The 57671-nt window shown below is 55.8% G+C and carries 52 protein-coding genes, 1 other RNA gene and 1 riboswitch; of the genes, 18 read left to right on the forward strand and 35 right to left on the reverse strand.

The window, feature by feature from the left end; genetic code table 11:
- Window positions 1-252: 252 nt before the first annotated feature.
- The 16 genes from KQX66_RS25645 to rpoE form a co-directional block, all read right to left on the reverse strand.
- Window positions 253-525, reverse strand: a complete 273-nt coding sequence (locus KQX66_RS25645; RefSeq protein WP_036688414.1) for a pro-sigmaK processing inhibitor BofA family protein — start codon at window positions 523-525, stop codon at window positions 253-255.
- The gene (locus tag KQX66_RS25650) at window positions 522-809 is read right to left on the reverse strand and encodes a DUF2508 family protein (protein WP_216795639.1); all 288 of its coding nucleotides are present in this window, start codon (window positions 807-809) and stop codon (window positions 522-524) included. The genes KQX66_RS25645 and KQX66_RS25650 overlap by 4 nt, the downstream gene beginning before the upstream one ends.
- A 215-nt stretch (window positions 810-1024) precedes the next feature.
- Window positions 1025-1621: a recombination mediator RecR gene (gene recR, locus KQX66_RS25655; RefSeq protein ID WP_010500328.1), complete on the reverse strand. Its 597-nt coding sequence runs from the start codon at window positions 1619-1621 to the stop codon at window positions 1025-1027.
- 68 nt (window positions 1622-1689) lie between these two features.
- Window positions 1690-2001 (reverse strand): YbaB/EbfC family nucleoid-associated protein, encoded by a 312-nt coding sequence (locus KQX66_RS25660; protein WP_025851926.1) that lies wholly within the window; start codon window positions 1999-2001, stop codon window positions 1690-1692.
- Between the two features lie 21 nt (window positions 2002-2022).
- Window positions 2023-3771: a DNA polymerase III subunit gamma/tau gene (dnaX, locus tag KQX66_RS25665; RefSeq protein WP_216795640.1), complete on the reverse strand. Its 1749-nt coding sequence runs from the start codon at window positions 3769-3771 to the stop codon at window positions 2023-2025.
- Window positions 3772-3842: 71 nt separating this feature from the next.
- A complete protein-coding gene (locus KQX66_RS25670) occupies window positions 3843-4904 on the reverse strand; it encodes an ATP-binding protein (RefSeq protein ID WP_216795641.1) in 1062 nt (353 codons plus the stop codon).
- Window positions 4905-5100: 196 nt separating this feature from the next.
- Window positions 5101-5364: signal recognition particle sRNA large type (gene ffs, locus KQX66_RS25675), an RNA gene on the reverse strand.
- Window positions 5365-5411: 47 nt separating this feature from the next.
- The gene (locus KQX66_RS25680) at window positions 5412-5798 is read right to left on the reverse strand and encodes a hypothetical protein (RefSeq protein ID WP_216795642.1); all 387 of its coding nucleotides are present in this window, start codon (window positions 5796-5798) and stop codon (window positions 5412-5414) included.
- A gap of 88 nt (window positions 5799-5886) precedes the next feature.
- The gene (rpmE, locus tag KQX66_RS25685; protein ID WP_010500323.1) at window positions 5887-6084 is read right to left on the reverse strand and encodes a 50S ribosomal protein L31; all 198 of its coding nucleotides are present in this window, start codon (window positions 6082-6084) and stop codon (window positions 5887-5889) included.
- A gap of 83 nt (window positions 6085-6167) precedes the next feature.
- A complete protein-coding gene (locus KQX66_RS25690) occupies window positions 6168-7445 on the reverse strand; it encodes a radical SAM family protein (protein ID WP_216795643.1) in 1278 nt (425 codons plus the stop codon).
- 12 nt (window positions 7446-7457) lie between these two features.
- A complete protein-coding gene (gene rho, locus KQX66_RS25695; protein ID WP_216795644.1) occupies window positions 7458-8765 on the reverse strand; it encodes a transcription termination factor Rho in 1308 nt (435 codons plus the stop codon).
- A gap of 88 nt (window positions 8766-8853) precedes the next feature.
- Window positions 8854-10107, reverse strand: coding sequence for a UDP-N-acetylglucosamine 1-carboxyvinyltransferase (murA, locus tag KQX66_RS25700; protein ID WP_216795645.1), 1254 nt, complete (start codon window positions 10105-10107; stop codon window positions 8854-8856).
- Between the two features lie 140 nt (window positions 10108-10247).
- Window positions 10248-11102 (reverse strand): class II fructose-1,6-bisphosphate aldolase, encoded by an 855-nt coding sequence (gene fba / locus KQX66_RS25705; RefSeq protein WP_216795646.1) that lies wholly within the window; start codon window positions 11100-11102, stop codon window positions 10248-10250.
- Between the two features lie 170 nt (window positions 11103-11272).
- A complete protein-coding gene (locus tag KQX66_RS25710; protein ID WP_010500317.1) occupies window positions 11273-11665 on the reverse strand; it encodes a response regulator in 393 nt (130 codons plus the stop codon).
- A gap of 236 nt (window positions 11666-11901) precedes the next feature.
- Window positions 11902-13503: a CTP synthase gene (gene pyrG, locus KQX66_RS25715; RefSeq protein ID WP_216795647.1), complete on the reverse strand. Its 1602-nt coding sequence runs from the start codon at window positions 13501-13503 to the stop codon at window positions 11902-11904.
- A gap of 268 nt (window positions 13504-13771) precedes the next feature.
- Complete coding sequence (rpoE, locus tag KQX66_RS25720) at window positions 13772-14359, reverse strand: DNA-directed RNA polymerase subunit delta (RefSeq protein WP_216795648.1); 588 nt, start codon at window positions 14357-14359, stop codon at window positions 13772-13774.
- A gap of 405 nt (window positions 14360-14764) precedes the next feature.
- Here rpoE and KQX66_RS25725 point away from each other — a divergent pair, with 405 nt between their 5' ends.
- Entirely contained in the window at window positions 14765-15931 is a 1167-nt protein-coding gene (locus KQX66_RS25725) for a S8 family peptidase (protein WP_216795649.1), read from the forward strand.
- 4 nt (window positions 15932-15935) lie between these two features.
- Here the strand turns inward: KQX66_RS25725 and KQX66_RS25730 are convergent, their stop codons facing one another.
- Window positions 15936-16382: a YwiB family protein gene (locus KQX66_RS25730; protein ID WP_216795650.1), complete on the reverse strand. Its 447-nt coding sequence runs from the start codon at window positions 16380-16382 to the stop codon at window positions 15936-15938.
- A 266-nt stretch (window positions 16383-16648) separates the two neighbouring features.
- Between KQX66_RS25730 and KQX66_RS25735 the strand changes: the two genes are divergently transcribed.
- Window positions 16649-17527: a metallophosphoesterase gene (locus KQX66_RS25735; protein WP_216795651.1), complete on the forward strand. Its 879-nt coding sequence runs from the start codon at window positions 16649-16651 to the stop codon at window positions 17525-17527.
- Here the strand turns inward: KQX66_RS25735 and KQX66_RS25740 are convergent.
- The 3 genes from KQX66_RS25740 to speE all read right to left on the reverse strand — a co-directional run bounded on the left by KQX66_RS25740 (window position 17508) and on the right by speE (window position 20013).
- Complete coding sequence (locus tag KQX66_RS25740; protein WP_216795652.1) at window positions 17508-18137, reverse strand: DUF2238 domain-containing protein; 630 nt, start codon at window positions 18135-18137, stop codon at window positions 17508-17510. The genes KQX66_RS25735 and KQX66_RS25740 overlap by 20 nt on opposite strands.
- Before the next feature lie 158 nt (window positions 18138-18295).
- Window positions 18296-19165, reverse strand: a complete 870-nt coding sequence (speB, locus tag KQX66_RS25745) for an agmatinase (protein WP_216795653.1) — start codon at window positions 19163-19165, stop codon at window positions 18296-18298.
- 20 nt (window positions 19166-19185) lie between these two features.
- Window positions 19186-20013, reverse strand: coding sequence for a polyamine aminopropyltransferase (gene speE, locus KQX66_RS25750; protein WP_010500307.1), 828 nt, complete (start codon window positions 20011-20013; stop codon window positions 19186-19188).
- Between the two features lie 293 nt (window positions 20014-20306).
- Here speE and KQX66_RS25755 point away from each other — a divergent pair, with 293 nt between their 5' ends.
- Window positions 20307-22364, forward strand: a complete 2058-nt coding sequence (locus tag KQX66_RS25755) for a transglycosylase domain-containing protein (RefSeq protein WP_216795736.1) — start codon at window positions 20307-20309, stop codon at window positions 22362-22364.
- Window positions 22365-22543: 179 nt separating this feature from the next.
- Here KQX66_RS25755 and KQX66_RS25760 read toward each other — a convergent pair whose 3' ends face one another.
- Window positions 22544-23071 carry a YwhD family protein gene (locus tag KQX66_RS25760; RefSeq protein ID WP_216795654.1) on the reverse strand — a complete coding sequence of 176 codons (528 nt, stop codon included), beginning with the start codon at window positions 23069-23071 and terminating at the stop codon, window positions 22544-22546.
- A gap of 228 nt (window positions 23072-23299) precedes the next feature.
- On the opposite strand from KQX66_RS25760, the gene KQX66_RS25765 reads away from it, so the two are divergent.
- From KQX66_RS25765 to KQX66_RS25775, 3 genes are all read left to right on the forward strand, one after another.
- The gene (locus KQX66_RS25765; protein ID WP_216795655.1) at window positions 23300-25510 is read left to right on the forward strand and encodes a M1 family metallopeptidase; all 2211 of its coding nucleotides are present in this window, start codon (window positions 23300-23302) and stop codon (window positions 25508-25510) included.
- Between the two features lie 10 nt (window positions 25511-25520).
- Window positions 25521-26333 carry a hypothetical protein gene (locus tag KQX66_RS25770; RefSeq protein WP_216795656.1) on the forward strand — a complete coding sequence of 271 codons (813 nt, stop codon included), beginning with the start codon at window positions 25521-25523 and terminating at the stop codon, window positions 26331-26333.
- A 192-nt stretch (window positions 26334-26525) separates the two neighbouring features.
- Window positions 26526-26662: riboswitch (cyclic di-AMP (ydaO/yuaA leader) on the forward strand.
- Window positions 26663-26665: 3 nt separating this feature from the next.
- Window positions 26666-27133 carry a C40 family peptidase gene (locus KQX66_RS25775; RefSeq protein ID WP_216795657.1) on the forward strand — a complete coding sequence of 156 codons (468 nt, stop codon included), beginning with the start codon at window positions 26666-26668 and terminating at the stop codon, window positions 27131-27133.
- A gap of 270 nt (window positions 27134-27403) precedes the next feature.
- Here the strand turns inward: KQX66_RS25775 and KQX66_RS25780 are convergent, their stop codons facing one another.
- Window positions 27404-28030: a DUF975 family protein gene (locus KQX66_RS25780; protein WP_216795658.1), complete on the reverse strand. Its 627-nt coding sequence runs from the start codon at window positions 28028-28030 to the stop codon at window positions 27404-27406.
- 263 nt (window positions 28031-28293) lie between these two features.
- On the opposite strand from KQX66_RS25780, the gene KQX66_RS25785 reads away from it, so the two are divergent.
- From KQX66_RS25785 to KQX66_RS25800, 4 genes are all read left to right on the forward strand, one after another.
- Window positions 28294-28908 (forward strand): TetR/AcrR family transcriptional regulator, encoded by a 615-nt coding sequence (locus tag KQX66_RS25785; protein WP_216795659.1) that lies wholly within the window; start codon window positions 28294-28296, stop codon window positions 28906-28908.
- A 68-nt stretch (window positions 28909-28976) separates the two neighbouring features.
- Window positions 28977-29531, forward strand: coding sequence for a hypothetical protein (locus KQX66_RS25790; protein WP_216795660.1), 555 nt, complete (start codon window positions 28977-28979; stop codon window positions 29529-29531).
- Window positions 29532-29534: 3 nt separating this feature from the next.
- Window positions 29535-30176, forward strand: coding sequence for a GNAT family N-acetyltransferase (locus tag KQX66_RS25795; RefSeq protein WP_216795661.1), 642 nt, complete (start codon window positions 29535-29537; stop codon window positions 30174-30176).
- Between the two features lie 253 nt (window positions 30177-30429).
- Entirely contained in the window at window positions 30430-31257 is an 828-nt protein-coding gene (locus KQX66_RS25800; RefSeq protein WP_216795737.1) for an alpha/beta hydrolase, read from the forward strand.
- 129 nt (window positions 31258-31386) lie between these two features.
- On the opposite strand, the gene KQX66_RS25805 is transcribed toward KQX66_RS25800, so the two are convergent.
- The 3 genes from KQX66_RS25805 to KQX66_RS25815 all read right to left on the reverse strand — a co-directional run bounded on the left by KQX66_RS25805 (window position 31387) and on the right by KQX66_RS25815 (window position 34347).
- Window positions 31387-31833 carry an OsmC family protein gene (locus KQX66_RS25805; protein ID WP_216795662.1) on the reverse strand — a complete coding sequence of 149 codons (447 nt, stop codon included), beginning with the start codon at window positions 31831-31833 and terminating at the stop codon, window positions 31387-31389.
- 313 nt (window positions 31834-32146) lie between these two features.
- Window positions 32147-33730, reverse strand: a complete 1584-nt coding sequence (locus tag KQX66_RS25810) for a sigma-70 family RNA polymerase sigma factor (RefSeq protein WP_216795663.1) — start codon at window positions 33728-33730, stop codon at window positions 32147-32149.
- Window positions 33731-33918: 188 nt separating this feature from the next.
- Window positions 33919-34347: an SgcJ/EcaC family oxidoreductase gene (locus KQX66_RS25815; protein WP_216795664.1), complete on the reverse strand. Its 429-nt coding sequence runs from the start codon at window positions 34345-34347 to the stop codon at window positions 33919-33921.
- 156 nt (window positions 34348-34503) lie between these two features.
- On the opposite strand from KQX66_RS25815, the gene KQX66_RS25820 reads away from it, so the two are divergent.
- Entirely contained in the window at window positions 34504-34989 is a 486-nt protein-coding gene (locus tag KQX66_RS25820) for a MarR family transcriptional regulator (RefSeq protein ID WP_216795665.1), read from the forward strand.
- Window positions 34990-35137: 148 nt separating this feature from the next.
- Here the strand turns inward: KQX66_RS25820 and KQX66_RS25825 are convergent, their stop codons facing one another.
- The 4 genes from KQX66_RS25825 to KQX66_RS25840 all read right to left on the reverse strand — a co-directional run bounded on the left by KQX66_RS25825 (window position 35138) and on the right by KQX66_RS25840 (window position 39705).
- Window positions 35138-36643, reverse strand: coding sequence for an alpha/beta hydrolase family protein (locus tag KQX66_RS25825; RefSeq protein ID WP_216795666.1), 1506 nt, complete (start codon window positions 36641-36643; stop codon window positions 35138-35140).
- Window positions 36644-36998: 355 nt separating this feature from the next.
- Window positions 36999-37985: a BtrH N-terminal domain-containing protein gene (locus KQX66_RS25830; protein ID WP_216795667.1), complete on the reverse strand. Its 987-nt coding sequence runs from the start codon at window positions 37983-37985 to the stop codon at window positions 36999-37001.
- Window positions 37969-38541: a helix-turn-helix transcriptional regulator gene (locus KQX66_RS25835; protein WP_216795668.1), complete on the reverse strand. Its 573-nt coding sequence runs from the start codon at window positions 38539-38541 to the stop codon at window positions 37969-37971. The genes KQX66_RS25830 and KQX66_RS25835 overlap by 17 nt, the downstream gene beginning before the upstream one ends.
- 327 nt (window positions 38542-38868) lie before the next feature.
- The gene (locus KQX66_RS25840; protein ID WP_216795669.1) at window positions 38869-39705 is read right to left on the reverse strand and encodes a sulfurtransferase; all 837 of its coding nucleotides are present in this window, start codon (window positions 39703-39705) and stop codon (window positions 38869-38871) included.
- A gap of 105 nt (window positions 39706-39810) precedes the next feature.
- Here KQX66_RS25840 and KQX66_RS25845 point away from each other — a divergent pair, with 105 nt between their 5' ends.
- Genes KQX66_RS25845 through KQX66_RS25855 form a run of 3 tightly spaced genes read left to right on the forward strand, consistent with a single transcriptional unit; the run spans window position 39811 to window position 41378 of the window.
- Window positions 39811-40314, forward strand: coding sequence for a GNAT family N-acetyltransferase (locus KQX66_RS25845; protein WP_216795670.1), 504 nt, complete (start codon window positions 39811-39813; stop codon window positions 40312-40314).
- A 4-nt stretch (window positions 40315-40318) separates the two neighbouring features.
- Window positions 40319-40804 (forward strand): DinB family protein, encoded by a 486-nt coding sequence (locus tag KQX66_RS25850; protein ID WP_216795671.1) that lies wholly within the window; start codon window positions 40319-40321, stop codon window positions 40802-40804.
- A gap of 16 nt (window positions 40805-40820) precedes the next feature.
- On the forward strand, window positions 40821-41378 hold the full coding sequence (locus tag KQX66_RS25855; RefSeq protein WP_216795672.1) for a nucleotidyltransferase family protein: 558 nt from the start codon (window positions 40821-40823) through the stop codon (window positions 41376-41378).
- Between the two features lie 8 nt (window positions 41379-41386).
- Here KQX66_RS25855 and KQX66_RS25860 read toward each other — a convergent pair whose 3' ends face one another.
- Window positions 41387-41698, reverse strand: coding sequence for a 4a-hydroxytetrahydrobiopterin dehydratase (locus KQX66_RS25860; protein WP_216795673.1), 312 nt, complete (start codon window positions 41696-41698; stop codon window positions 41387-41389).
- 15 nt (window positions 41699-41713) lie between these two features.
- On the reverse strand, window positions 41714-42007 hold the full coding sequence (locus KQX66_RS25865; protein ID WP_216795674.1) for a hypothetical protein: 294 nt from the start codon (window positions 42005-42007) through the stop codon (window positions 41714-41716).
- Window positions 42008-42295: 288 nt separating this feature from the next.
- Here KQX66_RS25865 and KQX66_RS25870 point away from each other — a divergent pair, with 288 nt between their 5' ends.
- The 3 genes from KQX66_RS25870 to KQX66_RS25880 all read left to right on the forward strand — a co-directional run bounded on the left by KQX66_RS25870 (window position 42296) and on the right by KQX66_RS25880 (window position 50126).
- Window positions 42296-43897, forward strand: coding sequence for an SWIM zinc finger family protein (locus tag KQX66_RS25870; RefSeq protein ID WP_216795675.1), 1602 nt, complete (start codon window positions 42296-42298; stop codon window positions 43895-43897).
- Window positions 43885-46935 carry a DEAD/DEAH box helicase gene (locus KQX66_RS25875; protein WP_216795676.1) on the forward strand — a complete coding sequence of 1017 codons (3051 nt, stop codon included), beginning with the start codon at window positions 43885-43887 and terminating at the stop codon, window positions 46933-46935. The genes KQX66_RS25870 and KQX66_RS25875 overlap by 13 nt, the downstream gene beginning before the upstream one ends.
- Before the next feature lie 275 nt (window positions 46936-47210).
- Window positions 47211-50126 carry an ATP-binding protein gene (locus KQX66_RS25880; RefSeq protein ID WP_216795677.1) on the forward strand — a complete coding sequence of 972 codons (2916 nt, stop codon included), beginning with the start codon at window positions 47211-47213 and terminating at the stop codon, window positions 50124-50126.
- A 306-nt stretch (window positions 50127-50432) separates the two neighbouring features.
- Here KQX66_RS25880 and KQX66_RS25885 read toward each other — a convergent pair whose 3' ends face one another.
- The 3 genes from KQX66_RS25885 to KQX66_RS25895 form a co-directional block, all read right to left on the reverse strand.
- Entirely contained in the window at window positions 50433-52025 is a 1593-nt protein-coding gene (locus KQX66_RS25885; protein WP_216795678.1) for a UDP-glucose--hexose-1-phosphate uridylyltransferase, read from the reverse strand.
- A gap of 57 nt (window positions 52026-52082) precedes the next feature.
- Complete coding sequence (gene galE / locus KQX66_RS25890) at window positions 52083-53069, reverse strand: UDP-glucose 4-epimerase GalE (RefSeq protein WP_216795679.1); 987 nt, start codon at window positions 53067-53069, stop codon at window positions 52083-52085.
- Window positions 53070-53140: 71 nt separating this feature from the next.
- Window positions 53141-54316, reverse strand: a complete 1176-nt coding sequence (locus tag KQX66_RS25895; RefSeq protein ID WP_216795680.1) for a galactokinase — start codon at window positions 54314-54316, stop codon at window positions 53141-53143.
- A gap of 190 nt (window positions 54317-54506) precedes the next feature.
- Between KQX66_RS25895 and KQX66_RS25900 the strand changes: the two genes are divergently transcribed.
- The gene (locus KQX66_RS25900) at window positions 54507-55421 is read left to right on the forward strand and encodes an AraC family transcriptional regulator (protein WP_216795738.1); all 915 of its coding nucleotides are present in this window, start codon (window positions 54507-54509) and stop codon (window positions 55419-55421) included.
- Window positions 55422-55468: 47 nt separating this feature from the next.
- Here the strand turns inward: KQX66_RS25900 and KQX66_RS25905 are convergent, their stop codons facing one another.
- Complete coding sequence (locus tag KQX66_RS25905) at window positions 55469-57544, reverse strand: sensor histidine kinase (RefSeq protein ID WP_308647276.1); 2076 nt, start codon at window positions 57542-57544, stop codon at window positions 55469-55471.
- Window positions 57545-57671 lie beyond the last annotated feature (127 nt).

Raw genomic sequence — 57671 nt, forward strand, 5'->3', positions numbered from 1 at the left:
CCAGGATCAAACTCTCCATTAAAGAAAAGCTGATTAAAGCTCAAAAGTTACTACTGACGAGAATTTGCATTCTCTTTATGACACTCACTCGATGTTCAGTTTTCAAAGGGCAATTATATCGACATAAACCGCGCCGTTAGGCTACTCAGCTTTGTCGGTTGTTGTCACCTCGTTTAGCGGCGACTTTTATAATATATCACATTCGCCCAGTAGATTGCAAGCATTTTTTTTAGACTTTTTTTGGATCTGAGGTTAAACCCCTACGACCCACAATTTCAGCGCCGCCAAAGCGGCAAGTCCGGGCAAGCCCAGAACGCTTACGGTCCCAACCGTCACTGCGTTCAGAGGTAGCTCCAAATGCGTGTATGAACTGAACAGATTTAGAATATACAACAAAATCGAAGCAAATGCAATATGCAGGCAAATCATACCTAGCCATTGGAACGCATACCGATTGCGCAGCATGACCAATCCTAACAATAAACCGGACCCCACGAGCACGCTCCACAGCAAATACGATTTCACGAAGACACCTCCATCGACCGGGCGGCGCATGCTTCTCTAGCCGAGATATTCAGGTTTTTGGCTTGCTTCAGCAGCATCTCGAATCGCTTCTCCGCCGCTTCGAGAGCAAAGATGGCATAATCAATCTGTTCTTTTTCGACGACGTAATCAAAGCGTCTCTGCGCGACTTCCCATTCCATATGGGCTTTGCGAATTTCTTCTACCAGCAGCAAACGGTCCTGCTCAACGGCTTCGCGCTGCAGGCGGTCTTTCTTGCTTCCGAACTTCCATTTCCAAAGCTTCATTCCCGTTAACCTCCCGATTCAAGTATCCAGGTTTGTCCTGCTACTTAAATATTTATAGGGAGCTTAGTCGGGTTAGAACCAAAAAGAAGCCTTCTCAAAGCATCCACGCGGCGAACCGCGCAAATCATGCTTCGAGAGCTTACAGCAGCCCTGTGTGCGCAACGGCAAATGGGCAACTGCAAGCCGGCTTCTTCTGGTATCAAATCAATGTTTAATTATAGCTCTCTTCTGCCTTCCAGCGCCTTGGTCAAGGTAACCTCGTCGGCATACTCCAGATCTCCTCCGACAGGCAATCCGTGCGCAATCCGGGTTACCTTCAGGCCGAACGGACGAACGAGCCTGGATAAATACATCGCTGTCGCTTCGCCTTCGATATTCGGGTTCGTCGCCAGAATCAGCTCCTGCACCTGTTCGTCGCTCAGCCGCTTCAGAAGATCGGCAATCCGAATTTCGTCCGGACCGATGCCTTCCATCGGGGAAATCGCCCCGTGGAGAACATGATAGTAGCCGTTAAATTCTTTGGTCCGCTCCATAGCAACCAGGTCTTTGGGCTCCTGTACAACACAAATGACGGAAGCGTCCCGGCTTTTATCCTGACAAATACGGCAAGGATCGGTATCGGTGATATTGCAGCATACCGAGCAATAGTGCAGATTGCGTTTGACATTGACCAGAGCTTTGGCAAAGTCGATGACATCGTCTTCCTTCATGCGCAGCACATGAAAAGCAAGACGCCCCGCCGTTTTGGGTCCGATCCCCGGCAGACGGGAGAAGGAATCGATCAGTTTGGCTAGCGGTTCCGGATAAAACAAGCGATTGGCTCCTCACGCATTAAAGTTGAAAACCCCAGAGAAGGTTCTGGGGCTTGATCCGGCTTCGATTAGAACAATCCCGGGATATTCATACCGCCGGTTAATTTGGACATTTCTTTGCCGGCCATTTCTTCGGCTTTGGTCATCGCGTCGTTGATGGCGCTAAGCACCAGATCCTGCAGCATTTCCACGTCGTCCGGATCGACCGCTTCCGGCTTGATAACAACGGCCGTAACTTTCTTTTGTCCGTTTACCGTTACGCTGACGACGCCGCCACCGGAAGTTCCTTCTACGGTGCGGTTCGCGAGATCCTCCTGAGCTTTGAGCATTTGCTCCTGCATTTTTTTCACTTGCTTCATCATCTGATTCATGTTGTTCATGAAAGACACGCTCCTCGTCGCTTAATCTTCTTTAATTTTAACCAAATCTTCCCCAAACAATTGAATGGCCTCGCTGATCCATTCTTCCTTCGCGCCGCCGGATGCCCCTTCGTCCTCCGGAACGAGCTGGAGCTCCTCCTTCGGTCCGTCGCCCGGCTTCGCTTGGTCGGCGGCAGCCTTCCAATCCTTCAGCATCATGGTCACAAGACGATATGGTTGACCGTATACTTCAGCCAACGCCTGTTCGATCAGCTGCTTGTTGGCCGGCTTCTCGGTCGTCTCCCGATGCATCGCGCTCTTGAAAGCTACTAGCACGTTGCTGTCATGAACGGAGACGGGCTCCCCGTCCACGAGCCACGCATGAACGGTGATTTTCAGCTCTTTGACCCGACCAAGCACCTGGCTCCACTGCTGAACCACGTTGCGGAAAGCCGGATCATCCCTGCCCTGCAGGTAAGCGTCCAGCTTCTCGATCTTCTTGGTGACGGCAGGCGCAGGCGCCGGACGCGAGCTTGCACCGGATGCAGAACCTGAGGCTGCGGGAGCGACGCCCTGCTTCAGCAGTTGAGACAACTGCTCCTCCAACCGCTGAATGCGGTTCATCAGCTGCCCGACTACCCCGTCCTGGCGTTCCGGGGCCGGCGCCCCGCCTGCGTTCGATCCGCCTGCCGGAGCGGACGTTGCGCCCGCCTGACTGCAAAGCTTCATGAGCGCGACTTCCAGCAGCGTCTGCGGCTGAACGGAATATTTCATCTCCGTCTGATAATAGTTCAACGTATCGATCATAGCAATCAACGCATCGGCGGAAAACCGCTGCGCCACCTCGGCAAACCGTTTCACGTCGAGAATGCGCTCGGTGAGCGCCTGCGAGCCGGGAACCATTTTGACCATCAACAGGTCGCGGAAATAATAAATCAGGCTCTCCATGCACTTGTCGGCGCTTTTGCCTTCCTGCATGAACGTATCGATTAACCGCAAAGCGGCGCCTACGTCCCGATCCTGTATCGCCATCACCAGGCGCTCGAACTGATCCGAAGCCATCCCGCCCGTGATCGACAATACGTCGTCATACGTCACCCGCTCGCCTGAAAATGCAATGATCTGATCGAGTAAGCTGAGCGCATCGCGCATTCCGCCGTCGGATAGCCGCGCGATGAACGCCAGGGCGTCATCATCGCTTTCAATCCGTTCGTCGGCGCATACTTGACGCAGCCGCTCGACCTGCTCCTCAAGCGAGACGCGGCGAAAATCAAACCGCTGACAGCGCGAAATAATCGTCGCTGGCAGCTTGTGAGGCTCCGTCGTAGCCAAAATAAACATGACATGGGGCGGAGGCTCCTCCAGCGTCTTGAGCAGCGCGTTGAACGCCTCCGTCGTCAGCATATGCACCTCGTCGATGATATACACCTTCTGGCGCACTTCGGTCGGCGCATATTTGACTTTATCCCGGATGTCGCGGATTTCATCCACGCCGCGGTTGGAGGCGGCATCGATCTCGACGACGTCCATGACCGCGCCTTCGGTAATGCGCACGCACGCATCGCATTCGTTGCAAGGTTCGACGCCCGGCCCGTTCAAGCAGTTGACGGCTTTGGCCAATATTTTGGCCGTGGTCGTTTTCCCAGTTCCTCGGGGACCGCTGAACAAATAGGCGTGGCTGAACCGCCCTTCGCGAAGCGAGTTTTGTAAGGTTTGGACAATATGCTTTTGGCCGACCATATCGTGGAACGACTGCGGCCGCCACGTTCGATATAAGGCGATATGTGCCATCTTGCCCTCTCCAATGATTGTTTGTCGTCTATTATACTACACTTGGAGGGAGGATTGAAGCCGCGTCGCTTTTAAGGAAACGGAATGCTGACGGTAAACGTCGTGCCGTACCCTTTGGACGATACCCGGATATGCCCTCCGATATCGTGAATGATCCGCTGGCAGACCGACAGGCCCAATCCCGTTCCTTCCGCTTTGGTCGTAAAGAACGGATCGAAAATTTTATCGATTACATAGGCGGGAATGCCCGGGCCGGTGTCATGAATCTCGATATTGACCAAGCGTTCCTCCAAATCGACTTTCTCGCTTACCGTCAAAATACCCCCTTCTCCCATCGCTTCGATTCCATTTTTGCTGATATTGAGAAACACCTGCTTCAGCATCTCCCGGTCCGCGACCACATGCGGCAACCCGTAGAGCGACTCATATTGAACGACGACCCGGTGCAGGATCGCTTCGTTATTGATAATAGGCAAAATGTCCCGCAGCACTTCGGAGATATCCACTTCGTCGTAGGTAACGTTCTTCGGCTTGCCGAGCAGCAGAAATTCGTTGACCAGCTCATTGATCCGATTAATTTCTTTCAGCATCACCACGGTATACCCGTCTTCGCGCTCCATGCCCTGCTCCTGAAACGTTTTGCGCAGAACTTGCAAAAAGCCCTTGATCGACGTGAGCGGGTTGCGGATTTCATGGGCCGTGCCCGCAGCGATTTGGCCGATCATTGCCAGACGGTCGCTGCGCTGCACCTGTTCCTCCAGGGAACGCAGGTTGGTGACGTCCTTGAAAATAAGGTAAGCGCCGACGATCCGTTCGTCTTCATCCCGCAGCACACTGGAATCGACCAGCAGCTCGTATCGCTCCTGGTTATTGGTCCAAGACAAGGCATGATTGCGCACGACCATCCCGTCCAATATACTCCGCTGTACCAGCCAGTGCTCGGCAGGCAGATCGGCAAAAATGGAATCCAGCGATTGATGGAGTGCCTTTTCTCTTTCCAACCCCAGCACGCGGCAGGCCATGTCGCTGATATCGATCAGCTCAAATTCGGTATTGATCAGCATCACTCCCAGATTCACGTCCCTAAGGAATATGCCGGCAAAGCGTTGTAGCAAGGTCAGTTCGTGCCGCATCGTCTTCCTCCCCCCATTAATCAGCGGATAGCCGAGCGCAATGGGTGTATGATTATGGTTTACTTAGCCTGGTTAACTTTAGTATACAATTCTCCTAATTTTTTCATTTTCCTTCTGCCAAATACAAAAAAACACCAAGTTCGACAAGCTTTAACAGCTCATGATCTTGGTGTTATTGTTTTTTAATATTAGGAAACCGCGCACCTACCTTGATATTACGATCCAAGTGGAATTTTTATCGTCAGCTCAAGTTAGGCCACCCTCCGGCACATGAAACTTCCTGCTTATGGCTGCTTCCTTCCGGACCTGACCAGATTCACAGGCATCCATTGCGGAGGACCCGACTCTCAACACCAACTTTAAAACCCAAACCTTACATCGCAATACCGCGAATAGGCGTTCGACCCCGCTGCAGCGGATTGCGGGTTACAGGGCACCGCTACCTCCCCGTCTAGCACGGCATACATAAGTATAGTCGATCCGTGTCCAAATAGCAACCTCAAGGGGTTATTTAGCAGTAACGGTAACGTTAGCGTTATATCTCGGTGCGGCAGCGGCCAAAGCTTCGGCGGCTCCCTGACGGATTCGTTCGATCTCTTCCGGCGGAGTATGGGCGGGAGCGTTCAAACGAACGTAAGCGGTCGGTCCGTTCAAGCTGATGCTGGCAATGCCAATATTGGGAAATCGTTGGCTGATCGCATTCTGCATGACGCGCAGATCATCAGGATATGTTCGGAAGCTGGCGCTGAGCGGCATATTCGGGTTCGTCTCGGTAATCCCGAGCACGCCGTCCCGGGTATGCGTCGCGGAATTTTTGGTGTACTTCTGCTGACACGCCGGAAGCCCGGACAACGCCAAAGCTGCGCTCAACAGAACGGCAAGCGATCTTAACAAATGAAAACACCTCCTGCAGCTCTAAGATCGGATGATCTTAGGATAGCCACAGGAGGCGCGCTTATGCCGTTATGCTGCTGGCAACAAATTACATGCCGTATTTCTTTTTGAATTTATCGACGCGACCGCCGGCATCCACAAATTTTTGCTTCCCGGTAAAGAACGGGTGGCAAGCGGAGCAAATCTCTACACGAAGATTTTGCTTAATGGATCCCGTTTCAAACGTGTTACCGCATGCGCAAGTAACCGTTGTTTGATGATAAGTCGGATGAATCGCTGTTTTCATTGCCCTTTCACCTCTTTTGCCCTGAAACACCATGTGAATCAGAGTTATCATTTAAACACACATGAGCGATTATAACACGTCCGTTAGCCGCGCTGCAACTGTTTCTTGCGCCGTTCCGCCAACTCGTCCGGAATGTGCGTATACGACCCGAGCACGACATCCGGCAGCTCCTCCCGGAAAATGTCCAGCGTCTGCTTCATGCCGTACCGCTCGCCCCGGGCCGCGGGAATGAGGCTCAAATAGCTCTCCGGGTCGATATTCAGGTTGCGCAGCTGGATCAGCTTCAGATCGGTCCGTCGGGCAAATTCGATCATCGCTTCGATCTCTTCCTCCCGGTCGGTGACCCCAGGGAAAATAAGATAGTTGATCGACGTGACAACCCCTTTGTCGGCGGCGTAGCGCAGCGATTTCTCGACATTGCGCAGCGTATAGCCGCGCGGCTTGTAATAGGCGTTGTAATGATCGTCCAGCGCGCTGATCGTACTGACGCGCATCAGATCGAGCCCGGCGTCCACGATGCCGCGGATATGATCAGTCAAGCCGGCGTTCGTGTTGATGTTAATGTAGCCGAGATCCGTGCGGCTCCGCACTTCGCGGATCGCTTCGATGATCGTCTTGGCTTGGGTGGACGGCTCGCCTTCGCAGCCTTGCCCAAAGCTGATGATGCTCTCCGGCGTCTTCAGGTGCTCCAGCATGACCTGCACGACTTCTTCGGTCGTGGGCTTGAAGTTCATCCGGGTCTGCGGCGCCGGAAATCCGCTGTCCTCCGGCTGCTCGGAGATGCATCCGAAGCAGCCTGCATTACAGGAAAACGAGACCGGAACGGCCCCCTCCCAGCGGTTCAAAAACGTATTGGAAGCCGTCAGGCACTCGTATCCGAGGGCACAATTGGACAAATGCTGAAACAGCCGGTTGTCCTTGTACTCTCCAAGAATTCGCTTGACTCCCAGCTCCAATTCGTCGGGATCGCAGTTGCGCGGGTTCCAGCGCTCCGGATCGTCGCAAGCCTCGGCTGCGACGTAGAAGCCGCCGTCTTTCCAAACGACCGCCGTATAGCCGAACAAAGGCAGCATTTTGGATTTGTCGGCCTTCACGTAACCCGGCAGCAGCAGGCGGGTAAAGCTCTGCGGCAGCAAGGCTCCAACCGCGGTGAAGTCCCCCGGCACCACCTGCATTTCGCCCGTCCGCTTATGAACGCCGATCGGCCGCGTATCGGGCAGACTGACGAGGGTGGCTCCTTCGGGCAGCGGAATCAGCTCGTCTTCCATCATTTCCGTCACCAGTTCGCCGCTGCGGCCAAGGCCCGTGTATTCCGGATGGTCGAACAGGTTGCCGTCACGGTCCGCATAAACCAGATTCATAAGGTCCTCCTTCTACGAGACGGAGTGCTTGACCCGACGGGATGTGCCGCCGCTTCCGCCCGATTGCGGGCTGCCGCCGTTCGGATCGAGGGTGTCCAGAAACTCTTGGTTCGTTTTCGTCTCGGCGAATTTTTTGAGGAACGCATCGATATAATCGTGCGAATCGTTCATTCCTTTGCGGATCGCCCATACTTTGTCGAGCTCTTCCTTCGTCAGGAGCATTTCTTCGCGGCGCGTACCCGAGCGACGGATATCGATTGCCGGGAAAATGCGGCGCTCCGCCAGCTTGCGGTCCAGATGCAGCTCCAGGTTTCCGGTTCCTTTAAATTCTTCATAGATGACGTCATCCATCCGCGAGCCCGTTTCGATCAAGGCTGTCGCGAGAATCGTCAGGCTGCCGCCTTCTTCGATATTACGCGCGGCGCCGAAGAAACGTTTTGGCCGATGGAAGGCCCCGGGATCGATCCCCCCGGACAGCGTCCGGCCCGTCGGCGGTACGACGAGGTTGTAAGCCCGCGCCAGACGCGTAATGCTGTCCAGCAAAATAACGACGTCCTTCTTATGCTCCACAAGCCGCTGTGCGCGTTCCAGCACAAGCTCTGCGACCTTGATGTGATTCTCCGGCACTTCGTCGAAGGTGGAAGCGATCACTTCCCCGTTGACGGAGCGCTGCATGTCGGTAACCTCCTCCGGACGTTCGTCGATCAAGAGAACGAACAGCTTGACATCCGGGTGATTGGTCGAGATGCTGTTGGCGATTTCCTTGAGCAGCAGCGTTTTTCCCGCTTTCGGCGGGGCTACGATCAAGCCGCGTTGGCCAAAGCCTACAGGAGCCAGAAGATCCATCAAGCGGGTGGACAGTTTCGTCGGAGAGGTTTCCAGAACCAGTTTCCTTTGCGGATAAAGAGGAGTGAGCGCTGCGAAATGCAGCCGTTCCGAGGCCGTTTCCGGGTCTTCGCCGTTGACGGCTTCCACGTGCAGCAGCCCGAAGTAACGTTCGTTCTCCTTGGGAGGCCGGCACTTGCCGGATACGACGTCGCCGGACCGCAGGTCGAATCTGCGAATTTGCGAAGCGGAGATGTAGATGTCCTCCGCGCTCGGCAAATAATTGATCGGCCGCAGAAAGCCGAAGCCCTCCTGCAGGACGTCCAGCACACCCTCCATGAACATCAAGCCGCTCTGTTCGGCCTGGGCGCGTAGAATGGCAAAAATGAGTTCCTTCTTCTTCATTTGGCCGTAGTACGGGATTTGATGTTTTTTAGCCAGCTTGTAAAGCTCTGTAAGCTTAAGCGCTTCAAGCTGAGCGAGATGCATATCCATAAATTTTCAACCACCAAACTATTAATTTTTCAAACCAGCGCAAAATATACTCTAGCCTTACCCAATTTCGGAGCAATCTATACCGTTCCTAATCATTTTGCCGCCAAACTTCCGCTCCTAAATTCGATAGATTGGTTACCAGATGATCGTAGCCTCTGTCGATATATTCAACGCCGGTAATTTCCGTAACGCCGTCCTCAACCGTCAGTCCTGCGATTACCAGCGATGCGCCCGCGCGAAGATCGGTCGCTTTGACCTTGGCCGCGCTTAGCTGACTGCCTTCGATGACAGCGGAACGACCTTCCACTTTGATCTTGGCCCCCATACGCATCAGCTCCGGGACATGCTTGAACCGGTTGCTGTACACATAGTCGCTCAAAATGCTGACTCCGCGCGTCTGCGTCAGCAGACTACTCATCGGAGACTGCAAGTCGGTCGCAAATCCAGGGTATACGAGCGCTTTCACGTCCACGGCTTCGTATTCCGGCTGTCCGACTACACGGATCGATTCGTCCATTTCGTAAATATGTACGCCCATTTCCTGCAATTTGGCGGTTAGAGCTTCCATATGCTTCGGAATAACATTATCGACAATGACGTCGCCGCGCGTCGCCGCTGCAGCAATCATGTAAGTCCCTGCTTGAATGCGGTCCGGAATGATCGAATGACGGCAGCCGTGCAGCGCATCGACGCCCTCGATCCGGATCGTTTCGGTTCCTGCGCCTTTGATTTTGGCGCCCATGGAGTTCAAAAGTGTAGCTACATCTATAATTTCAGGCTCTTTTGCCGCATTTTCAATGGTCGTGACGCCTTTGGCCCGCGAGGCCGCCAGCATGATGTTAATCGTCGCCCCTACGCTGACGACGTCCAGATAAATTTTAGCTCCGCGCAATTCCTTCGCTTGGATGTGCAGGGCGCCGTTTTCGTTCGAAATTCGTGCCCCCAGTGCCTCAAAACCTTTGATATGCTGATCGATCGGCCGCGGTTCGAAATTGCAGCCGCCAGGCAAACCTATCGTCGCCTCGCCGAAACGCCCGAGCAAGGCTCCCATCAAATAGTAGGAAGCTCTAAGCTTCTTCACGTTCCCGTTCGGCATCGGCCGGGATAACAGCCGGCTCGGATCGATCATCATCTGATCCTTGCTCCATTCTACCGATGCGCCGAGTTCCTGAAGCAGCTCGGTATAAATCGCCACGTCGCTAAGCGCAGGCAAATTATCGAGCGTAACAGCCGTTTCCGATAAAATGGCGGCCGGAATAAGCGCAATCGCGCTATTCTTGGCCCCGCTGATTTGAACCGTTCCCCGCAGCGGGCGCCCACCGGCGATCATCAATTTCTCCATTCGTTGTTCTTCCTCCCACTTCACTGCTTTAACGCATTACCAGTCAGGTGCAAACTCGTCTAAGTTGGGTTCCGTGCCTACGTTTACATAAGAAGAGAGGGAAATACACCGAATCCCGGTGTATTTCCCGCTGTAGTCGATTAAGCTTGGTTGGCGCTTCCGAACAGCTGGATTTTGGATTTAACCACTTCAACCATGGCTTTGCGGGCAGGAGTGAGGTATTTGCGAGGATCGTACACTTTCGCGTCTTTGTTAAGAACTTCGCGGATCGTTTGCGTACAAGCCACTTGATTCTCGGTGTTCACGTTGATTTTGCCTACGCCGGCTTCGATGGACTTGCGGATCATTTCGTCCGGTACGCCGGAGCCGCCGTGCAATACGACCGGAACCGGAATCGCTTTGGATACCTTCTCGATAATATCGAAACGGATGTTCGGTTCGCCGGCATACATGCCGTGTGCCGTACCTACGGCAATGGCCAGGCAGTCGACGCCTGTCTCTTCGTAGAAACGGATCGCTTCTTCCGGCTTCGCCAGGTTGGCATCGGACTCATCTACGCTAATGTCGTCTTCCACGCCGCCGATCGTTCCAAGCTCGCCTTCGACGGATACGCCCATCGCACGTGCGGTTTTCACGACCTCTTTGGTCAGACGGATATTTTCTTCAAAGGAATAATGGGAGCCGTCGAACATGACGGAGCTGAAGCCTGCGCGGATACATTTCATCGCGACTTCGAAGCTGCTGCCGTGGTCAAGATGCAGAGCGATCGGAAGACCGGATTTCTTAGCGGCTGCTTCCGCGATTGCTACCGTAAATTCGATGCCCATATACTTCAGCGCGCCTTCGGATACGCCGAAAATAAACGGGGATTTCAATTCTTCCGCCGCTTCCGTAATAGCTTGGGCAAATTCCAAGTTATTCATATTGAACTGACCTACGGCGAACTTGTTCGCTTTTGCTTTAGGCAAAAATTCGTTCATCGAAACGAGTGGCATGGTGGTTCTCTCCTCCTATGTCGTTAATGACCGTGCCAGAGTGCTTGTCTGTACTCTTTTGTCATACTGGCCCATTATATCATAGATCGCGACAAACGTTAATAATCTATCGCACACCCTGCCCAAGACGATAAACTCCGGGAAACGTGCAAGAAAAAAGAGGACCCTCATCAGGATCCTACGGCGTAAGAGTTATTGTTAGGAGTTCGCAACTGCTGGTTGACGGCTTGACGCAGCTCGTCGATGTCGAACGGCTTCGTGAAATGCATAATCGCGCCGAGATCGGTCGCTTCCTTGATCATGTCCAGCTCGCCGTATGCCGTCATCATGATGACTTTGATCGACGCATCGATACTTTTAATGTGCTTGAGGATATCGAGACCGTCCATGCCCGGTATCTTCATATCGAGCAAAACCAGATCGGGCGATACGTTTCTTACAATCTCGAGTGCGAGTTTACCGTTGGAAGCCTGATAGGTTTCGTAGCCTTCGCTGCTGAAAACCTCCATCAACAGGATGCGGATGCCGTTTTGATCATCAACTATGAGCAGCTTCTTTTTCATCGAGGTATCCTCCTATTCCGTTTCCCTGAGGTTGAGAATTCCGTTCTGTTATGCCCGCAATAACAGTATTCGCTGCCGCCTCCGCGATTCCTGCCGTATCTCCAAAAAAAGTTGAAAACTTTTACAAATTAAGCAGACATGCACAAGACCGTTCGCTTCTTGGGATACAAAAAAACAGGAGACGCGTCCGGTTCATGCCGGATACGTCTCCTGCTTCGATAGCTGCGCACAGCGATTTATTTGGAATGATTGTAGGCCGCTTGTACGAAATGCTTGAACAACGGCTGCGGACGGTTCGGTCTCGAGGTGAATTCCGGGTGGAATTGCACGGCCAGGAACCACGGATGGTCCGGGCATTCGATAATCTCGACCAAACGGCCGTCCGGGCTTGTGCCGGAAATCTGCAAGCCGGCCGCTTCGATGCGGTCGCGGTACTCGTTGTTGAACTCGTACCGGTGGCGATGGCGCTCGTAAACGAGCTCGTCGTCGTAGCAGCGCATCGCGAGCGATCCTTCCTTGAGCTTGCAAGGATACAGGCCAAGGCGCATCGTTCCGCCGAGGTCTTCGATATCCTTCTGCTCCGGAAGCAAGTCGATGACCGGGTAAGGCGTCGTCGGATGAATCTCCGAGCTGTTCGCGCCTTCGAGTCCCACCACTGAACGGGCATATTCCACAACGGCCACCTGCATGCCGAGACAAATGCCGAAGAACGGGATTTTGTTCTCGCGTGCGTAACGGATCGCCGTCACCTTGCCTTCGATGCCGCGGTCGCCGAAGCCGCCCGGCACCAGAATGCCTTGAACGCCGGAGAGCAGCTCGTTTACGTTATGGTCGTTTACTTCCTCCGCATTGACCCAACGGATTTTAACTTCAGTATTGCAGTCGATTCCGGCGTGGCCGAGCGATTCGACAATGCTGAGATAAGCGTCGTGCAGAGCCACGTATTTGCCGACAATCGCAATTTCGGTTGTCGTCTTAAGCGACTTCACCCGGTTCACGAGGCTTTCCCACTCCGTCATGTCCGGCTCGTTCGTGGACAGCTTCAGGTGGTTGACGACGATATCGTCAAGCCCTTGCTCGCGCAGCATCAACGGCACTTCGTATAACGTCTCGGCGTCGATGCACTCGATTACGGCGCCCGGGTCGACATCGCAGAACTGCCCCAGCTTGCGCTTCATGTCCTCGGTCAGCGGATGCTCCGTCCGGCAGACGATCACATGCGGCTGGATGCCGATGCTGCGCAGCTCTTTGACGCTGTGTTGCGTCGGCTTCGTTTTCACTTCGCCGGCCGCTTTCAAATAAGGAATGAGCGTGACGTGAATATACATGACGTTCTCACGGCCGATGTCGCTCTTGATCTGACGAATCGCTTCAAGGAACGGCAAGCTCTCGATATCGCCCACCGTACCGCCGATCTCGGTAATGACGACGTCCGAATGCGCTTCGCGTCCGGCGCGGAATACCCGCTCCTTGATTTCGTTCGTAATGTGCGGGATGACCTGCACGGTCCCGCCCAAATATTCGCCGCGGCGCTCTTTGGCAATGACGGAGGAGTACACTTTTCCCGTCGTGACATTGCTGTTTTTCGACAGGTTGATGTCGATAAAGCGTTCGTAGTGTCCGAGGTCAAGATCCGTTTCCGCGCCGTCGTCGGTGACGAACACTTCCCCGTGCTGGTAAGGGCTCATCGTTCCCGGGTCCACGTTAATGTAAGGATCGAACTTCTGGATCGTGACTTTCAGTCCGCGGTTTTTAAGCAGTCTTCCGAGCGATGCGGCCGTGATGCCTTTGCCTAAGGAGGAAACGACGCCCCCGGTCACGAAAATGTACTTTGTCATCTGTAATACCTCCCAAAAGTTTTGCATCCCGATCCAGGATAAACGGCTCCAACGTCCTTATCTTAACAGGATAAGCACGTTTATCAAGGTTGATACGAAGCGATAAGTTACGAAGAGTTATAAAATTTTTCCAACAAAAAAAAAGAAAAAGCCCCCCGTAAATTACGGGGCACTTTTTATCAAAAATCATCAAGGTTCGTAACGTTCCATCTGAAGCCCAGAAAATAGTTTACTCTGAACGGTCCCGGCTGTCAAGGACAAGCCTGTTTTATTTCTTGTCGTCCTCATCGTCGTCCGCATTGTCGTCGTCATCGCCCAAATCTTCCAGATCCTCTTCGGACTCTTCCTCATCCAACGTCTCGTCCAGTTCCTCGTCTTCGAGCTCTTCGTCTTCGAAAAACTCGGTTTCTTCCTCGACTTCTTCTTCCGCGTCAAAATCGTCGTCGCGAGGCGCATCGAACGAATCGTATTCTTCTTCTTCGACGAATACGTCTTCTTCCTCGGCGTACAGATCCTCGTCGTCGAGATCGTCATCCTCATCGTTAATGATGCGCGGACGCTTGCCGCTGCCTACCGAATCCTCGGACTTCTCGACAGGATACCAGCGTTTCAATCCCCACAGATTGGTGCCGACGCACGCAAAGCGGCCGTCGATATTAATCTCCGTATATAATTGCGCAATGACCTGCATGACTTCGTCATCGGACAGACCTTTGATTTTGGCAATCTCCGCCATCAAATCCCGATAGTAATACGGCGTGTTGGCCGCTTTCAGAAGCTCAAAGGCGAGGTCGACCATAGGCATTTCCTTGGCTTGCTCTGCGCCGATTTTAAGCAGTAAGTTTTGAGCACTCATTTCGGGGCACATCCCTTCCAACGTCTTTAACTACCACTAAACTATCCACTATCACCAATAAGTAAACCTTATTTTATGTAAAAAAGCAACTGGCCGCGCGGCATTTCCCGAAATGGAAACAAGGACCGCACCGGCAGCTCGCGCTCGGCGCCGTCCGCTGCAGGCGTGATCCTTGTTCCGACTGTATCCGCAAAAGACGAGGAGCCGACTGCCCGCTGTCTTTTGCCCCTGCTGAATGAAAGACGGAGGAGTGCCAGACCCTCCCCTACATATGGTATGTGCCCGCTTTCGCTTTGACACGGCCACGCACCTAATTATTTTGAATAAGGCCATGCGCTCATACGGAAGCTTTCGGTCCCTCATACGATACAAAAAGGAATTTCCGAGCCTGTGGGAGGGAACGACATGAATCCGTCGACGTTCGTGTCATGGCTTCACGAAGCCATGGAAGGCTCCGAGGGTACCGAAAAGCGGCATATTATCCGGTTTCTGAACGACCGGGATTACGTCGCTTTCGCCCGGCAAATCGGCCGGCAGCGGAAATCGCTCCCCCGGCTGCACCAGATTCAGCCGCTCCGTGTCATCCGCGCCATCTCCTGCACGCTTCGGACCGGAATCGAAGCGGTCTCGGCCCCTTTTATCCGTTCGATCGAGCCGGATACGCGCATTATGCTGCATGCCCTGGGCCATGCTTCGTCCGCTCTGCCTTCCGGCGAGGAAAAAAAATCGCCCGTGAAGGCCGTCATCCCTTGGGGGGTCCGCCATATTCGCGCCCCGCAGGCTTGGGGCAAATCGCGCGGGGAACGGGTACGCATCGGCGTTATCGACACAGGCGTGGACTATACGCACCCCGACCTTCGCCATTGCTTGTCGCGGGGCGTCAATATTTTGAACCGCCAGCTGCCGCCGATTGACGACAACGGCCACGGCACGCATATCGCGGGGACGATCGCGGCGTACACCCGGCACCGGGGCATTATCGGCGTGGCGCCGCAGGCCGTTCTTCATCCGGTGAAGGCTTTCGATCAACACGGCGGCGCATTCGTCTCCGATATTATCGGAGGCATCGACTGGTGCGTCTCCAACGGCGTCGATATCATCAATATGAGCTTCGGTATGAAAACGTACAGCAAAGCGCTGGAAGCGGCGGTGCTCAGCGCCTACCAGAACGGCATCATCGTCGTAGCCTCCTCGGGCAACGAAGGCAACCAGGCCGAGGTCGACTATCCCGCCCGGCTGCGGCAAGTGATCGCCGTCGGAGCAACGACCCGCAAAGGCCGGATTGCCCCCTTCAGCAATATCGGCAAACAGATCAACATCTACGCGCCCGGGGAAAAAGTATACTCCACCTGGCTGCGGGGCAAGTATCACGAGCTCAGCGGCACGTCCATGGCAACCTCCCATGTCACAGGAGTTATTGCCCTAATGCTTGCAAGAAAGCCCGATCTCAAGCCGCTGCGAATTAAAAATTTGCTGCGCAAGCATGCCCGCTATCTCGTAAAATCGCGCAAAACGATAACCGGCGCCAAGGAAATTCACGCCTTTCGAAGCGTATCCGCCGTATCCAAATAACCGGTCACTCCGGTACGGGTACGGCGGTCAGGCATATGCTGCAGCGCTCGGGCGCTTGCCCCATCACCGACAGCTCATAGCTCCAGCGGACGGCAAGCAGAGCGTCCGGTCCTTCCGCGGCAACGTCCAGCGTTTGGGTGAACGTTTCCAGCTCCAACCGCCCCTGAGGGGTCTGAAGATACCCGTAATGCCGCCGGTCCGGAACGAACGTCTGCTCGAAGGATACATCCCCATGCCGGACAATCCGCACTTCCCCCTGCTCCACCCGGACGGTCGTTACCGTGCGGCCCATCTCCGCTTCCGGAGGCTCCGCATACCGGAGGTACGCATGCCGTCCCTTCGGGAACCATTCGCCTGTCATCTGCCGCACGATCCGTTCACCGCCGCTTTCGCTTTCCAGCGTAATGCGTACGACCCGCTTGCCGGCGCCAGTCTGCTGCTTTTCCGTCATCTTCGCCTTCTCTCCCGTCCTGCTGTGATCCTCCTATTGTACAAAAAAAAGCAGTCCGCGGACAGGACTTCCTTCCGCTCCCGGACAAGCCCGGACCTGGCAGGCAGCGGCGGTTTGCAAGGACTCTTATTCTTGCTAAGATGGTATGGGAATAATGGGCTTCCATTTATGGAAACCAAATGAAGCCTTCCTACGTCTGTTATAGTAAGTTTCGGCAGCCGCGAGAGACCGCCGGCCAATCCATCCCGAGGAGATTGCTCATTCACATGGATTCCAATGAAAGCAACCGCAATAAAAAGTTGTCCAGAAGATCATTTCTGAAAACATTGACGTTAACCGCTGCCGGACTCATTGCCCTGCCCGGAGCCACCTACGGATATGCCCGTTACGCCGAGCCGAAATGGCTGGAAGTCACGGAATATACGCTGTCTTTTGCAAGACTGCCCCAACAGTTGGACGGAATAAAAGTGGTGCAGTTCAGCGACGTGCACCTCGGCTTTAACTTTGATACGAAGGACTTGTCGGAACTGATCGGACTGATCAACCGGATTCAACCGGATATCGTATGCTTTACCGGCGATCTGGTGGATTATGCCGTCGGACCCGACGGCGATGCGTATGCCCGCGTCCTCTCGGAGCTGAGGCCTCCGCTGGGAAAATACGCGGTGCTGGGCAATCACGATTACTATAAAGAAGCTCCGAAAGTCGAAGCTCTATTGAAAAACGCCGCTTTCGAGCTCCTGACCAACAGGATGGTCCGGATTCAACACCAGGGGAGCAGCTTCGTCATGGCAGGCGTAGACGACCAATGGAAAGGCTACCCCGACATCGACAAGGCGCTGTCCCGCGTTAAACCGGAGGACTTCGTCATTTTGCTGTCGCACTGCCCCGATTTTGCCGATATTGCCGTACACTATCCGGTTGACTTCCAGCTGTCGGGACATAGCCACGGAGGACAAGTGCGATTGCCGTTTTACGGGCATGTGGTTACGCCGAAATTCGGAAAAAAATATGTTCTCGGGCATTACGTTCTTGGCGCCGGCAAGCTGCAGTTGTACGTCAACCGGGGCATCGGCGTGTCTGAACAACCCGTCCGCTTTCTATGCCGCCCGGAGCTGACGGTGTTTACTTTGCGAAAAGGTTGAAGCGGCGCAGCAAGGCTCCCAGCCCCAATACCGCCACGGCCCCGAACATCTCGAGTTCCATATCGTGCTGCGCGTCCCACGGATCGCCTTGCGATCCAAGAAACAGCGCGCCCATCTCCGGGGCCACCAGTCCTGCGACCCACATCTCGATCAATTCGTAAAATGCGCCGGTGGCCAGCACGACGGCAACGGCAAGCGCATCCGCCGCAAAGCCTCTCACCCCCGCAAGCCTCCGAAGCGCCTCCCGGATCGGTCCGGCCAGCAGCACGCCGTAAGCCAGATGCACCAGCCGGTCATAAGGCAGACGCCCCCCGCCGAACAGCAGCTGCAGCAGCGGATCGATCGGCGTCGCGCCGTAGGAGCCGTGCGACCCGTACGTATGAAGTGCCAAAAACAAAGCAATCCCCACATATGAACCGTGACTGAGCGGAAACTTTCGGTACGTTCCGATCAGCACCCCCACGCACAGAAAAATCAGCAAATTTTCCAGCAGCCAGTCGAACCGGTTTAACGGCGCGATCGCCATCCATGCCCAGAATACCCCGTACGCCAACAGGACGAAAACCGGAAACGCAGGTTTTGTTGTTGCCCATGATTTTGCCGTATTCAAACGCGGGACCCCCTCTCTTTATGACTCAATTGTAGGCCGCGACCGATGAAGGGGATAAGTACTAACTTCGACTAGTACCGGGCGGGAAGCCAACGCAAAAAGCCGCCACGCTTCCCATAAAGAGAAACATGGCGGCGGCTGTTTCCGCGCGATTTAGCTTACTTCACCAAGCCAAGCAGCATTTCGCGAATGAGCTTGCTGGCGACGATCTGGGTCTGTTCCGTCGGGTCGTAGGCCGGGGCCACTTCGACGAGGTCGGCGCCGACGAAGTTCAACTCGGAGGCAGCCATCGCATGAATTGCCGCGAGCAGCTCCTTGGACGTGATGCCGCCCGCTTCGGCGGTACCGGTGCCCGGGGCGCACATCGGATCGAGCACGTCGATGTCGATCGTCAAATAAACCGGACGTCCGGCCAGCTCCGGCAGCACCTTCTTGAGCGGCTCCAGCACTTCGAACGGATAGAAGTTAATGTTCTCGCGTCCGAACTGGAATTCCTCGCGGGAGCCGGAACGGATGCCGAACTGGTACACGTTCTTGCCGCCCATGAGCAGCGCTGCTTTGCGAACCGGCGTCGAGTGGGACAGTGGCTCGCCTTCGTACTGCTCGCGCAGATCGGCATGCGCATCGATGTGGATGAGCGCAAGATCCGGGTATTTCTTGTACACCTCTTGGATGACCGGCCACGAAACGAGATGCTCGCCGCCAAGACCGAGCGGGAACTTGCCGTCGGCCAGCAGTCCGCGCACGTATTCGCCGATGATGTCGAGGCTGCGGCCCGGGTTGCCGAACGGCAGCAGCAGGTCGCCTGCGTCGAAATAAGTGATGTCTTCCAGGCTTTTATCCAAATACGGGCTGTATTCCTCCAGACCGATCGACACCTCGCGGATGCGCGAAGGGCCGAACCGGGAACCGGGACGGAAGCTGACGGTATAGTCCATCGGCATGCCATAGATGACGGCGCGGGACGCCGCATAGTCGTCCGAGCTCAGAATGAACACGTTGCCGGAATATTTTTGATCGAGTTTCATCAGTCGCTAGTCTCCTCCGCTTACTTCGTCAAATCTTCCACGAATTTCGGCAGTACGAAAGCCGCCTTATGCAGACGCGGCGAGTAGTACTTCGTGTCGATCTCCGGAATTTTCGTTTCATCCACTGCGAGCGGATCGTGCTTCTTGCTGCCCATGGTGAAGGTCCAGAGACCGCTCGGATACGTCGGGATGTTCGCACAGTACACGCGGACGATCGGGAAAATTTGCTTCACATCGCGGTTGACGTTTTGGATCAGATCCGCTTTGAACCACGGGTTGTCCGTTTGGGCTACGAAAATGCCGTCTTCCTTCAGCGCGTCGTAGATGCCTTTATAGAAGCCCTGCGTGAACAGGTTCACCGCCGGACCGACCGGTTCGGTGGAATCGACCATGATCACGTCGTACGTGTTCTTATGATCGTGGATGTGCATGTAGCCGTCGTTCACGATCACTTCCACGCGCGGGTTGTCCAGTTCGCCTGCGATGGTCGGCAAGTACTGCTTGGAGTATTCGATGACTTTGCCGTCGATGTCGACCAGCACCGCTTTTTCCACTTCCGGGTGCTTCATGACTTCGCGGATGACGCCGCCGTCGCCGCCGCCGACCACAAGCACGTGCTTCGGATTCGGATGCGTATAGAGCGCCGGATGCGCGACCATCTCGTGATAAACGAACTCGTCCTTCACGGTCGTCATGACCATGCCGTCGAGCACGAGCATCGTGCCCCATTCTTCCGTTTCGATCATCGCGAGATCTTGGAAGTCGGTTTTTTCGGTGACGTGCGTTTTGCTGATTTTTGCCGTAATGCCGAAGTTATCGGTCTGCTTCTCCGTGTACCACAATTCCATATGTAATTCCACCTTTCGTTCGGTTCGTTAGGGCCGGCCGGACAAGGGCCGGAAGACGGGCGGACATCTGCTTTTTTCCTAGGATTCAGCTTGTCTCTGGCATGTCAAATTGTATTATAGAGTATCTCCCCGAAATTGCAAATACAAAGCGGGGCGTTCCGTCCGTTTTTCAAAAAAAATTAACGTTTCCGCCTATCCTTCGTGAATATGGGCTGCTATGTTTTTCCATACTGGGAATAGAGACGGAAAAGCATCGGCGGAAAGACGGAAGGAGCTGACGGAACGTGTCGGACATGCCCAAAAAACAGCCTGCGCCGGAAAACGGCGGAGCGCTCCGCTTCGCCCGGCGGCTCAAGGCGTGGTTGTCGTTCTCGTTGACGTGCCTGCTGCTTGGCGCCGGAATTATGATCGTGCTGCTGCTGTTCATGCGCTCGCAGGCGCTTCCCGTATCCAAGACGGAGGCGGCATCGGAGATGTACGACGTGCACGGCGAGCTGATCGAAGCGTACGGCGCGGTGAAAAACCGGCAGAGTGTATCGCTGCGGGACATTTCCCCGAAGCTGCTCGAAGCGACGCTGGCGGTGGAGGACCGCACGTTCTACCAGCACTACGGGTTCGATCCGAAAGGGATCGTTCGGGCGGCCTGGGTCAACCTCCAGCATATGTCCAAGGTGCAGGGGGCCGGCACGATTACGCAGCAGCTCGCACGCAATCTGTACTTGTCGCACGAGCGGACGTGGAGTCGCAAAATCAAGGAAACGTATTACGCCGTGCAGATGGAACTGCAAATGAGCAAGGACCAAATTCTGGAGCAATATTTGAATCAAATTTATTACGGGCATGCGACTTACGGCCTCGGGGCGGCCGCGAAGCTCTTCTTCGGCAAAGAGGCCAAGGAGCTGACGCTGGCCGAAAGCGCGCTGCTCGCCGGCATCCCGAAAGGACCGCGTTATTATTCGCCCTATTACGATATGGACAGTGCGCTCGACCGGCAAAAAACGGTGCTGCAGACGATGGTGGAAGCCGGCTACATTACTTCGGCTGAGGCGGACCGGGCGGCGAAGGAAAAGCTGCACATTCTACCGCTGGAGGAGCATAAAAAAGCGGTGACGGCCCCCTACTTCCGCGACCATGTGCGGGGCGCGGCGGCCGAGCTGCTCGGCCTCGAAGACAAGGAATTCGTCGAAAGCGGCCTGCGGATTTATACGACGCTGGACTTAAAGGCGCAGGCCGTCGCCGAGGAAGTCGTGGCGAAGCAGCTGGAAAAATATCCGGAGCTGCAGGCGGCGCTTGTCGCCATCGATCCGCGCACCGGGTACGTCAAAGCGATGGTCGGCGGACGCAATTACGCCCAAAACCAGTACAACCGGGCGCTTTCCAGCACGCGGCAGCCGGGGTCGTCGTTCAAGCCGATCGTGTATTTAACGGCGCTGAAGGAACAGGGATTCACTCCGGCCACCCGCTACAAAAGCGAGCCGACGACGTTCACCTACGATCAGGGACGGCAAACCTATACGCCGAACAACTTCGGCAACGCCTATTACGATTGGATCGACATGCGGACGGCCATCGCCAAATCGGATAACATCTACGCCGTGCATACGGTGCTGGAAACGGGGCCGGACCGCGTCATCGACATGGCCCGCCGGATGGGAATCACGAGTCCGATGAAGCCGATGCCTTCGCTCGCGCTGGGCACGTTCCCCGTCAGCCCTTACGAGATGGCCTCGGCCTTCGGCATTCTCGCCAACCAGGGCGTGCGCGTCGAGCCGACGGCTATCGTGCGCATCGAGGACCGCCGCGGGCGGGTGCTGTACGAGGCGAATCCGAAGCAGGAAACGGTCATTGAGCCCGCCTATACCTATGTGCTGACACAGCTGATGGAGAGCGTCTTCGACCAAGGCGGCACGGGCAGCCGCGTGTCCAGCGTGATCAAGCGCCCCGTAGCGGGCAAAACCGGCACGACGGACACGGATGCCTGGCTCGTCGGCTATACGCCTGAGCTGTCGACCGCCGTCTGGGTGGGCTATGACAAAGGGCGCAACATCAACAACGTCGAATCGCATCTGGCCGCGCCGCTCTTCGCGGAGTTTACGGAGCGGACACTGGAATCGGTGCCGCCGAAGCTGTTCCCGGTACCGGAAGGCGTCGTGAGCGTCTATGTCGACCCGGCGACCGGCAAGCTGGGGAACGACGACTGCCCGGGCTCGCGGTTGGAAACGTTTGTTCAAGGGACGGAGCCGACGGAATATTGCACGCAGCAGCCCGGAAAGAACGACGCGGGCAAAGCCGGCAAAGGAAAGCAGAACCGCTCCTGGTGGGAGGATCTGAAGCGCTGGTGGAGCAGCTAAAGGCCGGGGGAACGAAAAAGGATGGCGCAAGGCAGGCGGAAAATGTATTGTTAGCGGAAACACAAAAAGGCAGACCTACGGTCTGCCTTTTTGCTGTCCTAGTATATGATGCATATACTAGCCATTAGTATACATCGTTATAGCAAACGGTACAAGACCGTCACATAATGTACAAAAATTTAATTGGCCAGCGCTTCATGAAGCGCGGCATCGGAACGCTGCCACATCTCCGGATCGTTGTCCACCAGCAATTGCTTCAGCGCCGCTTTCTGCTCCGGCCCGAGATTGTCCAGCATGATGCGGCGTTTGAGCGCATAATCCATCCGGTTCACATGGTCGACGAGCAGCTTCCAGCCTTTGCGCGCTTCGGTATCGATCCGCATCTCGCAGGAGGTGACGCCGGCATAGTATTTGCCCTCTTCCTTAAAATCGACCGCCACCCATACGATCCAGCACGGACGGCCGTTCGGCACTTCTTCGGCATTGACGGTAAACTTGATGCCTTTCTCCACCTTGCTCTTCGCGTGCAGCGCCCCCAGATCGAGATACGCCTCCGTCCCGTCGATAATGACGCTGGAGAGCTGACTCAGGTCGATGGAGCCCTGCCCGAAGCCGCGGTGTTTCGTCTCCTTGCTGCTGACGATGTTCAAGGTCGGCAGCTTCTTCTTCGTATCTGCCGTCTGCGCGTTTTGTTCATTTATATCCATCCGTGCACCACCTGTTTCACGTGATAATAAGCGATTCCCTCATGTCCCGATCCGCTGCAGCCAGGCAGCAGCCTGAAGCTGCGGATATCAAAATTGTACTAAAAAGCGGTCCCCCCGGCAAGTTCGGCTCTTGCGAACAGCCGCCGATTCTTTTTCGTGACGAAGAAATAATCCTCGTCCCCCCCACATATACATGCTGTAGATGCTTGTCAACGGGGTGAATATTGAATGAAAATACGACTCGGCTACCGAATCGCAACATGGGGCTCGATCTCTGCTCTTACCTTCACGGCCACGCTGCTGACGAACGTCCTGCCGGAATCCGGCCCGCAGCCGGTCAAGTCGGCGGCAGGGTGGGTGCTGCCCGCAGATGCCGCCATTCCTGCCGTCTTACCAGCAGACGAACCGGCGAACCCGCTGACGATGCTCAAGCCCGTCCTTTCGACGACAGGGCGCGCCGTCGTCGCCGCGCCCCGCTGGCCTTCCGCCAGAGGACAAGCGGACAGCTCGTCTACGGGCCTCTTCCTGCCCTCCGGCGGGGCGCTCCCGGTTAACGCGCGTCTAAACGAACCGGTCGCGCCTCCACCCGCGCCACCCAGCCTGCCGGCACGGCCGGCCGAGAAGCCGGCTCCGAAGCCGCTTAGCGAGCGAATCGTGGAGTATCATCTGAGCGCGGAGCTGGACGCGCAGGGCAAATCGATCCGCGGCACGTCGGCATTCACCTGGAAAAACCCTGGAAGCGTACCCGTTCAGGAATTGTATTTTCATTTGTACCCGAACGCCTTCGAATCGAAGAAATCGACCTTCATGAAGGAGTCCGGCGGAAAGCTGCGGCAGGACGCGAGCAAGGAAGGCAGCTTCGGAAGCATGACCGTCAGCTCGATCAAGACACTGGACGGCAACGAAATCGAGCTCACAGACCGGATCGAATACGTCCAGCCGGACGACGGGAACAAGGACGACCGGACGCTGATCAAGGTGCCGCTGCCCAAAGCGGTCGGACCCGGCGAGCGGGTGACGCTGCGCACCGATTTTTCGGTCAAGCTGCCGCAGGTGTTCGCCCGGATGGGGTATGCCGGAGATTTCGTCATGGCCGGCCAATGGTTTCCGAAGGTTGCCGTCTATGAACCCAAAGGAGTCCGCGGCCGGGCGGACGAAGGCTGGAACCTGCATCAATATCACGGCAACTCGGAGTTTTATTCGGACTTCGGCATCTTCGACGTCAGGCTGAAGGTTCCCTCCGCTTATACCGTCGCGGCTACCGGCTTCCCCACCAAACCTGTCGCCGACGACGGTAAAACGAGAACCTACACCTTCTATGCCGACGACGTGCATGATTTTGCCTGGTCGGCCTCGCCGCATTTCGTTTATTTCGAAGAGCCTTACGCGACACCCCATCTGCCCGGCGTCCGCATCAAGCTGTATCTCGATCCGAAGCACGAGCGTCTCAAGGCCCGCTACATGACCGCCGCCAAAAAAGCGCTGGCCCGCTACTCCCAATGGTACGGCAGCTACCCGTATTCGACCTTGTCGATCGTCGTGCCTCCCGCAGACGGCAACGGGGCCGGAGGCATGGAGTATCCGACGCTCGTGACCGCCTGGGGAGCCGCTGAGGAAAATCCGTCACTGGAGCTGGAACGGGTCGTCGTGCACGAGATCGGCCATCAGTTCTGGTACGGGATGGTGGCCAGCAATGAATTCGAGGAAGCATGGCTCGACGAAGGCTTCACTTCGTATGCCGAAGACCGAATCATGGAAGCGGAATACGGCGTGCGGCCGAACCTGCTCATCGAATCAAGCTACATTACGAATCCGGCGGCGCTCAAGCTGCATTCGTGGGGCTACAGCGGACACAATCAATACGCCGAGAATGTCTACACCCGCGCCAAGCTTGTGCTTAAAGCGATGGAACGGCAGGCCGGGCTGGAGACGATGGATAAAATTTTGCGCACCTATTTCCAGCGCTGGAAGTTCAAGCATCCGGGTACGGCCGATTTTCAAAGGACGGTCGAGGACGTAACGAAAACAAGCTGGCAGGATTTTTTCCATCAATTCATCTATAACGGCATGATGGTCGACTACGCCGTCACCGGAATCAAGGTCCGGAAAGCGACCGAAAACGGACAGCCCGTCTATGAGAACAGCGTGCAGCTTCGCAAGCTGGACGGAACCTACCATAATGTGCCGATCCGCTTTCGCTTCGCCGACGGCTCGGAGCTGGATAAGACGTGGGATGGCGTCGACAGCGAAGTGATCATGAAGCTGAACCACGCCTCTCCGCTCGCTTGGGTAGCGCTCGACCCGCAGCATTCGATCGTGCTGGAAAACAAGCGGATCAACAGCTTTATGAAAACGGAGGTCGATACCAAGCTGTCCGTTCGATGGAACATGGGGATCGTCAAATTTTTGGAGACCTTGTTCGGCTGGGTCGTCTGGTGAGGTGATGAACATGTGGAATCGAATCAAAAAGGGCTGGGCCATCGCCTGGCATCAGCCGTTCGCCGTCTTCGCGCTATTCTTCTACAATCTGCTTTGGGGCGTCGTCTTGTATAAACTCGTTCAGTCGGTCGTGCTCCCCCTCCTTCACCGGTATCCCGGCGGGGCGCTTCCCGGCGAGTCGGTACAGCTGTTCTGGGTGGAGGGCCAATTTCAGTTGATGAAAACCGGCCTGATCGCACCGTACCTGTGGACGGGGCTCGGCCTGCTCGGGCTTCGGATGGTGCTGCATCCCGCGCTGAACGCCGGAGTCTTCTACTCCCTTCGGCACGGGGAACTGAATGCGGGCTACCGGTTTATGGCCGGCATCCGCAAGCTGTTCTTCCCGTTCCTCGGGCTGTATGCGCTCCAGCTCGTCCTGTCGATCGGCCCGCTTTACTGGCTTGCGCCTCACATTGGCAAGCAATACGCCGTCCATGCCTCCTACGCTTCGCTGGGGCAAGCGCTGCTGCCCGCCTTAGCCTTGTACGCCGCCTACTTGTTCCTGCTGCAGCTGCTGTTCCTGTTCCTGCAGATCGGCAAAACGGACGGAAGGTCCCCGCTGTACACGCTGCTGTTCGCCTTCCGGCATCTGCCGGTCATCGCGCTGGCCGCGCTGGCGGTTGCCGCTCTATCGCTTGTGCTGTCCGCGGCCGTGATGGTGTCGTCTTTTTGGTGGGCAGGCTTCGCGGCGCTCGTTCTCATGCAAGCGTACCGGCTGGTGCAGACATTTTTCAAGATATGGGAGATCGGTACGCAGTATGCGCTTTGGGCGGAGAAGGCATAGTCCTAATCTCCCCCTTATAAAGTTAAATAATGACAAAATATAGGAACGTCATCTTCCGAAAGTGCCGGGAAATGACGTTCTTTTTGGCTTATAAACAAAAAGTTTCATAAATAAACATTGATTATGTGACAATTCTGTGACAAAGGGAGGAAAACGTCATGTTGGCTCGAATATATGTACTCGGATTAAAAAAAGAAAATTTTGCCGAATTTCTGTTCGCAGAAAACGGGGGATCCATTTTTGGGTGAATTGATCTCGCAGTAGAGTGATCATAGGGAACCTTCAACCGAACCCTCAAGCTAACCTCGTAGGCACCGGAAGGGGAAACTTCTTTGAAAAAGCTTGTAGGTTTTGCATTTTCTTTGACCTTGTTTTGCAGCATTTCGGTTGGCAGCGTTTTTGCAGAAACCCCACTAAGCTCAGCGGTTAACGAGGCTATGGGTACGCCCTACAAGTACGCGGGCACCACGACCAAAGGCTTCGATTGCTCGGGTTACACTTCGTGGGTATTCGACAAATTCGGCGTCGATCTGCCGCATACGTCCAAAGGCCAAGCCGAGCTTGGTACCGAGGTGGCCAAAGACCAGCTTCGTCCCGGCGACCTGGTGTTCTTCAACACCGACGGCAAAGGGATCTCCCATGTAGGCGTATACGTAGGCGAAGGCAAGTTCTATCACTCCGCTACGGATCAAGGCGTCACCGTTACGAAACTCAGTGACTCCTACTACACCAAGCGTTACGTCACAGCGCGGCGCGTCCTGTCGGACGAGCAGTACAAGCAAGTGATGACTGACAAGTAACTTTAACACCTGAACGGAAGTTTCCCGTACCTTCGAAAGCCCTGAGCGTTTGTCTGCTCTGCGTTCGTTCCAACGAACAGCCGACCGGACAAGCCTGCAGGGCTTTCCGTCTTTAGCGGATGAAGAGCGAAGATGCTGCCTCGGGCATCACGAAATCATAGAATCAACGCAAAAAAACAGAGCCGCCTGACGTCATTCGACGAAGACAGCTCTGTTTTTGTTATACGCCTGCCGGAAACCCGCTCCGGGTTTGCCCGCGATCATGGCAAATTAGAGAGTATAGCTGCGAGGCGCTTCCGCATAGGGCGTGGCAAAATTCTGGTTTTTCAATTCCACATAGAACGCAGCCACCGACGCATAGATGTACGACTGCACCCAAAACATGCCGAGGCCGAACGGAATCATAGCGAGCAGAATCCATCCGATAAAGCTCAAGTAAAGCATGAACAACCGGGTCTTGTGTCCGTTCATCATCTCCTTGCTTTGACGCAAAGCATCGAGGGCCGGCATTCCCGGATTGTCGCGCATAATAAAATAGGCTTGAGAGTAGCTTAAAGCCGCAATAATCCCCGGTACAATAAGAAGCAGAGACCACAAGAAAATGAAGATGCCCGACACGAGATTTAAAACGAAGGCATTCCCGAACTGGTTGTTATTGAATCCGTCGAACAAATTGCTGACCGACGTCAATTCGCCGCGAACCGTGCCCAGGTAATAACCGTAGAGGCCGTACGTCAAAGGTCCGGTAATCACGATAGCACCAATCCATCCGATCAACGGAATGTTCGCCATCACGGAAAGAATAATCCCATAAATGAAAACGCCAAGAACCGCGTTCACCCAGTTCCCTTGCAAGCTTTCCCTCGCCATCCGGCGAAGCTCTGAATTTGTCAGCATACCAAAACTTCCACTCCCGCTAAAAAAATTTTACGCGCATTCAACGGTTACCCGTCCATTCGGCATGTACTATATGATATCTGGTAAAAGCAGGGCATTTCAATGTGATTTTCGACACAATTTGTCAATATTTCTGGTAAATTGGACCTATTTTCTCACTCCCCTACCAGCCCATATCACTTTTGAACCATTCTTTTCCGTCCATCGGAGCATATTGACTGTCCGGTTGGTCAGTTATATAATGATCCGGAAAGGAGCTTCTCATGGACCCTAAAGTACACGATAAACGCATGGAAAAGGGCGAACAAACCCGGATACGAATTTTACACGCTGCGATCGCCATCATTTCGGAGCACGGTATCAAAGAAGTATCGGCGGCCAAGCTCGCGCAGCTGACAGGCGTGAGCAAAAGCAATATATTTCACCATTTCAAATCGATCGACGAAATCCTCCACAGCACGCTCCATATTTTGTTCGACGATCTCCTTGAGCCGATGACGCAAGAATATCGGGACTTGGAGCAGTTTCTTCATCAGCTCGGGCAGTCCGTATTCCGAGTGCCGGAACCTTATCTTAAAGTGTTCAAAGCCTTTTTTTCCTTTTATCATGAAGGAATGTTCAAATCGGAATATCGGGAAGCCCTCCTAAGCTGTACCGATAAAATCACCGAGCTCTTAAGCCATCAGCTCAACCGGCTGGCTCCCCGTCCCCTCGACAAAAAAACGCTGGAATCCGTGACTGCACTTCTCTTTTCGCACATGGACGGCATGGGCCTGCATTATTTGCTGAACGGAAACGGTCAGCTGTACGAACAAGCTTGGCGGCTGCAAGTTAGCATGCTCTGCCGACACTTGGCCGAAGACGACTCCCCGGCGTAAGCCGGAAATCGTTTCGCATAAAACTGACCGTTCGAACGGTCATATTTTAAATTTGAGGAGGATTTGTCATGAAACCTGTAAACATCCCGGCCTTTTTTCATGAAGTGTTCGGCAAAAGATCGACCGTCTTGGAGTTGGCGCTAACCTTAGGTTTTGGCGTCGGCATGAGCGCGGCGCTCCTTGCTCTGACGTATTCCGAGTGGAGCGGGCTTGTCCTGTGGCAGCTGCTTGCCATTCTGCTCTTGGCGTTGGACATCCATGGCGGCGTCATTGCCAACTTCACGCTATCGACCAACAACCACTACCAGGCACATCCGGTGGCGCGACTGGTGTTTATCGCCATTCATGTTCAACCCCTTCTGCTCGCTTCCGTCTTGGGGGAGTACTTTATTCCTTGCCTTTTCGTCTGGGGCTATACGATCGTGTCGGCTTTTATCGTCAATGCCCTCCTCGGGCATCCGGCTCAACGAACGATTGCGGCGGTTTTCGTATGCACCGGGTTTGCCGGTCTGCTGCTGTTCTTCGCCTCGATCCCCAAGCTTCTTCTCGTCATGCTGTTTTTCTTTATTTTTAAAGTCGTGTTCAGCTTCGCGGTGGATCATTATGCGCGGAGGGAGCATTAGAAGATGACGGATCGGGACCATTCAACCTGCAGCCGGGAAATTATCCGTTTGGGAACTGCACACGCCGCTCAAGCTAGGGACATTTTGCCGAAAGCTTTCTCCGATGATCCGATGTTCCGCCATCTGTTTCCTGGCGCAAGGCGATCCATCCATATCGGACATTTTTTTAGTTTTTTATTTCATAAGAGCCTGCTGCTGCAGGAAATGCTGATCGGCGTTCAAGAACAAGGCACGCTGCGGGGCGCCGCATGCGTGGAGCTTCCGACAAGCTATAAGGATGCGGGATTCCTTGCGAAAGCGCGATTCCTCTGCCGGGCAATCGGGCTGCTCTGTCAAGTTCCGCCGCGCTCGTTTGCTTTGATCAATGAGTATATGCGGCTCACGACTTCCGTCCGCCCCTCCGTCCCTCATCATTATTTGGTATTTGTGGGTGTAGACCCCGAGCATCAAGGGACGGGGCTGGGCAAGCTGCTGCTGAACGAAATTCATGCACTTGCAGATGCAGACCCGACATCTGCCGGCATCGGATTGGACACGGAAAACGAGGACAACGTTCTCCTGTATGAGCGGTTCGGATATCGGCTCGTAGAGAAGAGAAAACTGGGCACCGTTACCATCTACTGTATGTTCAGACCGCGCCCCTAGAGCTCAATAAGCGCAGGCGTCGATCCACCGCGAGAGTTCGGCGGGCGTTCCCTGTTATTTTCGGATTAGGGCTCAAGGGATTTCCGGATATCGTCCATGGCTCTGCAGGGGGGCGTGCTTTATAATTGTGGAACATGACCGTCTTTTGCAGGAATTTGATCGGTTCAAAAACGTAGAATCAGGGAGGAAGGACACGGTGGTCGATCAAACAAGGGAATCATCCGCAACGGAGGGACAGACTGCTGCCGGAGGCTTGGTGACCCTTCCTCGAACAGAACAGCGCATCTTGCGTTCGCGGGCCGAAAATCGCGAGTATCGCATTTTCGTCGCCAAGCCGGACATTGAGCCGCCCCCTTCGGGATATCCGGTTATTTATTTGCTCGATGCGAATTCCGTGTTCGGTACGATGGCCGAGGCGATACGATTGCAGTCGAGACGGCCCGAGAAAACCGGAGTCGTTCCGGCCGTGATCGTCGGCATCGGCTATGATACGGAAGGACCGTTTTCGAACGCCCGCTATTACGATTTCACGATGCCCGTACCCGCAGCGGAGCTGCCTCAAAGTCCGCGCGGAACGGAGTGGCCGGAGCTGGGCGGAGCGGATGCTTTCCTGAATTTCATCGAAGAGGACCTGAAGCCGGAGATCGAACGCGAGTTCAGCATCGACCGCGGCAGACAAACGATTTTCGGCCATTCGCTTGGCGGACTCTTCGTGCTGCATGCGCTTTTTACAAGGCCGGGGACGTTCCACACGTACGTCGCAGGAAGTCCTTCCATTCACTGGGGCAAAAGAATCCTGCTGGAAGAAGAACGGCAATTCGCCTCCCGGTTGGAGAAGGAGCCCTGCAACGTCGGAGTGCTGCTCGCGGCGGGAGAGCGCGAGAAAGATCATCACAGCCATATGAACGATAATGCGAAGGAGCTTGCGGAACGACTGTCCGCTCTCGCGCGCCGCGGCGTGCGTGTGAAGTTCCATGAGTTCGAGGGCGAGGGGCACGTCTCGGTGCTCCCGGTGTTGATCAGCCGCGCCCTGCGGTTCGCTTCGGAAGGCGATCAGCAATTGGAGGTTGGTCGTTCGTAAAATTTGTGGTCGAGCGTTCTGGAGCCGGAAAGGTGCAGGAATAAAGCGCAAAAAAGCTGCGGCAGCCGCCCGACGGCGGTCTGCTGCAGCTCTAACATTCCGCGTCCCCGCGGCTTTTTTCATATTCTCTCAGCTCTCGATAACGATGCTGTTTAATTTGAGATTGACCGGATTGGCGATCGTGTCTCCTACCGGGCATTTGCTCTCGATGAACCGGATAAATTCCTCCACCTTGTCCTTTGGCGAATCGGTTTTAATTCGAAACGTATAGCGGATTTCGGAGTAGCCCGGACGAACCTCCGACCGATTGAAAAATCCGTCGAGATCAAGGTCGCCCTCCACGTCCACTTGGAAATCGTCGAGTTTGACCCCAAACTTGGGCGCATAGACTCTGGCTACGATCGATTGGCAAGCGCCTAGCGAAGCCAGCAGCGCTTCCACCGGATTCATCCCGGTATCCGTCCCACCCAAGCTTTTCGGCTCGTCGATGGTCAGTTCGAACTGTCTGGAACGGGCCTTCACTTTCACTCCGTCTTGCAAATGTGCTGTTGCTTTGAAGGTTTGAACCGCGGCCATGGTATACTCTCCTTTGATTATCGAGTGCGTTCCGGCTTCCCAAAACCAACTTATTAACTAGGTATTATGGGTATTATAGGATGAATTTGGTATTTTGTCAATGATACCGGGGCGATCAGACAGCCTCCCTGGCAAAGAAAGCAGTCTGGCCCCAAGGCGCCAGACTGCTTCTGATTTAACATGCTGCTATTAGGATTGACTTAAAGTGTACAGGTAGAAGCCAAAATCCGTCGGGGTGCCGGGATGCCCGAGATGCTGGATAAAATCGACATACCGCGTCAATCGCACCCTAAAATCGAACCGGCCAACGTCATTACTCCCCATTAGCGGTTGTCCATGAGACGAGCGTGTTGTGAGACGCATCCCAGCGCCATGGGGTCGACCGGCCCTGCGGATGTACGCCGCCGTACCATTCGTCGATGCCGTTTAAAGCAATCCAATCCGCTTCCCCATCCAGCACCCTTCTACCCATTTCCGTTAATGCAACCGTACCGTGACGAAATGACGGCACCTGGTCCTTATAGCCGGGAAAAGCATTGAAACCTTCGAGCTTCAGCAACGGGTACGGACCTTGCGACAGTTTAGCCAAGCGGTGCCAATATTGAAGATCTCCCATGCCCAGCCCATGAAGCTCTTTTCCTATATGCCCGAACAAGTCCAGCGGAGAAGTCATGCCGCCGCGGACCATCTCCAGTGTGGTTTGTTCTACTATGCCAAGTCCGTTCCGGGTCGAGGGAAACCGCGATAAATGAAGCCGAAAAGCGTCTTGCACATAGGGCAGCGCGGAGGTATCTTCCTCTTCAAGCAGTTGAACTAACTTGCCCGGGTCCGGGGCGCAGTAAGCCTCCCAGACGATGGCGCCCAGTTCGAGCTGTTCCTTGCCAACCGTCTGCCAAGTGCCCGACAAGGTCACCATTTGGTTCACGGACAGCTGCCCCAATCCCCGAAAAAGCTCGATTCCCGGGAAGGCCCCGATACACAGCAAGCTTAGCTTCGTTGCGCCTAGCGTCTGCTCCGCAAACCAATGAAGCAAGCAGCAGAGCATCGTCTGATCGAACAAATCATGCTCAAACCACAGCACGATTTCCTCGTAGTTGCGAAAGTTTGCCCGTACCTTCTCCTGATCTTCGCTTATACGTATAAATTCCGCACTCGGAATTCCCATCGCCTGTTCCAAATAACGCGCCCGAACCGATCGATTGGCCGCCTCGGCCGGGTCGGTAAATACGGGGCCTTCGGGATACACCTCTCTCCAGACAAGAATGTCGCCTTGGACGACGCCCTGCCGCAGCTTTTCCGCAACGATATCGCCATTAACAATGTGCAGCATTCGCTTTCCTCCTTCGTACAATTGGTGAAATACGGAGACGAAATCGGCTACGGGGAGCGTTCCTTTCAGCTTCGCACGGGCGTCGAACAGCCTCTTTTTCAATACCGGAATTGACGTTCCTAAATACGCGGAAATCTCTTGCAGAGCGTAGCCCTGAAAATAAAACAGTTGGACCGCGACGCGCAAGTTGGACGATAAAGCCGATATGGAATTATGAAGCAGCTGATGCAATTCTTTTTTTTCGACAATCTCCGGTACGCTTGGCTGTCGCCCGATCGTTTGTGTCAATTGATCGAACGGCACCGTTGGATGCCGTTTCCTCCGCATGAGGCGGTGACATTGACGAATCACGATCGTTTTAAACCATCCGGGAAAAGCTTCCGCTTCCTTCAGCTTGTGCAAATGGACAAAAGCTTCCGCAAACGCCTCCTGCACGGCATCCTCGGCCAAATAGGAGTCACGCAGCCTATCGTATGCAACCGCATAAGCCATCGCTTCAAAACGCCGGACGATAAGGTCAAAAGCTTCCCGATCCCCCTGTTTTGCCCGTTCAACCCAGTGCAGCATGTGAATTTCGCCCCCTTTCATTGCCGCTCCAGTATAAGGTGCCGAAGGAGGGCACAAAGGTTACAAAAGCTTCGCAAGTTCTATAATAACGAAAATAAGCCAAAAAGGGGGAGCACCAAGCTGCCCAAAAGCAGCCCGCTGCACCCCCACCGATGTTTCGAACGAAGCCTCGACCTTATTTTTAACAGTTAGCCCCTGCCTCCCGGAATTTCTTGAATGCGACAATTGTGGAACGCTGTAATTTTCCACTCTCCGTTTTGTTTGACCACCACGTTCGTATTGATGGATCCCCGGTCCGAGGGGTCCTGCGCCGGATCGGCCAATTTCGCTTCTCCGATTCCATGGACAATGGCTACTTCCGGGGTGACGAACCGCGGCCGTAATTCGGCAGTGGCACTGGATTCCAAGGTCGAGCCTTTGAGCGGACCGTGAAATAGCCATTGATGGACCTCCACAATCTGCTTCTTCCCTTTTAAATGCTGCCCCATAAACGTCACGTAATCCGCGTCGTCCGTGAAGCATTCGCCAAAAGCAGCTCCGTCGCCCCGATTCCAGGCATCGCTTAATGCCGTAAACAATTCCTGCATCGCTTGCATGTCTCTTTGTTGGTATTCCATTTCCGGTTCCGTCCTCTCAATTGTTGGATTTTTGGCTGCGCCTTCCGGTTGTGATATACTGTTGACCAGATAAATACTTAATGTATAAATCATCTTAATCAGATATATATCTTAATTGATTAAGATATATTTTTATCTTATACCGGAGGTCTCCTTATGTCAAGCGATCAACATAACCATGCTGTCCCACAGCTTACTCCCTTGCAGCAGGAACTGCTCCTCGAATTGCGTCAAAACAGCGCACGGGCCGTCATGTTCCATCAGCTCATATCCGATAAGCTCGGATTGAACGCGACAGACCACAAATGCCTCGACTTTCTGAACAGCGCCGGACCGGTAACCGCCGGACGGTTGGCCGAGTTAACCGGTTTGACTACCGGGGCGGTCACGAACGTGATCGACCGGCTGGAACAGGCGGGATATGTCATACGGGATAAGGACCCGAACGACCGCAGACGCGTCGTCGTCAAGCCTACCGGCCGGGAGTCCGAAACGATTCCCCCGCTATTCGACTCGGTTTTCCGGGCAACGCACAACATTTTGAGGGATTATAGCGAACAGGAGCTGCGCGTGATCCTCTATTTTATCAAGCGGTGCAACGCGATGACTTTGGAAGAGATGGACAAGCTGAAGCAGGGCTGATTGGCTTGGGAGAAAAAAAGACTGCAACAGCCAGCCCATGCTGGTCTGTCACAGCCCTCAAAACGGCTCTGCCGAGCCACGCTTAAGGAAACGGGTACGATAGCTCAAAGAGAACAGGCTGCCGCAGTATCGGTAGCCTGTTCCGTAGTTATAATAGCGAGGTTACGAACTTCACCTCCGGAAAGCGGCTATCCGGTCCTTTCATTAAGATTCCGCCTTGATTTTTCAGATACATATCGAAGAAATCCAGCATATAGGCATTGATAACGGAGTTCGCTCTTTCGGGCGCAATCTTTCCTGTAATGCCCAGCATTTTAAAAATCGGAGAAATGAACTGTACGTCGGTAAAATTCAAATGCTCCGTATTGTCGATATAGAGGAATTGTCCCCCTGCGGCAACCGTTTCGCGCATCCGTTCAAGCTCTAACTTTTTGTCTTCCGTTACTTGATCCATCCACTCTCTTGTGTTGCCCATACGGTTAAGCTCTGCATCCGTGTAGACCCGGTTATCCATCACCATTTTTAATCTTTCAAATTCACTTTCCGAGTTCATGAACAAAAACGGCTTTCGCAGACCCTCTCTGTCACGCAGTCGATAAAGCCCTCCATCTAAGTCTATTCCAACCGCGATTCGCGGATCGTAAGAAGCGTCATAGGCCGTCGCTCCGCCGATGGAATGACCGAACACCCCGACATGGCCGAGATCAATCCTCCCTTTTAGCTGACTTGGAATGTGCCCCGATTGGATGAGCTCGAATTGGTCCAGCGAAAACGTCACATCGCCGGTTAACACTTTTCCCAACTTATCGCGGTTTCCGCTTTCCGTCCGGTAATCATGGTCGGGCGAGAATAAGTCGTTGGTTGTGCTGGTCGTGATTCGACCGTCCGGAAACTCGGTTGCAAATGTATTGTAGGTGTGGTCGATCACTGCCACGATATATCCGTGACTCGCGAGATTTTCGGCTTGCGACGTGTGGAGGAACCTGGAGGAACTGAAGCCGGGATTCGCAAGGATCAGCGGGTATGAAGTCTGTGCCGAGGAGACTTCGGCCTCCGAATAAGCATGGCTGGATACGTACTTCAGGTGTTGAAAAGTAAACCCGGGAAGGCCATAGTTCGCCGCCATATAACGTAAAATCCGGGTATCGGGGATATAGGGAGCGTACTTGCCGGTGCCAGCTTGAGCCGGATACCATACCTGAACCATCAATTCCCTTTTGCCTGTCGCGGTTTTGCCAAATGTCTCCTCCCGGTTTGGATCGACGAAATGAAAGACTTGCGTGCCTACCTTCAACTCGCCCGTTGGCGCCGGGAGGTCGAATACGGGAAACACATAGAGGAAGCACGCCGTTACGATTAGCCCAATCACGATAAAAAGGCGGCCCAGCACCCTACGGATTCGCGAGGCGGTCCGAACGGCTTTCCGCGTTATGAAAACGTCTATAAGCGAAAGCATAAGCATCAGGAGCGTAAATCCGTATAAAAATAAAAGCTGAACCCTGTATCCTTCGACAAGAAAATGTATCACTAAAAAAATGGAGCCGGCTCCGCTTGGCAGGAGCAAAGCTGATCTTCGGATACGTTGATTGAAAATGAACAGGAGTGCCAACAAACAAGCACTTGAAAAGAATAGCAGCATTTCAAAAAGCCTCACGCCAACTCCCCCTAAAAACTAATCCCATCGATGGATAGAATTAGTATACAGAAGCAACTAGGTTGATACCATTGATCTAGATGACATTGCCTTACACTCTTGTAAGGTTGCGCTACGAGCTCAATTCTTTGCGGAATATCATAGACGAACCCTCCCGCTCGCATAGAAAGTTTCCAGTTGGGGATGCTATCCTGCCGGACTGTGGTTGTTGAACGAGAACGCCAAAGAGGGCCGCAACAGGTTACTTACTCATAACCTGTCACAGCCCTCCACCCGCGTCGGACGCGGTCTTTCGGCTCTTACTCTTCTCCAGTCGCGATCGGATTCTTGCTATACGATATCCACAATTATAAAGTTAAATTGTCAATAAAAACTCCATGGCTAATCGTTCTTTCTCCGCAATGTCGGCTAGAAGCTCGGATGCAAGTCTTAGCTCCTGTTGATTTCCGGTTCTTCCCGCATTATCAATCGATGCCGAAACACCGTTCCACATCGGCGCGATTTCCGTAAACAGAAAGTATGCCTGCTCTAATTTAGAATCACCGAACAAATCCACGCATTCTTTTAGAAAATCTCGATACAGGTTTCGAAATAAGGCGCCGCCGGTCCCCGCTCTTTCCATCAATAAAGCGGTCAAACACAGATCTTTCCCTAAATCCTTGCTTCTAGAAGGCCAATTCAGGATTTCATCGCTCATTTTTTTGATTCCTTTATTGCCCATATTGCGGATAGGCGGATTCAAATAGTCACGAGCATTGTTGATAAGGGATGATCGTATGGCGGGTGCAAGCGGCGGAAGGGTATCCGTTTGCTCGATCGTAAAGGAGCGATTCCTGGAGCTCATGGGCCCCTTTGCGTTTCTTGCCATAGTCAAACTCGACAATCGCGTTGTCACGAGTCCGCCTTGTTGGCTTGTGTCTGCCATATAGGCATATTCGTCATCCATGCCATATATCACCGCATAGTGGGCTGCAAAGTGTATTTTGTTCGTAAAGTAATCTAAATAATACGAATCTAATTTAAGCCCCACAGGAATTCCACGGTCTATGCAGCTTTGCACGTTCTGCCATGCTTTTGTAACAGACGAGGTTTCTTGCACCCTGATATTCAAATTGAGCCGGGATGCTATGCAAGCAGACAGTTCATCAGGCTTTACTCTACCCCCAATAAAAGGAAAGTCCATTCCCTTCGAATCCCAATAAATGAATCCCAAACCTTGCCCTATACCGAATAACATCGGCTCCGATAATCGAACACCTTGATGTTGAAGGAGATTGCCCATCGCTGTCGTCTCGCAGTGTTCTCCCTGAAAAAGAGCAAAACCTTCAATCAACATGGGCATGTCCCTCCAGTTCCCCTGTTAGTTCACTGATCAGATTTGCGACAAATGCCTTTTCAGTCTCGATGAGACTCATCGGGTGAAGGAAAAGAGCCCTAACGTGCAATGGCAATCGATAGCCGCCTTGCGATTCATATTTCTGACCTAAGTTCCTCAATGTCTCCTCTAGAAAGTTCTGCCGTTTCCGCAAAGCTTCCACGGCTTCATCTTCCCCTATAAAAGGGAGAGCCGCGAGTCCGAGATCGAAACGGTTATCCCGTTCCCGCGCAGAAGATAGGCTTACGATGATTTCATTCCTTAATGTTTCTATACCGGCTTCCATCATGACATACGTGGACGGCAAAGGTCCTTTGCCAGACTTATGGACGGAATCTTCGGATCGGATCAGTCGTTTGTCTTTCAGTTTCTGCAATCCGGCGTAAATAGAAGTCGTACCTATATTCGCCCATTCCCTGTAGCCTCTAAGCTCTATCAACTTATTGATTTGATACCCCGACGCTTGTTTGGATTCCGCAATAATTTGCAGCAACATAAATTCCACGTTGGAAAGACGATTCATTGGTTATCTCCTTTTTATATTCCATATGTGTAATATAACACTAGTGAAATATAAAATCAAGAAGAGCTACCCTAGCATGACGGTCGGACTCTTGTTCCCAAGCCAAAGACACCGCGCACGTTTGTGGATGGATATACTGGACGAGCTTTTCAACAGTAACCTGTCTCAATTGTTGAACCGTGGCTGGCTCTGGGCCTGCTGCAACTGCTTTCTCCGGCTTCTTGTTTGCAAGCTGTTTGCAAACAAGCCCAAAGAGGGCCGCAACAGTCCGCCTCACGGCAACCTGTCGCAGCCCTCCAACCCGCGTCCGACGCGGCCTCTCGGCTCTTACTCTTCTCCCGTCGCGATCGGATTCTCGCTATACGATATCCAATCGCTCCAGCTTCCGGGGTACAGCTTCACATTGTTCAGCCCCGCTTCGCTCAGCGCGAGCACATTCGGGCAGGCGGTCACACCGGAACCGCAATAGACGATGATCTCCTCCGCCTGACGAAGCCCTCCGAAACGATCGGCCAGCGCAGCTTCGCTCTTCCAAGCGCCGGTCTCGTCCAAGGCGTCCTTCCAAAAATACGACTTCGCGCCGGGAATATGTCCGGCAACTTTGTCGATCGGCTCCTCGATGCCGAGATAGCGCTTCGCTTCGCGGGAATCGATCAACGTCACGCCGGGCTTGCCCAGCCGTTCCTTGACCTGCTCGACGCTAACAGCCAAGTCTTCGCGCACGCGGGGCGTAAATACGGCCTCGCGCAGCAGCGGCGGCTCGTCGGTGACGGGATAGCCCGCTTCCTTCCACTTGCTGTAGCCTCCGTCCAAAAGATATACCTTCTCATGACCAAGGTAGGTGAGCAGCCACCACAAGCGCGAAGCCATCGCTCCGCCCTGATCGTCGTAAGCGACGACGGTGGAGCCGGCATGGATACCCGCTTGCCCCAGCTTCGCCGCAAGCTCCTGCACGTCAGGGAGCGGATGGCGGCCGCCATGCTCCGTGATCGGGCCCGACAGGTCGCGCTCCAGGTCAAAATACACCGCGCCGGGAATGTGATCGATGTCGTAGCTTTGCTTCCCCGATTCCGACTTCCCCAGCGTGAACCGGCAGTCTGCGATGACGATGTGATCGTCCGTACCATGTTCGAAGAGCCACGGTTGGCTTACAATATGCTTCAAACCAATCACTTCCTTAGATGGGATGAAATACGGTATAGTTATCAGTATACAACGGAAAAATGCCCGGCGGAAGCGCAATCGTCGGCGCAACAAGCAGGAGGAACAATGCCAATCGAAATGAAAAGCTTCCGTCTCGTTCCGATGCGGGAAGAGCACGGAAGCGACATCTGTACGTGGAAGTATCCGCCTCCCTACGATTTGTACCATTGGGACCCGTGGGAGCGAATGGTGGCACGCGGCGAAGAATTCGGCGATCCGCGCATCCGCGAGGCGCAGTACCGTGCCGTACTTGACGAATCCGGGGAGCTATGCGGCTTTGCGCAATTTTTCCCGATGGTCGGCGTCACGCGCCTCGGACTCGGACTGCGGCCGGACTTGTGCGGCCAAGGCAGCGGCACGGCGTTTGTTCGCGCCATCGTCAGCGAGGCCAAGCGCAGCTCACCGGGCAACGAAATCGATCTGGAAGTGCTGACATGGAATCAACGGGCCATCCGGACCTACGAGCGGGCAGGCTTTGTCATCACGGATACGTATGAACGCCCGACGCCGGAAGGGTCCGGCGAGTTTCACTGCATGGTATGGACAGGCACGATTAACGAAGGAGGATAAGACAATGGGAAATGACGTACGATCGAAGGCCGAGCTGCTGGACGAGTTTCGCGGGCTGCTAGCTTTTGCGGAGGAAATCCGCGGCGTGGACGAGCGGACATGGGACAAGCCTATCGCCCCAGGCAAGTGGACGATGAAGGAAGTGATCGGGCATCTGCTGCTGTGGGACCAGTATTTCTACGAATCGGCGGTCGGCAAAATCGCGGAAGGCAAGCCGCTGACGCTGAAGCATCTGGATTTTGACGCGTTTAACGCCCGGGCGGCGCAGTATGGGCGGGATCAATCCGGCGGCAAGCTCATGGAGGAGCTCGTATTATGGCGCAGCCGGCTTGTGGATACGCTGGAAGGGTTGCCCGAGACGGAGTTCCGCCGGTCGTTTCCGGACTTGGACGGCAAGCCGTTCGTTATCTCGGGGTACATCCCGGATTTCGTCTGGCATGACCGGCATCATATCGCGCAAATTCGCGAATTTTTGAGAGCATCGAGCTAAGAGTGGAGATCATCGAATGAAAAAAGATGCGCTGCTGCGGATCGCGGAAGTTTTGAACAGCAATGCCGTCGACTGGGGGCTTGGAGGTTCGTCCATGCTCTGGTTCCACGGACTCATCGACTGTCCCAACGACATCGATCTGCTCGTCGCGGAGCACGATGCGCTGCGGACGCATGAGCTGCTAAGCCGGCTCGGAACGTACGAAGAGCTGCAGCCGAAGGAGCCGTTCTGCACCAAATACTTTACCCATTACACCATATTCGGTACGGAAGTCGATGTCATGGGCTTGCTCGGCATCCGTCATGCGGAAGGCGTATACCGGCTGGATTGGCGCAGGGACGCAGACACGCGGGTCGAGCCGCTGGAGGGCGTCTTCGTCCCGCTGACGCCGCTGGAAGATTGGTTCGTGCTGTACCTGCTTATGCCCGGACGAGGCGGCAAAGCCGATCTCATCGAAGCCTGCCTGAAGCGGCAAGGCATTCGGCGGGACCGGCTGGAGGCCGCCTTACGGCAGCCCCTGCCGGCTGAAGTGCGCGCACGCGTGCTTGCAGCTATGACAGAGGCGGAAGGCTAAAGCAAGCGCTACGGCGTGCGATCGTCTGCGCTTCCGGCATAAGCCTCGTCATACCGGACGACGCTCGCGAAGTCGAGCTCGGTCAATCCGCCCGCATTCCACGACGTAAGACGGAGTGTCACCATCCGATAATCGATAGCAATCATCGGGTGATGGTTCATGGCCTCCGCGATGTCGGCGATCCGGTTCACAAACGCGATACTGCCCGTGAAGGAGGAGAAGCGGTATTTTTTCACCAGCCACTTCCCCTCTTCCACCGTCCAGCTCTCAAAACCGGACAGCCGCGCCTTTACTTCCTCCGCCGTCAGCTTGCTCCCCATGCCCTGCCGCCCCCCTTATACCAAGTGTATGACCCTTGTTAGCGCTTCCCCTTGATCGATGCGGATGACATGCCGCTTCGGGTCGTGCGTGACGGTACAGTCGCCGACGCTCATCTGCGCTTCCGTCCCGAGCCCGTAGAACAAATCGTCGGCCAGCGTCTTGATGCACTCCTTCCGCTCGCCTTCGTTCAATTCGCCCCAGTCCTCGGACGACATTTCCAGAAACTCGTGGCAGCGTTCAATTTCTTGCAGCGCATTCGTGAAATCGTCGATAATGTCGCGGTATTCCCTGCCGAATTTAATGCCCATCGTTCTCCGCCTTTCCCGTTGCCACCGACGTTTCCGCGTATCTGATTCGCCTTGTCCGTATGTTCCTGCTCTCCGAAGAGACGGCGGCACGCGGCCGGGCGGCCGGCAACGGCAATCAAGTTTTGGCAATCCTTTTGACTCATTGTACTCGGAAACCGGACTGCCCGCAACCGCAGCATAAAGCCGTATATGAGGAAAAAAAGTCGCATTTCGGCCTTGATCCGGCACGCATTCCGATGCAAAATCTGGTACACTATAAGGATAGACAAAAAGGGCGGTGGGCGAAACATGCTGAAGCTGCAGATTCCGAAAAATCGAATGAATGAACTGATCGGGCATCTGCGCGACAATTTCGACCCGGCCAGACTTGAGCGCGGATGGGCTTATTACCACAAGGGACAAGTGGCGGAGTTGGAGCTGAAGCATGGCGTGGAAGTGCATGCTTTGGTACGCGGTACGAAGCGCTACGAAGTGATTCTCGATCTGGACCAGTTCGGCAAAAGCGAATGCAGCTGCCCGGACGGGGACAACTGCAAGCATATGGCCGCCGTCGCTTTCGCTCTGTACGCGCCGTTTGGCCGTCCGGAGCTGCTGCTGCAGCAGCTCAAGCAGGCGATCGCCGTGCGTTCGCGGCAGCAGGCCAAGCAGACGGCGGTCTCCAAGGCGGCGGAGAAGCGGCAGGACCGGTTCGAGTCTCCGGCCCCGGATCAGACGCCGCCCCAGTGGCAGAAGTTTTTTGACCAGCAGTTTTACGGCTTCTCCCTCAACCAGCAGCAGTCGATCGAGCTGTTCTACAGTACAGTCAAGGAAAAGCTGCTGCCCTACGGCGAAGGCTGGGAGCAGCCGCTGCGGGGGCTGTACTCGCTTCATGTGCTGTTCTTCGTGATGCGGAAAATCGAACAATTTTATCAGGAGACGAAAACGTCCTACCTTTCTTACTATATCGAAACGGGCTGCCGGACGGTCGGCCGCCAATGTCTGGAGGAGCTGCTGCGGCTGGCGCCCCGGCTCGATGTCGCCCTTCTGGCGGAAAAAGCTTCGGCTCCCTGGAAGGAGACGCTCGGTCTGCTGGCGGAGGCGGCGCTGTCGGGAAAGGAATCGCCTTTGTCGTGGTCTACCGTATACCGCAGCGTCTGGTGGCGGATGACAAGCTATCCTGCATGGATGGCGGAGGAACGCGCCCGGCTGCGGCTCATGCTGGAATCGCCCGAGCTGATGCCGAGGCGGCGGGATGCGCTGCTGCTGGCGGAGGCGCATTTTGACGTGATCGAAGGCGACGACGACGCGGCGCGGGAGAAGCTCGAAGCGCTGTCCAAGCGGGAAGCGCGGGACTACTTCCTCTATCTGCACCGCTGCTACGAGGAAGAAGCGTGGGACCGGATGCTGGCCTGGCTTCGCTGGCTGCTGCCGGTCGTGCAGCGGGCCCAGCAGGAGGAGCTGCGGCAGTTTTGCCAATATTGGATGGAGGCGGTGCAGCAGCAGACCGACGACGGCGAGTGGGTGTCGGTCATGATCGCCCTGCTGCCGCGGACGTACCATTTCTATACGGCTTACTTGATGAAGGCGCAGCGCTATAAGGCTTGGATCGACTTGCAGCTCTCGAACCGCGTCTCGCCACTGGATTTGTACTCACTCGATTTGCAAACGGTCGAAAAGCACGACCCGTCGCTGATGCTGCCTCTGTTTCACCAGGCGGTAGAGCGTTGCATCGCAGAGAAAAACCGGACGGCCTACAAAAACGCTGTGCGCTTGCTTAAAAAGCTGAGCACCCTATACAAAAAATTGAACCGGTCGAACGACTGGGAAGATTTCATTTACCGGCTGGCGATGAAATATTCGCGCCTGCGCGCGCTGCAGGAAGAGCTGAGGAAAGGAAAATGGATTCCATGACCGATACGGGCCTCACCCACGTCCATGTGCGCTGGGCGCCGCAGGGCGGCTTCTTCCTGTGGGGCGCCCGCTATAACGGCGGCGTCTGCGACGCTTACGATTTGCGGGACTGGCTGTTCGCTTGGCACGAGCCCTCCTTCTACGGAACGTTCATCGAAGTCGTCGAGTCGCAGAACGTCGAAGGATTGCTGCTGCCTGTGCTGGAAGCGCTTGACTATTTTGCGGCGCCGGGCGTCGTCCGGCACCAGCGGCTTGCTTTCGCCCGCGAGCTGAAGGAGCTGACGCAGCTTGCGCCCTATGTCAAGGAAGCGCTGACGCACGGCCGCTTCATGCCGGATTTCGCCAAGTGGAAGGCCGGAGAGCTCGGCTGGAAGCTGCAGCTGCCCGAGGCGGCAGCTGCCTGGTCCGCCTCGCCGGTCGCGCAGCATTGGCTGGACCTGCTTATCCCGGCGTGGATTCAGGAGGACGGCGTCATGCGCCAGAGCCTGGAGCAGCTGGAGCGCTCGTTTCCGCTGCTGGGACGAGGGGGCGGCCAGGCAGCCGAGCTGTGGATGGACGAGGAGGACTGGCTCATCTCCATCGGCTGGCAGTCCGACGGCACGCCGTTCCGCACGTGCCTGAAGCTCGAAGAGCCGACGGAGTCCGGCAGCGCCTGGCCGCTTCGCGTCGTGCTGCAGGACCGCAGCGACAAGGATGTGCAGCACGAGGTGGCCCCGTCCGCCGTCGCCGGTTGGGCCGCGGCGGAGCCGGAGGCCGGAGGGACGGCCGCGGACGAGGCCGTGAGCGATGCGGCGGGCGGCGATGCGGCGGGCGGCGTTGCGCCGCCTGAAGCGGAAGCGCCCGCGGATAGCGCCGCGGACCGCGAAGCCATGGCGGCCGCCGCGGCTGAGGCGCTCCCCGCCGAGTGGCGCGCGCATCTCGGCCGCGCCGCGCGCGATGCGGCGAAATGGCGGCGCATGCTGCCATGGCTGGCCGAGGGCGAAGCCGGGTTGCGCAGCACGCTGACGCCGGACGAGGCGTGGGAGCTGCTGGCCAAAGGCAGCCTGCGCCTGATGGAAGCGGGCTATTCGGTCATCCTGCCCGCTTGGTGGGAACGCATCCGCAGATGGCGTCCGCGCCTCAAAGCGAAGATCAAATCGTCGGTCGGCTCCGGCCCGCAGTCGATGTTCGGCTTGAATCAGCTCATGCAGTTCGATTGGAAAATCGCACTGGGCGACGTCGAGCTGACCGAAGCCGAATTCCGCGAGCTGCTGGAACAGAACCGGCGGCTCGTGCAAATCCGCGGGCAGTGGGTCCAGCTTGACCCGGTTCATCTCGCCCAGCTCCAGCGCGTCATGCATCAGGTCGAGAAGAAGCAGGGGCTGTCGTTCCGGGACGTGCTGGAGCTTCACCTGCTCGGCTCCAGCGAAGGCGAAGAGGACAAAGACTTCCACCGTACGATCAATATGGAAGTCGAGCTTGACGAGCAGCTTCAAGAGCTTGTCGATCTGCTGAATCACGCGAAGCGCCCTCCGCTGCTGGAGCCGCCGGACAGCTTCCGCGGCAAGCTGCGTCCGTATCAGGTGGAAGGCATCTCGTGGCTCGTATTCTTGCGCGAGTGCGGCCTCGGCGGCTGTCTGGCCGACGACATGGGGCTCGGCAAGACGATCCAGATGATCACGTATTTGCTGCATCTCCGGGAGCAGCGGGTGGTCGCCGATACCCAAGCGGCCGACATGCCGCAGACTGGTGAAAAAGCCCCTTCCCTGCTGATCTGTCCGACATCCGTGCTGGGCAATTGGCAGAAGGAGCTGCAGCGCTTCGCACCGGACCTGCGCGTGCATCTGCATTACGGACCGGCCCGTGCCAAAGGAAACAGCTTCGCCGAGAGCTGCGGCGAGAGCGATCTTGTGCTCACAACGTACACGCTGTCGCATCTGGACGAGACGGAGCTTGGCTCCGTTTCGTGGGAATCGATCTGCCTCGACGAAGCGCAGAACATTAAGAACGCCTACACGAAGCAGGCGCAATCGATCCGCAAGCTCGCCGGACGGCACCGGATCGCCCTGACCGGGACCCCGATCGAGAATCGGCTGACCGAGCTGTGGTCGATCTTCGATTTTCTCAACCCGGGCTATCTCGGCACGCTGCGCGATTTCACCCAGCGGTACGTCGGTGCCATCGAGCGCACGCAGGACAAGGAGCTCATCGCCAAAGTGCAGCGGCTGATCCGGCCCTTCCTGCTGCGGCGCGTCAAGAAGGACCCGTCCATTCAGCTCGATCTGCCGGAAAAGTACGAGTACAAAACGTACGTCTCGCTCACGGCCGAGCAAGCGACGCTGTACGAGAACTATATTCAAGACATGTTCGAGCGGATCGACAAGCTGTCGGCCATGGAGCGCCGCGGGATGATTCTCGCCGCGCTGACGAAGCTGAAGCAGATCTGCAACCATCCGGCGCTGCTCGCCAAGGATGCCGTCCGGGCGCCGTGGCGAGAACGGTCGAACAAGGTCGAACGGCTGCTGGAAATGGTGCAGGAGCTGCGGCAGGAAGGCGACAAGTGCCTCATTTTCACCCAATTCGTGGAGACGGGGCATCTGCTGCAGCGGGTGCTGGAAGAAGAGTTCGGAGGCAAGGTGCCCTTTCTTCACGGAGGCAGCTCCAAAGTGGAGCGGGACCGCATGATCGAAACGTTCCAAGGCGAAGCGCCGCCGGAAGAGAACGATTCGGGCATTTTCCTGCTGTCGCTCAAAGCCGGCGGCACCGGACTTAATCTGACCGCGGCGAATCACGTGTTCCATTTCGACCGCTGGTGGAATCCCGCCGTGGAGAACCAAGCGACGGACCGCGCTTTCCGGATCGGCCAGACGCGCCATGTGCAGGTGCACAAATTCGTCACGCTGGGCACGCTGGAGGAACGCATCGACGAGATGATCGACAAGAAGCTCGGACTGAGCCAGCAAATCGTCGGCACCGGCGAGCAGTGGATCACCGAGCTGTCGACGGACGACTTGAAAGAATTGTTCTCCCTGCGCAGCGAATGGGTGGAGCGCGACTGAGCCGCTCCGCCATTCGCCGGCAGGAAACGCAGGCCTGCGGTAAGCCCCCCTCCCCTTTTCCCCTTCCCTTCCTTACCCCAAAAACAATAGGAATCCAAAGCTTCCCAACATCCTTCAACTCATGTCGTCATAAGCCGCTCTTTTCGGCAAAGCAGCGATATTTTTTTGCGTACCGGCTCGAAAAGCACCGTTCGTCATAGAGGATTTACCCGGCTTTTGTCGAACTAGGAACGTACAAAAAAAGAATGTCTATATACCGAGAAGGTGGCTCTGCCATGAATATGACTCGATCGAAAATTTCATTGGGTTACGTGATCGTCGTGATTTCCCTGCTCGTGATGATCAGCGTCTCCAGCTTTATCGCATCCTCCAGTACGGAGCAGGAACTGAAGAGCGTCGTTAACGAAGTGATTCCGCTCAACAATCTGGCCGAAAGCTTGCTGATCGACCTGATCAATATGGAATCCGGGCTTCGGGGCTACGAAGTAACGCAAGATGAAAAATACCTGGAGCCCTACGACTTCGGCAAAGCCCAACTGCAGGACGACTTGCTTGCCATGGCTGCGTTTCAGAAAAAACACCCCGGCCTGCGCAGCGTCATGGAAGGCGATGCCATCCCGCAAATTCAGCGGATGCAAGAGCATTACGCCAGCCAAATCGAGCTGATCCGCGACGGGAAGCTGCCGGATGCAATTAAGCGGGTATCTATGGGCAAAAACCAGATGGACCGCTTTCGCCAAATTCATACGAAGCTGACTGCCGAGATCGAGCTCATTGCATCGGAAGCGTATTCATCGGCTCAAACCGCAGAGAAACGGGCGCGCATCATCGTTTTCATCGGAGGCGGAATCGCCATTATCGTCGGCCTGTTCTCGTTCTTCATCTTCAACCGGGCCAATCAGGCGGAAGCCAAGCTGCGCAAAAGTGAAGAAACGTACCGGTTCATGGCGGAAAGTCTGGAAGTGCAGAACGAAGAGATTGTTGCCCAGCAGGAGGAGCAGGAAGCGACGCTGGAGAAGCTGTCGCAGCGCGAGCTGGAGCTGGAGGCCATCAGCAGCTATCAAGAAAAGCTGACCGGCTCGACGGACATGGCCGACTTTTTGAACGCTGCCCTCCCGGCGCTGCTGGAGTCGCTGCACCTTGACGCAGCTCTGCTTGTCTTGAAAACGCCGGACGGTGACGGGACGGAAGCGGCTTATCAGGTCGCCTATGCCATCGGCTATCCGTCGACGCTGTCCACGATGCTGGAAAGCGAGCTCTTCGGCACGGCGCGGCGCGTCCTGAAGGAGAAAATGCCGCTGGAGTGCGTGCGTCAAGCCAGCGCCCAGGAAGGCGGCTTCCATCAAGGCATCACCCACGCGATAGACCGCTATTATCCGCTGTTCAACGATGAGCATGAAGCGACCGGCTTCCTGCTGCTGACCGGCTATCTCACTTCGCCGGACGAGCAAAAAACGCGGCTGGCCAAAGGCCTCATCCGCCAGTTCGGACTTGCCTTCCTGGCGCAGCAGATGAACGAGGAGCGCCGCCGCCAAGCCGCCCGCCTGGAGGCGCTCTACGAGCAGCTTCAACAGGAAAAGGCGGCGATGGAGGAGCAGCGCGACCTGATCACCAACATCCTCGAATCGACACACGAGGGCATGATGATGTGCGATGCTTCCGGGAAGCTGATGTTTTTCAATCATCGCATGAACGATTTCCTCCGGCTTAGCGGACGCGCCGGCGAATCGATCACCGAGATCAGTCAGGAGCTGCTCGATCGCTCGCCGAGCTTTGCCCGCGTTTCCCAATCGATTCGCGGTCTGCTGCGCGGCGACTTGAACAAGCTGACGGAACGCTTCTCCATCACCGACGGGGAGGAACAGCAAAGATATGTGGAGCTGTACGCCATCCGAATGATGGTCGAACGCCATGACGAGGAGCTCGGCTTCCTGTTCGTGTTCCGCGACCGGACCGAGGAAGAGAAAGTCGACGAGATGAAAAACGAATTCATCAGCATCGTTTCGCACGAGCTGCGGACGCCGCTGGCGAGCGTTCTCGGATTTATCGAGATTTTGCTCAACCGCCAGCTTACGCCGGAGAAGCAGCAGCGGTACCTGCAAACCGTCTATAAAGAGGCGACCCGCCTTTCGACGCTGATCAACGACTTTTTGGATCTGCAGCGGATGGAATCCGGCAAGCAAATTTATCATTTTGCCCCGGTGGAGCTGGGAGGATTGCTGCAGGAGGTGGTCGAGCAATGGCGAGGCAAGCAAAGCCACGACATTTCGCTGCATCTGCCGCAGCATGAAGTGTGGGTGCGCGGCGATGCGGACCGGCTGATGCAGGTCGCGCACAATCTGCTCAGCAACGCGATCAAATATTCGCCTCAGGCGGACCGCGTCGATCTGACGCTCCGGCAGGACGGCCAAGCCGTACAATTTCTGGTTCAGGATTACGGCCTCGGCATCCCGGAGGAAGCCAAGGATAAGCTATTCTCCAAATTTTACCGCGTCGACAATTCCGACCGCAGGCAGATCGGCGGAACAGGCCTTGGGCTGTCTATCGTGCGGGAAATCGTCGAAGGCCATGAGGGCACGATTGCGTTCGAATCGGAGATGGGGTCAGGATCGACCTTCACCGTGACGCTCCAAGCTTACCGGGTCGGTATGGCAGACAACAGCATCATGATTTTGGAGGATGACGATAATTTGGCGAAGCTGATTCAAGTCGCGCTCGCCAAGCTGCATATACCGACGATGCACGTGCGCTCGGCCGAGGAAGGCATTCTGGCCCTACACCGGATCGAAGAGGGCGGTCCGAGACTGTGTATCGTGGACATTCATTTGGAAGGAACGAAGAACGGCTGGGATTTCATCGGCGAGCTGTATCGCCATCCGAAATTTTATCGGACCCCGGTTATCGTATCCACGGCTCTGGAGCCTCCGCAAGATTATCACGAGAAAGACATCGAGAAGTTTTTGCGCAAGCCGTTCTCGATGGATAAGCTGCTGCAGGTGGCCGAGCAGCTGCTGAGCAACACCGATCGGCATCCGTCGTACATTTTCCCGGCACAGGATGAAAATTTCTTGACCAACACGCTCGCCAAAAACGGCATCGAAGTCGAAGAGATCACCCGAAAGTCCGATCTGATCGAGATCGAGCCGAAGATGCGCCGGCCTTCCGGCGACGAAGGCTCCCGGGCGGGATAGCCCCAGCCCCAATTCGATGAAGAAGCGGCAAGACCCCCATTCGGCGCTCCGTCAACACGGTGCCCGGATGGGGGTCTTTTTAGATTAAGCTGAAGAGGCATGGGCCTGTCTCGGAGGTTGTTAGCGGAACTAATCCTGCCTTATCTCGTCCAAAATTCGCGTTCCTCTACAAATAACGAACCTATAGTGCGCTAATGGCCCGATTTTTGGGGGAAACAAACATTTTTCGACAAACTTAAATCACTCTGGTTCCTCTATAGCAAATAAGGGCAAAATTAAATTCGACAAGTATTCTCCGTTCCTGCATTAAGCCCGCACCCCAAGGTGCCACAAAAATGCCCGGAACCGCTCCATTCCTTGCTCGCTGCGCTTGTACACGCCCGCGTCGCGCAGCACGTCCGCGAACTTGCGGCCCGTCTCCGTTTGCAGCGCCTGCCTCGCTTCCTCCTCCGGCATCGCCGTACCGTAACGCCCGACAAGCTCCTCCAGCCACTCGGCGTGCTTGTGCAGCGGATGCGACGGATCGCCCGTAATCTTCCCGTCCAGCTTCTCTTCTCCGGTCAGCAGCCTGGACGCCAGCTCCAGCTCGTCCTTGAGACGACCCGGCAGCACGGCGAGCCCCATCACCTCGATCAAGCCGATATTCTCTTTCTTGATGTGGTGAAGCTCCTTATGCGGGTGAAAAATGCCGTCGGGATGCTCCTCGCTGGTCCGGTTGTTGCGCAGCACCAGATCGAGCTCGTATTCCCCGCTCGCATTGTTGCGGGCAATGGGGGTGATCGTGTTATGCGGCACCTTGACGCCCGCCTGCTCCGTAAACGCGAAGATATCTTGCGACGGGTCGCTGTAAGACTTCCACGCGTCCAGAATCGCCGTGGCGAACTTCAACAGCTGATCGCGGTTGTGGGCGGCGATGCGGATGACCGACATCGGCCATTTGACGATACCGATCTTCACGCCGGGATAATCCGGATGACTGAAGCTCTCCTCGACGCCCGCCTTTTCCATCGGGAACTTGTGCCGTCCGCCTTGAAAATGATCGTGGTTCAGGATCGAGCCGCCGACGATCGGCAGGTCGGCATTCGAGCCGACGAAATAATGCGGGAAGCGCTCCACGAAATCGAGCAGGCGCTCGAACGTCTCCTTCGACGTCTTCATTGGCCGGTGCTCCCGGTCGAAAATGATGCTGTGCTCGTTGTAATATACGTAAGGCGAGTACTGAAAATACCACGTTTCCCCGGCCAACTCAACCGGAATGACCCGCAGGTTCTGCCGCGCCGGATGATTGAGCCTGCCGGCATAGCCCACGTTTTCGATGCACAGCAGGCATTTGGGGTAATGGCTCTGCGGTGCGTTTCGAAGCATCGCGATTTCTTTCGGGTCTTTCTCCGGCTTGGACAGGTTTACGGTAATTTCGATATCGCCGTATTCCGTCGGCGCAAGCCAATACATGTTTTTGCCGATCCGGTCCATCCGGATGTAGTTCGAATCGATGCACAGCTTGTAGAAAGCATCCGTCGCCGCTTCGACGCCTGCGGACTTCGCGGTCGTCCAGAACCGTTGCACAAGCTCGGATGCCCGAGGCATGAGCTGGCCCATCAAGCGGGCATCCAGCAGATCACGCACTGTCGTGTTATTTTCTTCAAGCAGGCCCAATTCGGCCGCGTAATCGAGCAGCGGCTCCAGCAGCTCCACTGCGCTGTCAGCCACCGGCTCGCTCAGCTCGCCCTCGTATGGCTCACCGATTCGCAACAGATCGAGCAGCCCGTTGCGGGCCGCATACATATCCAACGGCTCCAGCAGTCCGCGCTTCAGGCCGAATTGCAGCAGCCGTTCGACCCGATAGGCCGCCTTCCGGTCGGGGGAGCCGAATTCCGTTTCCATCTGTCTTTGTTCCATTGTTCTCCACTCCTTCGGATCGGCCGGCCTTCGGCCCGAACGCCTGCACCCGTGATTTTACTTGCCGTAGCCGTCCGAATTTGCTTGATGCCAAGCCCATGCGGAGGCGATGATTTGCTTCAGGCTGTCCCGCTTCGGCTGCCAGCCGAGCTCCGTTCTGCCGCGCTCCGAGGAGGCGACAAGCACCGCCGGGTCTCCGGCTCTGCGGGCTTCGACGACCGCCGGAATCGCATGTCCCGTCACTTCGCGCGCGATGTCGATTACTTCTTTGACGGAGAAGCCTTTGCCGTTACCGAGATTGTACACGCTGCTATCCCCGCCGGCGCGAAGCTTTTCCACCGCCAGGATGTGGGCGTCCGCAAGGTCCGTCACATGGATGTAGTCGCGGATGCATGTGCCGTCCGGCGTCGCATAATCGTCGCCGAAAATCGAGATATGCGCACGCTTGCCGAGCGCTACCTGCAGAATGATCGGCACGAGATGGGTCTCCGGCGAATGGTCTTCGCCGATCCGGCCGCTTTCGTGCGCGCCGGCTGCGTTAAAATAGCGCAGCGAGACGTATTTGATGCCGTGTGCGGTATCGAACCAGCGCATCATCTTCTCCATGGCCAGCTTCGTTTCGCCGTAAGCGTTCGTCGGCAGCGTCCGGTCCGTTTCCAGAATCGGAACGTTCTCGGGCTCGCCGTACGTCGCCGCCGTGGACGAGAATACGATTTTTTTGACGCCGTATTCGTTCATTTTCTCCAGCAGGCAGAGCGTCCCGTAAACGTTGTTATGATAATATTTGCCGGGCAGTTGCATGCTTTCGCCGACGAGCGAGCTCGCTGCGAAATGAATAACGGCATCGATGTCGTTTTCGCGGAATACCGTGTCTAAAAAGTCCGCATCGCGAATGTCCCCGACGTACAGCTTGCCGCCAAGCACCGCTTCCCGGTGTCCCTGCTGCAAATTGTCGACGACAACGACCTCTTCGCCTTTTGCCAGTAGCTCCGCTACCGTATGCGAGCCGATATAGCCCGCGCCTCCGGTTACCATAATGGCCATAGTCCAGCCTCTCCTTCCGTCAATCCGAATGTATTTATGGGTTCCGTCCGTTCATCGCCGGACGATCATACTTATAGCTGCAGTTCCTGCACGCCATTCCCAATGTCGCACACATAGAAGTCCGCGGTCAAGCCGGTCTTCTCCTTATATACGCGGCCCACTTCGCCGACAAACCGCTCCACGCTGTCTTGATGCACCAACGATACCGTGCAGCCGCCGAAGCCGGCGCCCGTCATCCGCGAGCCAAGCACGCCGGGAACGGCGAGCGCCGCTTCCACCATCGTATCCAGCTCGACGCCGGTCACCTCGTACAAGTCGCGCAGCGAGTTATGCGAGCCGATCATCAGCTGCCCGAACGCTGCCAAGTCTCCCCGTTCCAGCACCTCGATGGACTGAAGCACCCGGTCGATCTCCTCGACGACGTGCTGCGCCCGCTTGCGCACCGTTTCGTCCGGGATCAGATGCTGCGCGCTCCGGTATTGCTCCAGCGACAGCTGACCGAGCAGCGTCAGGTCGGGATATTCGGCAGCCAAATGCTTCACCGCCTGCTCGCACTGCGAACGGCGCTCGTTGTAGGCCGAATCGACGAGCCCGCGCTTTTTGTTCGTGTTGCCGATCACCAGCTTGTATTCACCGCTGACGAACGGCACGTGCTTATATTCCAGCGTATCGCACATGAGCAAAATCGCGTGCTCCTTCTTGCCCATCGCGACCGCAAATTGATCCATGATGCCGCACTGCACGCCGATGAACTCGTTCTCGGCCTTTTGCGACAGCAGCGCGATCCCCACCTTGTCCGTCGGCTGCCCTTCCATCGTGAGCAGGCCGTAGGCCGTCACCACTTCAATAGAAGCCGAAGAGGAAAGACCGGAGCCGTTCGGAATCGCCCCGCTGTACAAAATATCGTAACCGCCGACGGATAGCCCCCGCTTTTGCAGTTCGCGGATAATGCCCTTCGGATAATTGATCCAACCGTCTTCAGCGCGGAATTCGACCTGCTGAATGGAAATATGCTTGCGCAGCGGAAAGTTGGTGGAAGCGAAGCCCACCTGATCGTCCTCCCGCTTCCGGATCAGCATCGTCGTGCCGAACGTCAGAGCGGCCGGGAATACGTAGCCCCCGTTGTAGTCGGTATGTTCCCCGATCAGATTGACGCGCCCCGGCGCATGAAACGCCCGGATAGGATTGGAGCTATCTCCTCCGTACAGCTCGACAAACTGCTCCTGCAATGCTTTGACTTCCGTCATGACGGTTCACCTCGTTATGGATTTAAGAAGACACGTTCGATATAGCGAATTTCATTAGTAAGCTTTTGCTTCAAGTATAGCCCGGACAACCGGTTTTCACTATGGAACGATGTCAGGACGACATGGAAAAATGTTAGATCATGAACGCGCAGACATTCCCGGTTATGCTATACTGAACGTATCCGGGGCAATGCCCCAAAAGGAGGCGAGTCGCGCCTTGTCCGGGCCCGTCAAACGTCCCGATACCTACTTTGTCGTATCCAACCCGTACCCCGCGCCGGAAGATAGCCCATTGACCGTCCTGTTCGCCGGCCACAGCCAGACGAAGCCGGGTCATAAGCCCGGTCCGAAGGTGGTCGATTATTATTTGCTGCACCATGTGCTGTCCGGCAAGGGCACCTACGTCTGCCAAGGACAGACCTACGAGCTCGGCGCAGGAGACAGCTTCCTGATCGAGCCGGGCAAGCTGGTCAATTACATGGCCGATACGCTTGATCCATGGCACTACCGCTGGGTCGCCTTCGAAGGACGGCTCGCGGAGCGGTTACTGCAGGATACGGGGCTGAGCTCGCAGCAGCCGGTCGTGCATACCGGACGAAAGCGCTCGATCGGCGTCCTGTTCCGCCAAGTGCAGCTGGCGTTCCAACACCGCGGTGCAGGCGCCAATCTGAAAGCGAACGGCTGCCTGCACCTGCTGTTCGCCGAGTTTGCGGAAGCGCTTCGCCCGCTTCGCTCCGACGAGCCGGAGCAGGCGGCTGCCGCCGGGCAAACGGTGCAGCGGGCGCTGCAATATTTATCCAAGCAGTACGCAGAGCCGATCACGATCGAGCTGATGGCCGAGTCGCTAGGCTACAACCGCGCTTATCTCTCGACGCTGTTCAAGCGGCAGACCGGGCTGACGCCCGTGACGTTCCTGCTCCGGCTCCGGCTAGACAAAGCGCGCCATCTGCTGCGGGAGCGCCCTGAGCTGACCGTGGAACAGATTGCGTCTTCGGTCGGCTTCCAGGACCCGCTGTACTTTTCGAAGCAGTTCAAGCGGCATTACCAGCTCTCGCCGACCGATTACCGCAGCTCGCTGCTGCATCCCCCGGGCTCCGGCGATTAAGCTTCGCTCAGGCGATTCGCAGCGGTTCGCCGCTAACGTCCGAGTCTCTATTCACCCCCTTTCGCGAGGGGCAGCATGAAGGCGATGCAGGCGCCTTGACCGACGCGGCTTTGCGCCCAGATCCGGCCCCCATGGTAGTCGATAATCTCCTTGGCGATGGCCAGCCCGAGACCGCTGCCGCCGCCGGCCGTGTTGCGGGATTTGTCTTTCTTGTAGAAACGGTCGAATATATGCGGCAGGTCTTCCGGATCGATGCCCGAGCCGTTATCCTGCACCTGGACGACAAGCGAATGCTCGTCCACGATAAAATGAAGCTGGATCAGTCCGCCGCGGGGCGTGTGCTTGACCGCATTGTAAATGACGTTGGTCAGCACCTGATCGATCCGGTCCACGTCGATTTTGACGACGGCCTGCCGGTGGGCTTCGGGCCGCAGCGAGTAGGCGACCGTCTCGAACTTGAGCCCGGCACCGGCTAGCTCCAGCTCATAGCGCTCGTCGAAGTAGCGGATAAAATCGTCCGCGCTCACCGGCTGGATATCGAAATCCATCTGTCTGGCCTCCAGCTTCGAGAGCTGAAACAAATCGGCGATGAGCCGGTTCAGACCCGTGATCCGGTTATGGATGAGCTTTAAATACTTTTGCTGCTGGTCGGGCTGCGAGACGACGCCGTCGATGAGCGCTTCCACGTACCCTTGAATCAGCGTCATCGGCGTTCCCAGGTCGTGCGAGATATTGCTGAGCAGGTGCCGCCTGGACGTTTCCATCCGCGCCAAGTCGTCGTTCATCCGCTCCAGGCTGCGGTTGATACGTTCCAGCTCGGCGGTCCGCTCGCGAATTTTATGCTCCAGGCCGGTGTTCATCTCGCGCATTTGCCGCGATAGCGTCTCCACTTCCACGTAGGCCTTGGCCGATTTGGCGCTCAGGATGAACGAGGTCATGAATACGCAGACAAGCAGCCCGTACGACGAAACCTCGCCAAGCTTGATCCACTGGTTATAGTACATAATGTCCAGCATCACCGTGGCGACGTAAGCGCCCGCGCCGATCGCGGCGAACAGCGCCCCGTCTCTTTTGCGAAGCACGGCTCGGCCGAGGCTGAACAGCAGGTAGCCGCTGGTGAACAGCGTAATGAGCTGAAACGCCGGCGTCGTATACGTTACCCACGGGGGTGGAATCAGAAATGCCGCGGCCGAGAACGCTGCGCCAAGCGCCAGAATAAGCCGGACGACACCGAGGCGCACCTCCTGCGGGTAGAGCGAGTGCATGAACATAATCATGACGGGTACGCCCATGTAAAAGCATACGTATTCGATGCGCAGCTCCGTCAGCCAATGCACCTCGGGGACAAAATAATACATCACGCCTTCGCCCGCGAAGAAGGCCCGTATGCCGATCAGCAAGCAAAAAAGACCGAAATAAAGCGATCCTTTCTCTTTGCGCCTCAGCGCAATCAATCCGATGTGATACAGCCCCATCGACAGCAGGCTTCCGACCACAAGCGTCTCGATCGCAAGCTCTTTCCGGAGCTTGCTGTCCAGCGCGCTCCAGGAGCCGAGCTCGACCGGTTTCCAGATACCCCCGAGCCGGTGATGGTAATTGGAAACCTGAATGACGATATCCAGCGGCCCGCCCGCATGACGGAACCGGATTAGATTCGGGGTGTATTGCGGCTTGGAAGTCCAAATGTCTTCTCCGACCGTGCCGCTGCTTGCGACGGGCTCGCCGTTCACCCAAGCCTTGTAGGCCGTACGGATGTACGGAAGCTTCAGCCCCAGATCCGAGGCGGAGCCATCCAGCTTCACTTTCAAGCGAAAGGTCGCATGACCCGATCCGCCCGGCTGCTCGCCGTCCACAGGGACTCGATTCCATACCTCGGGGAGAACAATCGGGGTGGCCCGATCCCTTGCGGCATGGTCCGGGGAGGCCAGCTCTTCCGGCGTCAGCAGACGCATCCAGTGCATATCCCATTCACCGTCCAGCCGGACCGTTCCATGGGATTCCAAGCCGTAGCCCTCCAGATCCATCACGCCTTGAACGGCACGGGGCGCGGACTCCCCGGCAGCGGAACGATAGTAACTGATACCGGCAATCGCGGCGGCCAATAAAACTATGGAAATACACACCCAAAACCATTTATAATAGAAATAGTTTCTGGAAATCGATACCACTTTCTTTCCTGTTGCTCAAATGGGCTTCCTGCTAATATCGTACCTTAAACTGCATTATTTGGAAACCGGGATAAACGGCTCA

The sequence above is a fragment of the Paenibacillus oleatilyticus genome, from assembly GCF_018998565.1.
Classification (GTDB): Bacteria; Bacillota; Bacilli; order Paenibacillales; family NBRC-103111; genus Paenibacillus_G; species Paenibacillus_G oleatilyticus.

Bases quoted from the DNA above. Each gene is read 5' to 3' on its own strand.
- KQX66_RS25735 (WP_216795651.1), top strand. From the start codon at position 16,649: ATGGATTCCAATGAAAGCAACCGCAATAAAAAGTTGTCCAGAAGATCA.
- KQX66_RS25755 (WP_216795736.1), top strand. From the start codon at position 20,307: ATGCCCAAAAAACAGCCTGCGCCGGAAAACGGCGGAGCGCTCCGCTTC.
- KQX66_RS25815 (WP_216795664.1), bottom strand. From the start codon at position 34,347: ATGGAATACCAACAAAGAGACATGCAAGCGATGCAGGAATTGTTTACG.
- KQX66_RS25855 (WP_216795672.1), top strand. From the start codon at position 40,821: ATGAAAAAAGATGCGCTGCTGCGGATCGCGGAAGTTTTGAACAGCAAT.
- KQX66_RS25765 (WP_216795655.1), top strand. From the start codon at position 23,300: ATGAAAATACGACTCGGCTACCGAATCGCAACATGGGGCTCGATCTCT.
- speE (WP_010500307.1), bottom strand. From the start codon at position 20,013: ATGGAATTGTGGTACACGGAGAAGCAGACCGATAACTTCGGCATTACG.
- KQX66_RS25820 (WP_216795665.1), top strand. From the start codon at position 34,504: ATGTCAAGCGATCAACATAACCATGCTGTCCCACAGCTTACTCCCTTG.
- KQX66_RS25785 (WP_216795659.1), top strand. From the start codon at position 28,294: ATGGACCCTAAAGTACACGATAAACGCATGGAAAAGGGCGAACAAACC.
- KQX66_RS25710 (WP_010500317.1), bottom strand. From the start codon at position 11,665: ATGAAAAAGAAGCTGCTCATAGTTGATGATCAAAACGGCATCCGCATC.
- KQX66_RS25805 (WP_216795662.1), bottom strand. From the start codon at position 31,833: ATGGCCGCGGTTCAAACCTTCAAAGCAACAGCACATTTGCAAGACGGA.
- KQX66_RS25880 (WP_216795677.1), top strand. From the start codon at position 47,211: ATGAATATGACTCGATCGAAAATTTCATTGGGTTACGTGATCGTCGTG.
- KQX66_RS25830 (WP_216795667.1), bottom strand. From the start codon at position 37,985: ATGCCCATGTTGATTGAAGGTTTTGCTCTTTTTCAGGGAGAACACTGC.
- KQX66_RS25795 (WP_216795661.1), top strand. From the start codon at position 29,535: ATGACGGATCGGGACCATTCAACCTGCAGCCGGGAAATTATCCGTTTG.
- KQX66_RS25875 (WP_216795676.1), top strand. From the start codon at position 43,885: ATGGATTCCATGACCGATACGGGCCTCACCCACGTCCATGTGCGCTGG.
- KQX66_RS25885 (WP_216795678.1), bottom strand. From the start codon at position 52,025: ATGGAACAAAGACAGATGGAAACGGAATTCGGCTCCCCCGACCGGAAG.
- speB (WP_216795653.1), bottom strand. From the start codon at position 19,165: ATGAAACTCGATCAAAAATATTCCGGCAACGTGTTCATTCTGAGCTCG.
- KQX66_RS25810 (WP_216795663.1), bottom strand. From the start codon at position 33,730: ATGCTGCACTGGGTTGAACGGGCAAAACAGGGGGATCGGGAAGCTTTT.
- KQX66_RS25790 (WP_216795660.1), top strand. From the start codon at position 28,977: ATGAAACCTGTAAACATCCCGGCCTTTTTTCATGAAGTGTTCGGCAAA.
- rho (WP_216795644.1), bottom strand. From the start codon at position 8,765: ATGGATATGCATCTCGCTCAGCTTGAAGCGCTTAAGCTTACAGAGCTT.
- KQX66_RS25730 (WP_216795650.1), bottom strand. From the start codon at position 16,382: ATGACGGAAAAGCAGCAGACTGGCGCCGGCAAGCGGGTCGTACGCATT.
- KQX66_RS25660 (WP_025851926.1), bottom strand. From the start codon at position 2,001: ATGAACAACATGAATCAGATGATGAAGCAAGTGAAAAAAATGCAGGAG.
- KQX66_RS25725 (WP_216795649.1), top strand. From the start codon at position 14,765: ATGAATCCGTCGACGTTCGTGTCATGGCTTCACGAAGCCATGGAAGGC.
- KQX66_RS25650 (WP_216795639.1), bottom strand. From the start codon at position 809: ATGAAGCTTTGGAAATGGAAGTTCGGAAGCAAGAAAGACCGCCTGCAG.
- KQX66_RS25760 (WP_216795654.1), bottom strand. From the start codon at position 23,071: ATGGATATAAATGAACAAAACGCGCAGACGGCAGATACGAAGAAGAAG.
- KQX66_RS25860 (WP_216795673.1), bottom strand. From the start codon at position 41,698: ATGGGGAGCAAGCTGACGGCGGAGGAAGTAAAGGCGCGGCTGTCCGGT.
- galE (WP_216795679.1), bottom strand. From the start codon at position 53,069: ATGGCCATTATGGTAACCGGAGGCGCGGGCTATATCGGCTCGCATACG.
- KQX66_RS25850 (WP_216795671.1), top strand. From the start codon at position 40,319: ATGGGAAATGACGTACGATCGAAGGCCGAGCTGCTGGACGAGTTTCGC.
- fba (WP_216795646.1), bottom strand. From the start codon at position 11,102: ATGCCACTCGTTTCGATGAACGAATTTTTGCCTAAAGCAAAAGCGAAC.
- KQX66_RS25895 (WP_216795680.1), bottom strand. From the start codon at position 54,316: ATGACGGAAGTCAAAGCATTGCAGGAGCAGTTTGTCGAGCTGTACGGA.
- murA (WP_216795645.1), bottom strand. From the start codon at position 10,107: ATGGAGAAATTGATGATCGCCGGTGGGCGCCCGCTGCGGGGAACGGTT.
- KQX66_RS25870 (WP_216795675.1), top strand. From the start codon at position 42,296: ATGCTGAAGCTGCAGATTCCGAAAAATCGAATGAATGAACTGATCGGG.
- KQX66_RS25780 (WP_216795658.1), bottom strand. From the start codon at position 28,030: ATGCTGACAAATTCAGAGCTTCGCCGGATGGCGAGGGAAAGCTTGCAA.
- KQX66_RS25835 (WP_216795668.1), bottom strand. From the start codon at position 38,541: ATGAATCGTCTTTCCAACGTGGAATTTATGTTGCTGCAAATTATTGCG.
- KQX66_RS25865 (WP_216795674.1), bottom strand. From the start codon at position 42,007: ATGGGCATTAAATTCGGCAGGGAATACCGCGACATTATCGACGATTTC.
- dnaX (WP_216795640.1), bottom strand. From the start codon at position 3,771: ATGGCACATATCGCCTTATATCGAACGTGGCGGCCGCAGTCGTTCCAC.
- KQX66_RS25770 (WP_216795656.1), top strand. From the start codon at position 25,521: ATGTGGAATCGAATCAAAAAGGGCTGGGCCATCGCCTGGCATCAGCCG.
- pyrG (WP_216795647.1), bottom strand. From the start codon at position 13,503: ATGACAAAGTACATTTTCGTGACCGGGGGCGTCGTTTCCTCCTTAGGC.
- KQX66_RS25690 (WP_216795643.1), bottom strand. From the start codon at position 7,445: ATGAATCTGGTTTATGCGGACCGTGACGGCAACCTGTTCGACCATCCG.
- rpoE (WP_216795648.1), bottom strand. From the start codon at position 14,359: ATGAGTGCTCAAAACTTACTGCTTAAAATCGGCGCAGAGCAAGCCAAG.
- KQX66_RS25670 (WP_216795641.1), bottom strand. From the start codon at position 4,904: ATGCGGCACGAACTGACCTTGCTACAACGCTTTGCCGGCATATTCCTT.
- KQX66_RS25900 (WP_216795738.1), top strand. From the start codon at position 54,507: ATGCCCCAAAAGGAGGCGAGTCGCGCCTTGTCCGGGCCCGTCAAACGT.
- rpmE (WP_010500323.1), bottom strand. From the start codon at position 6,084: ATGAAAACAGCGATTCATCCGACTTATCATCAAACAACGGTTACTTGC.
- KQX66_RS25845 (WP_216795670.1), top strand. From the start codon at position 39,811: ATGCCAATCGAAATGAAAAGCTTCCGTCTCGTTCCGATGCGGGAAGAG.